Here is a 57,157-nt window from a genome sequence, read left to right as displayed (position 1 = left end):
GAGCCACCCGAGCCACCCGAGCCACCCGAGCCACCCGAGCCACCCGAACCACCCGAACCACCCGAACCACCCGAACCACCCGAACCACCCGAACCACCGTGGCCGCCATCCCCAGAGCCGCCACCGTTCCCACCACCCGAACCGCCGGATCCGCCGTCTCCAGAGCCGCCTCCGTACCCGCCGCCATACCCGCCATAACCACCCATTCCGCCACCTGCAAAACCGCCGCCGTACCCCGAGCCGGAAACCGTCACGCCGCCCCAGGTCGTGCTGCCGCTAAAACCGGAGCCACTACTCACGCCCGAACCGCTGCCGGTCCATCCGCTGGGCGCGCCGCTGCCTCCTGTCCACGAGAATCCCGATCCCGGTTGCCCGGGGGTTGTCCATCCGCCGCCTTGCGTCATCGAGGGAGGAGTGGGGGCGGTCACATCTCCGGCGTGAGCCGGGGTCGCTAGCGACCACCATAGGAGTGCGCTTGCCGACGCAACGAGAGTGCGTTTGAAGGGAGCCATGATTAGTCCTTTCGCGATGAAATCGCGTCCTGATTGGTCAAAGGTGTAATCAGTGCCCCCGGAAAACCGCTGATCGGTCTTGCCTGAACGCTTGCTTTGAGCCCGACACCGCGCGTGTGTGCGCGTCGCCTTCGTATCGTTTTTCTGGAGCTGGCTGCGGTAGCGCCATGCTCGGATATGGCTTGCTCGGGCATTTGGCCGCTGCAAGTTCCGAGCCAATGCATTGTTAGCGCAAAGCGGTACGCTCCGCGTATGGTTCGTGCCGGAATTGAGTGGTGCGTGGTGCAGCGGGGCCTTGCCGGACGAGCTGCACGAGGTGGAGTGCGAAACACCGTGACGGCATAGCGCGGCGCGTGTTACGCCCTGGACGTTACGTGTTCCCACCACGTCGAACGTAACTTGCCGTTACGCTATCCGGCTGCGCGGATAGTTCAGACAAAAATTGCTGTCGTCATGATACGGACTCCGATCTATCAAGCCACATGTTGGAAACACGCGTTTAGATTTACGCCGACTCCGTGATTCTCTAAAGCTGCAGCGGGACCGGCTGTACCCGGCTGCAGCCGCCGCACTTGAACTGTGTTCGCAGCCGGTTCTCATGGCGCAGGTAGCGGGGTATCGGCCGCTTCATCTTCTCACTGGCGGCCGTGTGATATGCGTTGCATGCATGAAGTGATTTGTTTAATGCATTTGTAGGGATGGGCGGATTAAGGTCGAATGTCGGGCGCTGCGCGCCGGATGCAGTTCCGGCAACGGGCCCTGGCGTGCTTACCGCACGTTTGCGCTTGTTCACTCACGTCGCGCATTTCTTCAAAAGAATGACGAAAGGAAAAACATGAAATCCCTGCTTGCAACCCTGACGATTGCGCTGCTCGCCGTATCGTCCGGCAGCGCCATCGCGAAGGATTGGTCGACCGTGCGGTTCGGTGTCGACGCGAGCTATCCGCCGTTCGAATCGAAATCCGCCGACGGCAAGCTGGTCGGCTTCGACATCGATCTCGGCAATGAGATTTGCCGCCGCCTGAACGCGCAATGCGTGTGGGTCGAGAATGCGTTCGACGGGATGATTCCCGCACTGAAGGGGCGCAAGTTTGACGGCGTGCTATCGACAATGTCGATGACACCGGCGCGCCAGACACAGATCGCCTTCTCGTCGAAGGTATTCCGTATCCCGACTCGCCTTGTCGCGAAGAAGGGCTCGACGCTCCTGCCGACGCCGCAAGCGCTGGCCGGCAAGCGAATCGGCGTCGAGCAGGGTTCGATCCAGGAAACGTACGCGAAAACCTACTGGGAGCCGGCCGGCGCGGTGATCGCGTCTTACCAGGATCAGGATCTCGTTTACTCGGACCTGATTGCCGGGCGCATCGACGGATCGCTGCAAAACGCCGTGCAGGCCGAGGTCGGATTCTTGCACACGCCGCGAGGCAAGGACTTCGCATTTGCCGGTAATCCGCTTTACGACGCGAAGACGCTGGGAAGCGGGACCGCGATCGGTTTGCGCAAAGAAGATACCGACCTGAAGGCGAAGATCGACAAGGCGATCGCCGACATTCGCGCGGACGGCACGTACGACAGAATCGCGAAAAAATATTTCGACTTCGACGTCTACGGTCAGTGACAACAGACAGCCCGACGCACGCGCGCGATCGAGCGGTGAGTCGGGTTGTCGTGATTCGCTCGCAGCGGCAGTTTGCGCGGCCCGAACAGCGGCGAAGTTATCGCCCGGACTTGAGTTGCGTCCACAGCCGGTTCTGAAGTCGCAGGATGTCGGCCGGCAACGGCAATGACAGTGTGAGCGATTTCATCTTGTCGCCGCGAGGGTAGACCGCTTCGTTATCGAGAATATCCGGCTTCACGTAGGCACGGGCAGCCGCGTTAGCGTTGGGGTAGAAAACCTGATTGGTGATCGCCGCGCTAACCTTGGGCTGAAGGATGTAGTTGATCCATTGCATGGCGGCTTCGGGATGAGGCGCATCTTTGGGAACCGCCATCAAATCGAACCACAGCACGCCATCGCCTTTGGGAATGACGTAGCGAATCTCGTAGGCGCGATGGGCCTCTTGCGCACGCCGCTTCGCGATCCCGACGTCGCCCGACCACGCCAGCGCAATGCAGACATCGTTATTGGCCAGATCGTTGATGTAGCCGGACGAATTGAATTGCGTGATGTACGGGCGAATCGTTTTGAGCAGCTTGTACACGGCCTGATAATCCGCGGGGTTGGTGCTGTTGGGATCCTTATGCAGGTAGATCAGGCCCACCGAAAACGCATCCTCCGCCGAGTCGAGTATGGAAACGCCGCAGGTCTTCAACTTCGATACGTATTGCGGATCGAACAGCAGGTCCCAGCTATCGTAAGGGGCGTCCTTGCCCAATATCTGCGTCACTTTCGTGACGTTGTAACCGATGCCGTCCGTTCCCCATGACCACGGCACGGTGTACTGATTGCCAGGGTCGGCTGACGCAAGCATCTTCATGAGCGTGGGATCGAGATTAGCCAGATTGGGAATCTTGCTCTTGTCGAGCTTGCGGTACACCCCCGCTTCAATCTGCTTGCCGGCATAGCTGGACGACGGCACCACGATGTCATAACCCGACGAACCGCTGAGCAACTTTGCCTGCAAGGTATCGTCGCCGTCATAGACGTCGTAGCGCGTGTGAATTCCGGTTTCCTTTTCGAAGCCCGCTACGGTGTCGTCGGCGATATTGTCCGACCAGTTGTAGACATTCAGTTCTTCGGCTTTGGCAAGATTGGCCGTCACGGCCAGCAGCCCCGATGCTGCGAGGATTCCAGTGAGGACAGTGAGGAGCGGGCGAGATGTCATAGTGACCTTTCGGTTTTAATGAAGGAGTTCAGGCAACGGGAAGAAGCGTCAGTCAGTCAGCGAACGGGCGGATTGCATGATCGGCGTCGCGGCGCCAGCCAACCTGTTGCAGTGCTTTCAGTAGCCGGTCGACGCCGAGCGCGGGAACATGAACGCCTCGTCCGTGCATATCTTCAGCAGCAACAAGTGCGTTGAGGATGGCCTCTTCGACCGCTTCCGCAGCCGCGACGAATAGCGCAGAGATGAAATCGTGGCTGACGCTGCGCAGGTTGATGACAGGTTCGCCCGGCTTGCCGTAATCCGCCGGCGGTATGCCGTGGTTGCCGACCGAGAACGCGATGAAAATGTCGCCACTGGAGTATTCCGTGCCGCCGCCCACCCGGGCTAATCCAATGCTTGCCCGCCGGGCAAGCTGCGTGCACTGATGGGGAAGCAGCGGCGCGTCGGTCGCAAGCGTCACGACGATCGACCCCATGCCGGGCACGCCCGCCTGACGTTTGTCGAATGGCGACGGCAGATCCCGCAACACCTCCCCAACCGGATAGCCGGCCACACGCAATGCGTCGCGGCGTCCGTAGTTCGCCTGGACCAGCGCCCCGACCGTCCAGCCGCCATCTTCTTGAGCGAGCTTGCGCGAGGCGGTTCCGATACCGCCTTTGAACTCATGACAGATCATGCCGGTGCCGCCACCGACTGACCCCTCGGCCACGGGACCGCTGCGGGCCTTGGACTGCGCCTCGTGGACATGCGCCGCGGTGACGTGCTGGCCCCAGATGTCGTTCAGTACGCCGTCGAAGGTTTCCAGCACCACCGGCATGCACCAGTACTGGCTATCGCCAACCGACGCGCGTTCGGCGGCGACCAGTGCATCGCGAACCACGCCGACGCTGTGCGTATTGGTGTACGCAATGGGCGTGGTCAGCAGGCCGGATTCGCGTATCCACTCGAGACCGGTGGCATCGCCGTTTCCATTGAGCACATGACAGCCGGCAAAACATGGCTCGAACCGGGCGATGCCAGGGCGCGGTTCGATGATCGTCACGCCGGTTCGAATCGACGCTTCTGCGCGATTTTCGACCAGGGTACGATGGCCGACTCTTACGCCTTGCACGTCGGTGATGCCGTTAAACGGACCGGGCGTGCCGTGGCCAACTCGAACGCCAATGTCTCTGATACCCATACTTTTCTCCTGTGTTGCTCGTTGCGAGCAAGCTTGTCGACGCGCATGCGGCGGGGTATGGAGATGGTAGGGTGGCGGGCAATGAGTGAAAATCCGGCCGAAGGGCTAGAACGATAATGCGGCCTACCCTTTAAGGGGTAGTTGGCGGAGACCGGCATGCAGCTTGAAGTATCGGACGTTGCGTTTCATCAGCGGCTTGGACGTCTGGTCGAGAAACTCGACGACAAACAGTTCTGGCAAGCGCTGATCGACCTGTTGCGCAAGGTGGTCCACGTCGACAACTGGGTGGTGATGATTTTCTGGCCCAACGGAACGCCCCAGTTGATCGCGGAAATCCCGGCGCGCGCGCCCCACGACGAACTGTTCAAAGGGTATTTGAATAGCGTCTATTTGCTGGACCCTTTCTATCAATTCAGCCTCGGCGCGATCAGCCCGGGTGTGTATTGTCTCGACGAAGTGGCGCCCGATCATTTCCGCGAAACCGAATACTTTCGCCGTTATTTTTCGGTGAACGTGCTGGAAGACGAGGTGCAGCTTCTGGCGCCACTGCCGGCGGGCGGCACGCTGTCCGTATCGCTGGGTAGCGAACGCCGCTTCAACGCGACTGAAATCGGCACGCTCTGCCTGTACGGCGCATGGTTGCTGCCGTTGATGTGCCATGCGCTGTCGGCGCAGACAGCGCTACTCCCGCCGCCGGTCAGTTCATCCGCGCAAAGCGACCGGCGTCTTCACTTCGAACAGGCGTTGCACAAGCGCTCCAATGCTTCGTTGACCCAGCGTGAGATTGAAGTCGCGCTGATGATTCTGGCCGGTCATTCGACCAAAAATATGGCAAAACTGCTTGGCGTGTCGCCGGCCACCGCCAAGGTGCATCGGCGCAATCTTTACAGGAAGCTGAACATCTCGTCGCAGTCGACGCTATTTCTACTCATCATGGACGGGGAATCGGAGGCAAGCTGAAGCGGATGCTTTGAAACGCGCCCTTTTTTTTATACGCTGTTATCGACAGGCAGGCCGCAGCTCAGCCATGGCAGGAGACGGGCCGCCTGGCGCTCGGGACGGCGCATCGTTCGTTGGCGGGGGTCCTCACTCATAGAGAAGGAGCCATTCATGAAATCGTCTGCGGATCCGCAAACGGGCGTCCAGGCCGGCCACATCGGAGAACGTGGCCACGGGTCGATGGCAAAACTGGCGCTGGCCGCCATCGGCATTGTGTTCGGCGACATCGGCACCAGTCCGCTCTACACCATGAGCACGGTATTCGACTCGAGCCACGGGCTGGTGCTCAACCGCTTCAATGTGCTGGGCGTGGTATCGCTCATCATCTGGTCGCTGATCATCGTGGTGACGCTCAAGTATGTGACGCTGATCATGCGCGCTCACAACCACGGCGAGGGCGGCATCATGGCGCTGCTGGCGCTGGCTTCCAGTTCGGTGATGGACCGCCCGCGGCTGCGTAACGGCCTGCTGCTTGCCGGTGTGTTCGGCGCGGCGCTGTTCTATGGCGACGGCGTCATCACGCCGGCGATCTCGGTGCTGAGCGCGGTGGAAGGTCTGCAAGTGGCGGAGCCGCAGCTCAAACCCTACGTGGTGTCGATCGCGCTGGTCGTGCTGGTCGCCCTGTTTCTGATGCAGCGGCATGGCACGGCCGGGATCGGCGCGGTGTTCGGGCCGGTGATGGTGCTGTGGTTCGGCGTGATCGCGGTGGTGGGACTGCTCAACATCGGTCGCGCGCCGGCCATCCTGGACGCGTTCAACCCGTTCATCGGCCTCGAATTTCTGCTGCGCAACGGCTGGCGGGCCTTTATCTCGCTTGGCGCGGTGGTGCTGGCGCTGACCGGCGCCGAGGCGCTATATGCCGACATGGGCCACTTCGGCGCGCCGCCGATCCGCCTGTCCTGGTTCGCTCTCGTGCTGCCCGCGCTGGCGCTCAACTACCTGGGTCAGGGCGCGCTGCTGTTGTCGGACCCCAAGACCGTGGATAACCCGTTCTTCCACCTGTTCCCGTCGGCGACGCTCTTTCCGATGGTAGTGCTGGCCACGGTGGCGACCGTGATCGCGTCGCAGGCGGTGATCAGCGGCGCGTTTTCCATGACGAGGCAGGCCATGCAACTGGGCTTCATGCCGCGTATGGGCATCATCTATACGTCGGAACGCGAAGTTGGCCAGATCTACGTGCCCGCCATCAACTGGCTGCTGCTGATCGCGGTGGTGGCCGCCGTGCTGGGCTTCGGCTCCTCGACGGCGCTGGGTTCGGCCTACGGCATCGCCGTAACGGGCACCATGATGATCACCACCTTCCTCACGTTCTACGTGGTGCGCTACGCATGGCACTACAACTGGCTACTGTGCGTGTTGGCCACCGGCTTTTTCTTCGTCATCGACCTGGCGTTCTTCTCGTCCAATCTGCTGAAGTTCGTGGATGGCGGGTGGTTCCCGCTGCTGCTGGGCGCGATCATGTTCACCATCATGTCCACCTGGCACCGCGGCCGTGGACTGATGGTCGAAGAGGCCGGCGTCCATGCCGGCGCGCTGCCGCTGGCCAGATACCTCGACAGCCTGTTCGCAAAGGCGGCGACCCGCGTGCCCGGCACCGCGGTGTTCCTGACCATCGACCCCAACACCGTGCCGCACGCACTGGTCAATAACCTGGCGCACAACCACGTGGTGCACGAGCGTGTGCTGTTCGTGCATGTGATCAACCTGGACGTGCCCTATGTGCCGCGTGAGCAACGCGTGACGATCACGTCGCTTGGCCACGACTGCTACACGATTATCGTGGCCTACGGTTTCAAGGACGAGGTCGATCTTCCGCAAGCGCTGCGCGACTGCGAGCCGAAGGGTCTCGCGGTCGATCCGGCACAGGTGTCCTATTTCCTCAGTCATGCCACCGTGGTGGCAACCGGAGGCAAGGGGATGCCGGTGTGGCGCGAACGACTTTTCGGTGTGATGGCGCACAATATCGGCAACCCGGCGGCTTATTTCAAGCTGACCACGAACCGGGTGATCGAACTGGGCTCGCGAGTCGAAATATGAGGTGACGGTTGTTGCACTGCGTGATGAACGTCTCGCAGGACGAGAAGGACCACAAACATGAAAAGACTTTTCGTTTGCTGTGACGGCACCTGGAACTCGGACAGCGACGAGTTTCAGGGGGTGCCTGTTCCAACGAACGTTGTCCGCTTTTTCAACGCGCTGAGCGAGCGCGGCGGCGATGGCATCGAACAGCTTCGGTACTATCACGTCGGCATTGGTGCCAACGAAGGCAGGGTGCGCCGCGTCATCGACGGCGCGCTTGGACTAGGACTCTCCCGGGACATTCGAACCGCCTACAAGTGGCTGTCCGACCACTACGAAGAAGGTTCTGAAATCTTCGTGATCGGTTTCTCCCGTGGCGCGTTCACCGCGCGAAGCCTGGTGGGCATGCTGCATCACTGCGGGTTGCCGCACAGGGCAAGCTGGGCGCTGGTCAAAGAGGCATGGAACCTGTACCGGCTCGACCCAAAAATACCGGCGAACGTCAGCCGGCAGGAACGCTTCCGCGCCGCGCACGGCAAACCGCCGCCCATTCGCTTCCTGGGCGTATGGGAGACGGTGGGCGCGCTCGGCGTCCCTGAAATTGCGCAGTTATTCGGCCTCGGCAGGCAGCGTTTCGAATTTCATGACACGACGCTGTCGCCAGAAGTTGAACGCGCGGTACAAGCCCTCGCGATCGACGAGCAGCGCAACAACTTCTTGCCAACCTTGTGGACGGATGCGGATGGTTGCGACCCGGTGCGCGTGACCCAGTTGTGGTTCCCTGGGGTGCACGCTGACGTCGGCGGCGGCTACAAGGAAACCGGGCTTTCCGACGCCACGCTCAAATGGATGATGGCCGAGGCCGCGCGCTGCGGCGCGGTGTTCGCGCTAGCCATGCTGGAGCAGTTAGCCGATGCGGATCAGTCGTCGCCAGCCGCGGTGCATGGCGTATTGCATAACTCGCTGACGGGCTTCTACAGGAGAATCGGCTTTCGTCCGCGATCCTTCCCGTATCTGGCGAAGGATTCGCGGATATGCGCCGAATCGATCTCGGCGCTGGCCTTGGCGCGGCAGGCCGATCCGCCCATCTTTCAGGCTCCCTATCGACCCAACGTCAACCCCGCGGTCCCAGTTCAGGTACGGGTTTTCGCCAGTTCGTTGTGGAACTGGACAGGTATTTTCATGAAGCAAGGCGTGCGCTACCGGTTCAAGGTGCCTGACGGTCAAACATGGCTGGATGGGGACAGCGCGTCGGGCGCGGAGGGTACGCGGGGTACGTGGCTGCTACGCCTGCTGGCCTGGTCCAAACGGGTCAAGGGGGCGAACTGGTTCGAACTCTGCGGTGCGATTTCATACCCGGGGGACCCAGCGGAGCCGGGGGAGGCGGGCGTGCCGCCGGAACCCTTCTACTTCAGAATCGGTCGAGAGGTGGAGGTCGAGGCACCCCACTCAGGTTATCTATATTGCTTTGCCAACGACGCCAGCTGGGCGTACTGGAATAATCAAGGCAGTCTGCGGGTTGAAATTGTCGAATCGAGCGGTGTGCAGGCCGGCAAGACGGCACATCCCGCTTCAGACGAAGATCTGACCGCGCCTGCAACCGCGCCCGGAGGTTATGGAGCAGGCCAGCCGTCGTGACGCGTCAGGCGTTTGTCGGGCGTCGGCGACTTTGCGGGTGTGATCGCCATCACTGAACCCGCGACGCTGCTTGCCCATGCGATATGGGCAAACCCACGTCCTTTCATCGGCAATACGCTCGAATGCGGTAACGTATTGGGTACTCTATTTTCTGGCAAGCCATATTGAGCTTTGAGGCACTTATGTTCACGGACGCAGACACCATCACGGACGAACGGGTCGCGGAAATCGCGGATCGCATGGTCGAGGAAGGCCGGAAAGTTTCCCCGGTGACCATTTGGCCGGAGCTTCCCGGCGGGTCGATTGTTGCCATTGCAGCGGCTTTGCAACGCTGGCGCGAAGTGCGGCAGCCCGTTACGCCGCCTATGCAGGTGCAGGCTGCATTGCCGGGGCATATTGCCGAAACCATGATGAACGCCGCGGATCGGCTCTGGATGGCGGCTCAAGGCGAAGCCGACAAAGCGGTCAGTCAGCACCTGAGCGCCGTGAACCAGCAACTCGACGCTCTCCGTGCGGAACGCGATGAGGTGCTAGTCGAGTACCAGAAGTCGGCCGAAGAAGTTGCAGCAGAGCGCGAGCGCCATATTGCGCTGACGAATGCATTAGGTGCTTCCGAGGCCATGTCCGCTCGACTCACAGCGGAACTCGCGGCTGCGACGGGCCGGGCCGAAGCGGGCGAGGCTCGCGCGGCAGAACTGGCGCAGCGAGTGTCGACGGAACAGGCCGCGCTGGAGCACACCAGGGCGGATCTCGACGAGGAGCGCAAGGCGCGCGAAGAACTGGCCGCCGCCGTGTCGACCCAGAACGACGAAATCGCGCGGATGAAGCAGGCGCTCGACGAGGCGCGGCAGGAGATTTCCTCGCTGGGCTTCGATTGTCAGGCGAAGTCGGCCGAAGCGGATAAAGCATTGCAAGAGGCAACTGCGGCGTCGGCTCGCGCGGAAGCGGCCACGGAGCAGGCGAGCGAGAGTCTCGCGCGGGTCGCCGGACTGGAAGCCGAAAGGGATGAGGCGCGTCACGCACTTGAAGCCGAGCGCCAGACAAGCGCAGCGCGTCGTGAGGAAGCCGCGATTCAGTTCGACGAATTGCAGCGTGTGAGCCGGGAATTCGAAGCGGCGCGGGAGCAGGTTGGTGCGATGACCGAAGCGAAAGCGGCGGCGGATGCCGAGCTCGCCCGGATTTCGCAGGAGGCGTCTGCTGCGAAGGAGCGGGCAGAATCGGCGGAACAGCATGCCGCGACGTTAGCGCAGCGACTTGCGGACCTCGAACAGGCGAAGACGGTTGAAGCGGAGCGATGGGCTCAGGAATCGAGCGCGGCCTCATCGCGTGCGGACGCCGCCGCGGCGCAGGCGAGCGAGAGCCTGGCGCGGGTCGCCGCATTAGAGGCCGAACTGACCGAGGCGCGCAACGCGCTTGCGGCAGAGCAGCAGACGAGCGCAGCGCGGCGCGAGGAAGCGTCGGTTCAGCTTGGCGAACTACAGCGCGTGACGAGCGAACTCGATGCGGTGCGGCAACAGCTTGACGCCATCACGGAAGGGAAATCCGCTGCGGATGCCGAACTGGCTCAGCTTGCACAGAATGCCTCGGCGACGAGCGCCGAACTGGCGAGGGTCTCACAAGACGCCGCGGCCGCCAAGGAGCGGGCGGAGGCTGCCGAACAGCATGCCGCGGCGTTGCAGCAGCAGCTTGCCGACGTCGAGCAGGCGAAATCGGCCGATGCGCAACGATGGGCGCAGGAGGCCGGCGCGGCGTCGTCGCGCGTAGAAGCGGCCACTGCGCAGGCACATGAGAGCCTGGCGCGGATCGCTGCGCTTGAGGCTGAGCTGGGCGAAGCGCGCAGCGCGCTCGCGGCAGAGCGCGATGCAGGCGCAGCGCGGCACGATGAAGCGTCGCTTCAACTGGGCGAACTGCAGCGTGTGACGAGCGAACTCGAGGCGGCGCGGGAACAGGTTCGTACTATCACCGAGGCGAAAACGGTGGCGGAAGCTGAGTTGGCTCGGGTATCGCAGAACGCGTCGGCAACGAGCGAGGAACTGGCCCGGGTTGCACAAGACGGTACCAGCGCAAAGCAACGGGCCGAGGCCGCCGAGCAGCACGCGACGACGTTGGCGCAACGTCTCGCGGAAGTCGAAAAAATTCGCGCGGAAGAAGCACGACGCCATCTTCAGCTTGCCAATCAAGCGTCCGAATCAGCGTCGGCGGAAGAAGTCGCCGAGTTGCAACGCCAGATTTCGGCTCAGGCCAAAGCGCATGAGAAGGCTTTTAACGATCTTAGGGCAATCGCGGAACAGTGGGTCGCGCACGCGAAGGATCTCAAGGAACGACTCGCTGCGGCAAACGAGAAGCTTCTGTTTATCGACTCGCGCAGTACAGGAGAAGTGGCGCTCATCCGCAAGCTCTCGTCCGAACTTGAGCGCTTCAAGCCGGATAGCGATCTGATATCCCGGGACACGCAGCAAAAGCTGATCGGCGCGACGATGGCCGAGCGGCTTTCGCAGAAGGGTTACCGGTATGATCCGACGACGGCGGTGATGTCGAAAGTCGAGCGTTGATTGGCGGACTGCACCGATCTAACTTCCCGCCGATAACACCTCAGTGCGTTTGCGCTGCAGAAACCGGCGCGCGGCCGGATCGCGTTCGAGTCCGATCGCGAGGTCGTACGCGCCAAGCGCTTCGGCCGTCGCACCGGCACGCGCGAGCAGATCGGCACGCGCGGCCCAGTACGGCTGGTAGTCGCTCAGTCGCGGATCGTCCGCGTACGGCTCGAGCGCGTCGAGCGCCGCCCGCGGGCCGTCCCGCTCCGCCTGCGCGAGCGCTCGGTTCACGGCGACCACCGGCGAAGCCGAGAGCGCGAGCAGCGCATCGTAGAGTTGCACGATCTCATCCCAGTTCGGGCGATGCGTCCAGCAGCGGTGGACGTGCGCGGACTGCAGCGCGGCTTCGAGCTGAAAGCGCCCGATGGTATTGAATGCGCTTGCGCGTCTTAACAACGCGCTGGCGGCGTCGATCATCGGTGCGTTCCATGTCGCCGGATCCTGAGCCGACAGCGGCACGTACTCGCCGGCTGCGTCGCGTCGCGAATCGCGCCGCGCCTGCGCGTACAGCATCAGCGAGAGCAGACCAAGCGTCTCCGGTTCCTCGGGCAGCAGCTCGACGAGCAGTTGTGCAAGAAACAGCGCCTCGCCGGCGAGATCGCGCCGCTCGGTATCGCTGCCGACCGGATCGGTCCATCCTTCCGCATACGCCGCATAGACCGCTTCCAGTACCGCAGCGAGCCGCTCGGGCAGCTCCTCGCGCTCCGGTACGCTGAACGGAATGCCGGCTTCGCGGATCTTGTTCTTCGCTCGCACGAGACGCTTGGTCATCGCGGCGGGCGACATCAGGAACGCGGACGCAATCGTCTTCGCTTCGAGCCCCAGCACCACCTGCAGCATGAGCGGCGTGCGAATCGCGGCGTCGAGCGCCGGGTGCGTGCAAGCGAACAGCAGCGCAAGCCGCCGGTCGGGCAACAGGCCGGCTTCGCGTTCGTCGATCTCGTCGGCGAGGATCGCGAGCTGGTTCACCACTTCATCGCCGACCCGGCGATGTCGCGCGCCGTCGAGCGCCCGGCGGCGCGCCACCGTCATCAGCCACGCTTCGGGATTCGCGGGGCAGCCGCGCTTCGGCCAGTCCGCGAGCGCGGCCGCAAACGCGTCGGCGAGCGCGTCCTCGGCCGCGGCGACGTCGCGGGTACGCATCGCCAGCAGCGCGACGAGCTTGCCGTAACTGCGGCGAGCGACCGCCTCCGCAATCGAATGTGTGGCACCGTCAGCGTCACGGTCGCCGCCGGACGGGTTCATGCAACAGATGGCGCGTCGTAGGGGGCAGTCCAGACCGGGCGCACTTCCATCAGGCCGTGCGCCGCGCCGGGACAACGCGACGCCCACGCGATTGCCGCGTCCAGATTGGGCACGTCGATCAGGTAGTAGCCGGCGAGTTGCTCCTTCGAATCGGAAAACGGTCCGTCAAGCACCTGCGGCTTGCCGTCGACAAGCCGTACCGTGGTGGCCGTGCTCGTGTGCTGCAACCGGTTGGAGCCCAGCAGCACCTCCGCTTTTTTCAACGACTCGGTGTACGCCTGATAGGCTGCAACGCCTTGCTGCCGCTCGCTGGCGGTCATTTTGTTCCAGCCGTTCTCTTCCGAGTAGATCATCAATAGATATTGCATATGAGCCTCCGTCATGGGGTTAGGGCGGGCGAATTGCATTGAGCCGCCACTACAATGACGCGCGGGCCGCATGCTGACGGACAGGTGGCGTCGAAAAAATCGCGAACGGCAGTTGTGTGCCAGGGGAGTGCAGCAGTACCCGGCCAACTCAGGCTACTGGAGGTCGCCATGGGAATTATCGGCCCACAACCTTAAGCGCGTCACGAACTCTTCCGCCAAAAATGCGGCGGCCACGCATTGCGCCAGCCTTTCGTTGCGGCAGGTCTTCCCCGCTACCGATCAGGCCGATGGATTGTGTGCGCCCATGTCGAATTGCTTGTGCATTTGTGGAGATTTGTATAGGGGTGCGCAAGATGTCCAACGCATAAGCTATGCTGCGCGTCGAGCAGGCTGGCGCGGCGTTGTTGCGTGTTGACCGTGCATCGCGCCATGCCTTTGCCTGCCGCTATTCAAACAACTCGTCGTGAACGATTCGTCCCATGTCATTCCGGATCCTGTTTGTCGAAGACGATGACCGCCTGTCGGCGCTGGTCACCGACTATTTGCGCAAACGCGAATACGACGTCGAGGCGGTGCTGCACGGCAACAACGCCGTGCCGGCCATTCTCGAGCGTCGTCCGGACCTGGCGATCCTCGAAGCGAACCTGTCAGGCAAGGACGGTTTGCAGATTTACCGCGACGCGTGCGAGCAGTTCGACGGGATGATCATCATGGTGCCCGAGCGCAACAAACAGTTCGCCGAAGTACTGGGCCGCGAATTCGGCGCGGACGCCCCCATACATCAGTCCGTCGAACCGCGCGTGCTGCTGGCGCGCATCAAGGCGCAATCGCGCCCCGTGACTACGCGTGCGGCGGAGGCTGCCCAACCCGAGCGCTATACCTTCGGCAGGTTCGAGATCTGCCGGGCAAGCCGTACGGTCAAGCTCCCGGATGGCAGCCAGCCCGATCTGACATCGGCCGAGTTCGACTTGTTGTGGGCGTTGGTGAGTTGCGCGGGCGAGGTGGTGAGCCGTGACGAGTTGATGCGGCAACTGCGCGGCATCGAATTCGATGGGCTCGACCGCACGATCGACGGCGGCATTTCCAAATTGCGTCGCAAGCTGCACGACCACGCCGGTACGTCGCAGCGCATCAAGACGGTCCGCGGCAAGGGCTATCAGTTCAGCAAGCTGGCCTGGGATTGAAACCGTGTGCCGCGAATGCGGTGTCGAACGCGGTGTTGTTTCAGCAGACAGTCTGCTGCGGACCTGTAGGCGCCACAGGTCCGCTCCTGAGATCGACAGACAGGGTGCGAGGATGCGCTTCAGTAGGCACAGTAATCGAGGTTCAACCGTGGAAGCAAGCAGATGGTTTGCCCCAGGCGATCACCCGCGAGTAGAACGCCAGGGGCAGTTGTGGGCCGTTGCCACACCGGAGGGTTGGCGCAAGGTGCACCCGGGCGACTGGATCTTGACGGATAGCACGGGAAACTCGTGGCCGATGGGGGATCGCGAGTTTCGCTATTGCTACGAGCCGGTTGAAGACCGATTGCCGAATCTTTGAACATGGCCGGTTGTACACCGGTTGTACACCGGTTGCACACGGTTCCGGCACTGGCCCTCGGAGTGGGCCGGAACCCATTTGGCCGGCCCTCATAGGGCCGGCTTTTTTTTTAGGCATTTTGCGCAAGGCAGTACGCGTTGCGCGCAGCTTGCGGGATCAGTTCGCCGCTGTTCGCATTGCGCGATATTCGCGCCGCACGATATCCATCAATTCTTCAACCGACGTACTCGCGGCTTCGCGCTGGTACGTGACGCGCCCGCGCTGCATCAGCATCACCCGGTCCGCGATATCGAGCGTCTGCGCGTAGTTGTGCATGATCATGATGATCGACAGGCCGCCTTTGTTCTTCAGCCGCAGGATCAGGTCGATGATTAGCCCGGCTTCGCGGGCGCCCATGGCGGCGAGCGGCTCGTCGAGCAGCAGAATTTTCGCATTCGAATTGACCGCGCGAGCCACCGCGATAGCCTGCCGCTGTCCGCCGGACAACTGTTCGACCGGCAGATCGACCGACGGCACATGCACGCCGATTTCTTCCAGACACTCGGCGGCACGCTCACGCATGGCGCGATTGTTCAACAGCCGGAACGGCCCGCGCCGGATGATCTCGCGATTGAGAAACATGTTGTGATAGATGCTCAGCGAATTGGCCAGCGCCAGATCCTGGTAGACGCATTCAATGCCGAGCGAACGGGCATGGTCGACCGAGCGAAGCAAGGTTTCCTCGCCGCCGACAAAGAGCTTGCCGCCGGTCTGCTGATGAAAGCCCGTCAGGATCTTGATCAAGGTCGATTTGCCGGCGCCGTTGTCGCCCAGCACGCCAAGGATCTCGCCCTGTCGGAGTGTTAGCGACATCCCATCGAGCGCGGTGACCGCACCGAAACGCTTGACGATATCTTCGCCGCGCAGCGCCTCCGGCACCTCGGACATCACAGCTCTCCCTTGCGTGCGAGACGAACCACGTGGATGTTGAAGATCATGGCCCCGAGGATCGCCGCGCCGAGAATCATGTTGAAGGTGAAGGCGTTGATACCGATCAGCGTGAAGCCGTCATTGAGAATGCCGAGCACCGCCGCGCCGATCAGCCCGCCGATGATCGTGCCCGAGCCGCCGGCGAGCGGCGTGCCGCCAATCACGGCCGCGGCAACCGCAAGAAACATGATCTGGTTACCGCCCGCTTGCGGATCGATCGACGTGATACGAAAACCTTCGAGTATCCCGGTCAAGCCGGCGAGCACCGCGGCAAGAATAAAGTTGCCAAGTTTCAGGCGTCTGACCTGGATCCCCGCTTCGCTCGCACCCAGTTGATTCGCTCCCGACGCGATCGTATGCAAACCCCAGCGTGTATGACGCAGCAACACGTGCATGAAGGCGGCAATGGCCAGCGTCCAGATGATTTCGCTGTAACCCCATTCCCCCATGAACGCAGCCAACGCGGAGTTCTCCGGCGGCGAAACCGGCGTACCTCGCGAGATCGTCAGCGTGAGGCCGTTCACGAAGAACAACGTACCCAGCGTGGTCACGAAAGAGGGGATGCGCAGGTACACCGTCACCGCGCCATTGATCAGGCCGACCAGGCCCGCTGCGATCACGCCGATAATGATCGCGAGCCATGCGGGCACGCCGGCCTCGATGGCGAAATACATGATGAAAGGCGCGAACGCAAAGACCATCCCGGCGGAAAGATCGATTTCCCCGCCGATCATCAGCATGATTTCGCCGAAGGCGATGATCGCCACCGGGGCGATGAACTGCGAAAGATTCTGAAGACTCGCGCTGGTCAGCAGGAAGTCATGGTTGACGCTCTCGAAGTAGATGCTGAGGATCAGCGCGACCGCCAAGATGCGAATTTCGCTGGAACGTCCGAGCGCGCCTGACCAGCGCCTCGGACGCATTGCGGATTTTTGAACGTCCGTCACGGGAGCGCTCACCCTTTGATCGCACCCGTGCGTGGCACGATCTGGGCTTTCGTGCTCTTGCCTTCATAGCGCGTCGATGTGTTCAGGTACGGATCGACCGTGCCCTTGGTGACGAACTTCAGGCCCGTGTTGACATTGGCGGGCCCTACCAGACCACCGGAGGCGAGAAAGATGAACGCCTCCACGACCGTATAGAAACCCTGCACGTAGGGCTGCTGATCGATCGTGAAATCGAGGAAGCCATCGTGAATCAGATCGACCGTGCGCGGCAACAGATCGAAGCCGCCGCCGTGGATACCTTTGGACGGCAGGTTGGATTCTTTCATCACTTCGGCCACGCCCTGAGTGCTGCCCGCATCCACGGCAAACATGCCCTTGAGATCCTGGTGGCCGAGATAGAAGGACTTGATCTTCGATAGCTCTTCGTTGACGGTCGCGCCGGTTGCGATGGTCTGCACGTCGATCTTCTTGCCCGATTTCTTGATTGCGGCGGCGGCGCCGTCAAGCCGCGGCTGAATGTTGAGCTGTCCTGGCGTGGCGATAAAGAGTGCGACGAGGCCGCTGTCGATCAGGTTCGAGATTCGCTCGCCCATCTGATAGCCGGAAAGATAGAGATCCTGACCGATATACGCAAGACGCGGATTGGTCGAGCCGGACGGCGCGTCGGCGTTATAGGCGAACACGGGAATGCCCGCGTCGAGCGCGGCCTGGATGGGTTTGTCGAATGCTTTCGGGTCGACGATCGGTACGGCAATCGCGTCGGCTTTCGCGGCGATCGCCGCGTTCACTGCGTTGACCATTTCGCCGATGTCGGCATTGGCCGAGCCGGTCCATTGGTAGTCCATTCCCAGCATGGCCGTCGCATCCTGAATGCCGTATTGCGTGGGAACGAAGAACGGATTTGTCGTGACGTGATTGACGAAGACGATTTTCCACCGCTTGTGGCCGGGGAACGAACCGCCTTCCGCCGCCTGGGCCTGCGTGATCAGGCCACCCATGCCGCCCATCCCACCCATTAACGCGAGTGCCGCGGAGAGTCCCGCGCCTTTTAACAAGCCCCGACGCGTGCCTTGCACTTCGTCTTCGTCTTCCTTCGCTTGCGCCATTTCTATCTCCCGTCTCTCAATTATTGAACACTTCACGGTCCATGACGGCGCAAGCAGGAAAAGCCCCGGCAAGAGCAACACCGGAGCCGGGCATCATTTCGTTCATGAAGCCCACGTGCACGCGCGTACGCATGACTACCCACCAGAAAATGCTATATCACGCTCTTTCGCCTACTAATCGATGTATACCCTTAACTAGTCGGACTAATTAAATTTTTGCGCTGCAGCGCGGCCTTCGATATTGGGTTGAAGCAGTGCGGCGCAACACGATGATGGAGTAGCCCCGCCTCGCTCAGTGCGGATCTCGCGGAGCCGAATTGCTGTGCGTTATAGGGTGCCTGAATAGTATGACTATCGGGTGGCTGCACGAAAGAAGCGCAACGCGCGGGACGTCAGGCGTTCGCTGCGTGCGGATCAGGGGTGCGTCTGAAACTGGCCGCCGGTTTCCAGCACGCTTACGGCGTCTGCACGCGCATTGTCGAGCTGAACGAGGCTTGCCTGCCGGGCACCCAGCGGATCGCGGCTCTGGATCGCGGTGAGAATCGCCTTGTGACGAGGCAGCGACAACGCATGCGTGTCCGGATGGCGACTCGTCAGCTTGATCGATTCGGACAGGGCAAGCGACAGCATGTTGCCGATATAGGCCAGCAGGTCGTTGTGAGTGGCCGCCATGATGGCGCGGTGAAACTCGAGGTCGGGGTCCAGTAGCGCGCTTGCGGTTTCCGCACGTTCCATCTGATCGTAAGCCGATGCGATGCGCGCGAGATCCTCGCTGGTTGCCGCCGTGGCGGCGAGTGCCGCCGCCGCGGGTTCGATCACGCGGCGCACGGTCAGCAGCGAACCGAAGAACTCGCCCTCCGGCACACTGTTGATCGTCCAGAACAGGACGTCGGGGTCCAGCATGTGCCAATCCGCGCGAGGCTTCACCACACTGCCCACACGCGGTTTCGATACCACCAGACCTTTTGCCACCAGTACGCGAGTCGCCTCGCGCAGCACGGGGCGGCTCACGCCATAGCGCTCGCACAGCACAGTCTCGGCAGGCAGGCGCTGGCCTGGCTGTACTTTCCCGCCGACGATATCCATGCCTAGCTCCTGCACAATGCGGCCGTGCAAGCTCTTGCGCTGTTGCAGATGACGGTAGTCCATGGTCGGCGGTCGCGATCGTGTCCGGCTCAGTCTTGTGCCGACCCGTGCAGCGTTCTGAACGGCGCTTACCGTGTTGTCGGCACGGATACGGGTTGGTTTCTTGCAAAAAGGTTACCGATCCAAGCATAGCACGCAGTATCTGGCGTGCCCCCTGGTGCCGATGCCGATGCCGGTCCCGCACACGACCGGCGATACAGTGGCGTCGCCTGGCTGTGGCGTGTGGGTGAGCGTCCGCTCACGGCCTAACGAAGCATGGGTTCAGTTTCAGCTCGCGCCACCTGCATATCCAGTGCCGTGAGGCCGGCAGCGGATCGAATCCGCAGCGTTCCGCCCAGCCGCTGCGCACGCGCCTGCATACTGCGCATGCCGGTTCCCGCATGCTGCTGGAGCGCGGCGGGATCGAAACCAATTCCGTTGTCGCGAACAGCGAGTGCGAGTTCGCGCTCGTCGCTGTGCAGCTCGATCTCCACCTGGCTGGCGCGGCTGTGCTTGAAGACGTTGGTGAGGGCTTCCTGAAGAATCCGCATGACGTCGATGCTTTTCGAGGGCGGCAGGTAGCACCGGTCAAGACCGGCGATCGACCAGCGGCACTCGATGCCGTGGCTTTCCAGCAGGCTCGTGAGCCGGTGCCGCAGCGGACCGATCTGATCGGCCAGCGGAGATTCGCCGGGCCGCTGGGTCGAGGCCGTATCGATGATGATGCGCAGATCGTCGCGCAGCTCTTTCAGAATCGACAGGAAGCGTCCGGACGGGATACCGTGCGGTGCGTGCTCGAGCGTGGCAATGCTGCTGACAAGCGTGCCGCCCAGCCCGTCATGAAGGTCGTGGGCGAGATTGAGCCGTTCGTTGAGCCTGACGTTGGCGACTTCGAGTTCGTGCTCGCGGTGCAGTGTGTTCGCCAGTTCGGCCCTGGCCGCGTCGACGGTGATGTTCAACTCCTCGTTGAAGCGCTCGATACGGCGCAGACTGGCGACGAAATTCCAGGCGAGCACCAGCGCCATGCCGATCATCTGCAATTGCGACGTGAGTGCGGAGTAGTAGCGATTGTCGTTGAGGATACCGAGGAACGTCAGGAGGTCATGCATGCCGGCGATCAGGAAAATGGCAATGCAGATCGACAGAATGCGATGATCGGTGCGACCGTGACGCAATGCGACGTAGAGAAAGGCAAAGCAGGTCGCGAAGAAACTGCAGGCCTGCGCCACGGTCAGGACGGCGCGCGTCATGCCCATATCGCTGTGCGGTGTCGCGAGCATGACGATCGTGCCGACGGCCACGAGTAGCCAGAGGACGGTCTCGATACGTGGCAAACGCCGTTCGCAAAAGCGTATGGAGAACATCGTGAATGCCGCGCTATAGATAATCAGCGCGATCGAGTTGGCACTTTCCCACCCGTCAGTACTGGCAAACGGCCATGGGCTCGTCGCCACCTGGTTGAGCGCCACCCACCACCAGGCGAGCGACATCAAACTGAACCAGCCATAGACGGCTTCCTGCCGACGCATTAGCCATAACGCGAAAAAGAAGCAGCCGAGCGTGGCCGTGACGGCAAGGCTGGAGAGTTGCAGATCGTGGCGCAGCCAGTATTCGGCTTCGTAGCTGCGCTGGAGCGTGTCGGGATCGCCGATCGATATGTTGCCAAGTCCGGGCTGGTATTGCGACAGCCCCGACACGCGTATCAGCAGCGTATTGGTGCCCTCGCGCAGCAAGGGCGGACTCAGGACCTGATAGCGTGGCGCGTTCCAGGCGCGCGTCAACGGTTCAAGCAGATGCCGGTCGCGCATGAGCAAGCTGCCGTTGAGATAAATCGCACCGGCCATGTTCAGATAGTCGAGCATTAGCGCGGCAGGATGCGCTACGTCTGCCTGTTGCCATGAGAGCCGATACCAGACGACGCCATCGAATTCCGGCCAGCGTGAAGACCAGTCGTCGGGTAGCGATACTGAAACCCAGCCTGCCGATGGCGGGCTGTCAGACTGCCAGTCCGCGCGGGCCGCTTCGATGTGGGGATGCGTGAGGGTGTCGGCGTGCGCCGGCACGGCGGCCGCGGTGCTGGCGTGCAGTGTGGCGAGGGCGCAGATCAGGGCAACAAGCCATGCGTGCGCGCTTCGAACACGGCCTGAGTGCGAGAGTTGACCGCCAGTTTCTTGTAGATGTTCTTGACGTGACATTCGACCGTTAGCCTGGACAGGGATAGCACATCGGAAATCTCGCGATTGGTGAGCCCTTTGTTGACCAGCACCAGGATTTCGATTTCTCTCGGACTGAGCGGCGAGCGCGTTGGCGGCTTCGCGCTGGTTGCGCTGGCGCGCCTCGCGAGACCGGTCAGATCGAGAATGCGTCTGGCAACGAATGGGTCGATGGGCGCGCCGCCGCGCAGTGCGCTGCGGATCGACATCGCGATTTCAACGTCGTCCCGCTCCTTGAGCAGGTAGCCGGTTGCGCCCGCCTGGAGCGCGGTCACGATCACCTGCTCGGTGCTCCAGGCGGAGATTACCAGAAGCGGCAACGCCTCATCCTGCCCATGCAACGCACGTATGAGATCGATGCCGTTGCCGTCAGGCAGGCCGACGTCGATCAGCGCGAGCGCGAACGGCTGGTTGGCCAGCAGCGCGTAGGCTTCGGCAATGCTGCCAGCGAATGACAGGATGTCGTCCGTGTAACCGAGGGTCGCGAGAATCGCGCGCAGCCGGGCCTGCATCGGTGGCTCGTCCTCGACGATCAGGAGCGGGCCGGGCAGCACGGATTCGAAAGTATCGGACGATGGTTGCGCCATAGGGCCGCGTAGAGGGGAAGAACCGGTGGGGGGATTGCCGGAACGGCCGGCAACGCTCAACCGGCGGCAGCGGCAATAGTGGCATGGATTCACGACGGTATTCCAGTCGCCGGGTGCTGGCTATACCTGGAATCAAGTATCCGCGGCCGCGCGCTAACGGGACGTTCCGCTCGCCATCGCGTGGATTGTGCGCGCTCATCATTTTGTTACACCTCTTACCGGGATCCTAACCGCCGGGTTACAAAAACCTTTCGCGAGGCGGTTATACTCGGCGCCGTCCCAAAAACCAAAGACCTTTTATGTCGAAGAAAATCCTCCAGATTTTTGCCATTGCAGCGCTTACCACTGCCGTGTCGTTACCGGCGGTAGCCGGCGATATGAACAATGCCCTTGGCGGCGCGCTCGGCGGCGTAGCCGGCGCTGCACTGGGCGGCGCAATAGGCGGCAGCACGGGTTCCGTCATTGGCGGAGCAGTTGGCGGCGGCGCCGGCGGCGCAGTCACGTCAAACCGCAGGGAACGCACGGGCGCCATCATCGGCGGCGCGCTCGGGGGCGGTGCCGGCACAGCGGCGGGCAATGCGATGGGCGGCCGCACCGGTGGCCTCGTCGGCGCGGCCGTGGGTGGCGGCGCGGGCTCGGCGCTCGGCGGGAACATGTCGCGGTCCAATTCGTACGCGGACGACTATTCCCGTGGCTACCGCCCGGGCAAGCGCCATCACAAACATCGCCGCTACGACTGAACGTTGAGCAAAAAACGGCGTGGTTCATTCAAGGGTTAAGCCCGAAACACGAAGCGCCGGCTACCTTTCGCAGCGCTGCTCGGGCGATTCTCATGTGAGCCAGAGCCGGCGCTCGATCGATCAGGTCGCGCGAGGTTTATGCAAACTACCCCTGACGCCGCTGCAACGCTTTGACGAGCCTGGTCCACAGGAACTCGGCCGCGGGTGACAGACGCCTGCCAACCCGGCGTGTGACCTGGCTGCCGAATTCGCGGGCGATCGCATGGTCGATTTCTATGGGAACCAGTTTTCCGGCGTCCAGATACTGGCGCGCCGCATCGGCTTTTCCGGCGCTGCCGGTCGTGTTCGGTCTGATCGTACTGCTGATGACTTTCTACACCATGGGATTGGCGCCGGCGTATTCCCTGATGCCCGAGAATTTCCCGAAACATGTCCGCGCCGGTTATCTGGCGAGCGCCTATGCGGTTGCGGTGTCGGTCTTCGGCGGGACCTCGCAACTGGTCGTCGCATGGCTCATCAAGGCGACCGGCAACACGATGGCGCCGGCGTGGTACATGATCGGCTGCGTGATCGTTTCGTTGATTGCCGTGTCGATGCTTGAAGAAACCGGGGGACGTGATCTGGACGCGGGCTGAGCAAGCTGTGTCGGAAGCGGCAGGTTGGGGCGTGCGGTAGCTATCCGCCGGCTTTTAACCTGCTGCACCAGGCTGGCGTCACAGGCGGATCAAGGCATGACGGGGGGATGGAAGGTCAGCGTCCCCGCAAGAATCCACAGCAAGAAGATCACGAGCGGGAGATGCACGATGAACTGGGTGAACGTGAAGCCCACCACGTCACGAGCCCGCAATCCCAGCACGCCGAGCAACGGCAGCATCCAGAAAGGGTTGATCAGATTCGGCAATGCCTCCGCCGCGTTGTAGACGGTGACCGCCCAGCCCAGATGAACCTGGAGTTCCTTCGCGGCCGCGATCACGTACGGTGCTTCGATGATCCATTTCCCGCCGCCCGACGGCACGAAGAATCCAAGGACGGCAGAGTAGATGCCCATCAGCGCCGGAAACGACGCATGCGACGACACGGTGACGAAGAAATGAGAAAGATGATCGGCCAACGGTAGTCCCGACAGCGCGGAGGCTTTCGTCAGCATGTACGCAATGCCCCCATAGAGAGGAAACTGGATCAACACGCCGGCCACAGACGGCACCGATTTCGCCACCGCGTTCAGGAAGCGGCGGGGGCGCCAGTTCAACAACATCCCGGCCAGCAGGAACACGAAGTTGTAGGTATTGAGGTTGGAGATGGCCAACACCGGATTTTTCGTGGTGAATTCGTGCCATGCCCAAACCGAGCCGAGTGCGACGATCAGGATTGTGATCAATGGGCTGTACTCGAGCCAGTCGCCGGGGCGTGAAGGCGCGGCGACGTCGAGTTCCGCCTCATCCAGCGAGATGCCCAGAGACTGCGCGGTTTTGGCGCGCTCCGCGCCGGGCGCGGAGAGATACGCGATCAAAAGCGATACCACGGTCAGAGCGGCGACGATCAGTAACGACTGGGGCAGAAAAATCGTCTCGGAGAACGGAATGACACCGGTGATCGCCAGCAGCGCTTTCGGCAAACTGTCCGGATTCGCCTGCAATTGCGATGCCGATGAACTCAATCCCAGCGCCCAGGTCGCGCCCATGCCGAGATAGGCGGCGGCACCCGCTGCCCGGTAGTCCATACGGAGCCCGGTACGACGAGCGAGCGCACGAACCAGCAGGCCGCTAAAGATCAGGCTGATCGCCCAGTTGAAAAGCGACGCCGAAATGCTGACCAGCGCGACGAATGCCACCGCGGACTTGCCGTTCGACGGTAGGCGGGCAAGCCACGCGATCAATTTCGCGGCAGGCGGAGAGACCGCGACCACGTAGCCTGAGATGGCCACGATCGCCATCTGCATCGTAAAGGGAATCAGGCTCCAGAATCCATCTCCGAAGGCAATGCCCACACGTTGTACAGGCGCGCCTGCCGCCAAGGCGCCGACCGCGACGACGACAACCGCGATCGCCGCGAATAGGTATGCGTCGGGAAACCACTTTTCCGACCAACGGGTCACGGCTGCGGCCATACGCTCGAGCCCGACGGCAGCGTCGGCTGTCGAGGCTGGCAGGTCTTGCTGACGGTTCAATTCCTTCATCATGGTCTCCGACGCTTCGAGTGATTAAACATGCTTTTCATAAACCTGCGTCGCCGCAGCCAAGTCTTCGAGTGCGGTCCCCACCGCTTTGAATACCGTGCGCTCGCTGCCGTCGAAGCGCCCGCCGACGTCGCCCCGGCACAAGGCGGCGAGCGTACCGTTCAGGTCCGCCAGCGAAATCACGTTGCGCGACAACGGCCCAATCAGATCGCCGGACTTCCGCAGTGCCTCGTCCGTATCGACAAACACGCGTGCGTTGCGGAAACAATCGTCGTCAGCCTCGCGCATCTGCGGCGTGAAGCTTCCGATAAGATCGAGATGCGTTCCCGGTTTCAGCCACGCGCCGCGTACGATCGGCTCGGTGGCGAGCGTCGCGCAGCTCACGACATCCGCGCGCGCCACACTGTCCGGCAGACTGGAGACCACTGCCGCATTGAAACCTTCGCCTCGCAGTTGCTCCACGAGTCGCGCGGCTGACTCCGGATAGATGTCCCAGACCTCGACATGCGTGATTGGCAACTGGCTTCGATACGCTGCCGGCACCAGGCTGCCCACGCGTCCGGCGCCCAACAGCACCATGTGCGAGGAGTCGCCGCGCGCCAGAAGGGTGGCCGCGAGTGCCGAGGCGGCGGCGGTCCGGCGTGAGGTGATTTCATTGCCGTCCATCTGCGCGAGCGGCTCACCCGTGCCGGCGTCGTACAGCACGTAAGTCGAGTGCAAGCCGGGCATTCCGCGGCGCTGGTTAGCCGGGAAAATGTTCACGGTCTTGATGCCGAGATATCGGTCTGCTTCCCACGCCGGCATGATCAATACGGTGCCGGTGTTGCCGTCGCCGCAATTGATCGTGTGCGAGTGTCGGAGTGGAACCTCGCACCCCTTGATGAACGCCTTCTTCAGCGACGGAATCAGCGTGGCGAAGTCCAGCGCCTCGCGTATCGCCGGGGTGTCGAAAAATTTCATGCTCGATTTGCTCCTCGTGAGTCGTTCACGCTTCAATGGAAATATCGGTGGCCGGGATCGCCTGGCAGGCGAGGCACATATCGGCTTGGTCCGGCCCATGCCCTGTCATATGCGACACCTTGCCCGCCAGGACCTTGACGGCACAGCTCTCGCATTGCCCGACCCGGCAGCCGCTGGGCATGCTGATGCCGAGGCTCTCGCCGAAGCTGAGCAGGCTTCCCCGTTCGGGTGCCCATTCAGCCTTGATCCGCGACCGCCGGAATTCGACGGCAAAGCGCTGTGATGGATCGAGGGCCGGTTTTGAAGGAGACCGAAAGGCCTCGCTGAAGATATCGAACGGCGGTACGCCACGCTCGACGAGGCCCGCTGTGATGGCGTTCATCATCGGCTCCGGGCCGCATAAATAGAATCGCGCGCGGCGCTGTATCAATGCGTCGTCCACGACGTCCGCAGTGAGGTAGCCCTGCATCTCGAAGTCGCGTCCGAGTACTTCGTCGCGCGGCTGGTTATAGCAATTTACGACCTTGAGCGTTGGCAATGCATGCTGCAATTGCGCAATTCGATTCCGGAATGCATGAGCCGAGCTATTGAGATTCGCGTAAAAAAGCTGAGATTCGGGCGCTTGTGTGCCCAACCGTCCGATCGTTTCCAGCCACGAAATGAAGGGCGTTATTCCGATCCCACCCGCGAATATGACGACCGGTCGCTTCGATGTCGGCGGTACGATGAAGGTGCCGCTGGGGGCTTGCAGCAAGACCCTGTGTCCGACTGCCAACTCACGATGAATATACGAGGACATGACGCCCTCGAACTGCTCGCCATCGGCACTTCGGCCCCGCTGATGGCGCACGGAGATCGAGTATGTCCGGCGATCGTTTTCAATCGCATGGCCAGTGAGCGAATAGGCACGCGTCGTTCCCCCTTCGCACAATTCCGGAATTTGGATCGTTACATGCTGTCCGGGCAGATAGTCGGGGAGCGGTCCGCCGTCGGCGGCGCTGAACGTTACCGTGCGAACGCCTTCGGCTTCTCCGTGTACGGCCGACACGACAAAGTCCCGGAATCCTTGCCATGCCCGTCGCGCGGGATCGACCGACGGGTCGAGCGTGACGTCGCACGGCACGGCACGAAGCGGCGATGAACCGCTCAGCGGATCGACGCTGGCGGCGGACACGATGCTGTTGTAGTTACTGTTTGTGCTTCCCAGGGCCGTCGACGATTCCATGCCGATCTCGTCGCACGCCTGCCACCAGCCGTACTCCGCGACTACGACATCCGGCGCGAGTTCGGGGACCACTCGCGCACGAAATCGCGCGGTGCCGCTGGTACTGGCGACACGTATCCAGTCGCCGTCGGCAATGCCCTTGATGGCTGCCAGATCGGCGCTCAGTTCCGCGACGGGATACGGGGCACGGCGACGAAGGCTTGGCAGGCCACGATGCTGGCTGTGGCAGTAATAGCCGTTCTTGACGGAAGTGAGCGTATACGGAAAGCGTTGACGGCCTGCTGCGCGTGCTCCTTCTCCGCGGCTCGGCGGTACATACTGCGGTACCGCCGGATAGCCGTACCGATGCAGCTTCTCCGAATAGAACTCGACGCGGCGCGTTTCGGTCGCAAAGCCTCGCGGGCCATTCGGCGTCGTGCAGGCGTATTGCTTTTCCTGCTGCCTGAGCGGGCGGTAAATGCCCTCGGGATGTGAACGCAGGGTCGCGACGTCCAGGCCCAGCGGTTCGAGAACATGGTTCCATCCTTTCTCGACGTCGCCACCGAAGAATTGATCCCCCATCCCGAGCCTGACCGCCAGATCCAGCACGATGTCGTAGTCTGCCCGACTCTCCCCGCGGGGCGTCACCATCCGCTGCCGCAACTGGACCAATTCGACGGCCCGCTCATTGATCTCGAAGCCGAGACGCAGTCCTTCCCGTTCCCAGGGCGTGTTGACCGGGAGGAGGATATCCGCATAGCGGGCGGAAGGCGTTTCGAACAGGTCGCAATGGACATGAAAATCCAGCGCGCACAGCGCGTCGTGCGCCAATGCACAGTCTGCTTGCGACATCACCATGTTGGTGCCGAACGCGACAAGCGCGCGCACCCGGTAAGGCTTGGCCTCGAGAATCGCCCGATAAACATCGCGTGCGGTCACCCATCCCTGGGCGGGCGGGCCGAGCGGTCGCTCGTCAAGTCCGAGTGCCTTTGTTCGTTGCTGAGGACTCAGCATGGCGTAGTTGCTCAGGGGGTTTGCCGGCTGTTTCGGCAACTCGCGATTTGAACCCCGCGTATCGAATGCGCCTGTCAGTGCATACAGCGTAGCGATCGCCCGCTCTGTTTGCGTCGCGTTCGTGTGTTGTCCCACGCCGGACCACGCGTGATAGGCGATGCGCTGGCGTGGGCTGAGCATCGCCGCCACGATTTCGATCGCCGAGGCATCGACACCGGTGATTTTGCTCACGTGTTCGGGCGTGTAATCGGACAGCGCACTGCAGTACAACTCGAAAGCGGGCGTACACGTGACCTCTATTACGCGACCCGTCAGGTCGAATACGGAAATCTGATGCGAGCCTGAAATCGACAGATCGGACGACGACGTGCGCGCCTCTTCGCCGACGAGTTCGAGTCGATTGAGCGCGCCATTCCAGACCGCATATCGATTGTTCGACGACTCCGGATCGATGTCGCGTTCGCGCAAAAAATGCCCGCTATCACGACGAACCAGGAACGCGCCATTCGCCCACGCGCGGATAAATGTATCGTCGATATTTCCCGTCGCGATCATTTGCCGGGCGATGCCCATGGCAAGCGCGCCGTCCGTGCCTGGCTGCACGCGCAGCCAGACATCCGCTTCGCGCGCGAGCGCCGTGGGTCTCGGGTCCACGACAATCAGCCTGGCGCCGTTGCGACGACCCGCTGCAATGCTGTCCGCCTGGGCCAGCCACGTGTTGGCTGGATTCGTACCCCAAAGCACGATGACGTCGGAATTCCGGTAATCGGCCGTTGGCATGCCGCAACCGAACGTGAACACATGTGCGAAATCCTTGTGCCAGTTGCAGATCTCGGTTGCGTAGCAGATATTCGGACTTCCGAACGACCAGACGAATCGCTCCACCCAGTCGATGCTGTCGCTCATCGGCGTACCGCTCGGGGTGGTCACACCGAACACCACTGATTCGGCGCCGTTTTCCCGTTTGACGTGCGCGAGCGTGGTCGCGATCTCGTCAAGCGCCTCATCCCAGCTGATCCGTTTCCAGCGCGGGTCGGCCGCGCCTTTTGGGGCCGTGCGGCGCATGGGATACAACACCCGGCCGGGGCTGTGTACGAGTTCCGGCGCGGCCTTGCCTTTCATGCACATCGCGTTGCCGGTCGGGTGTGTAGTGTCGGGGCGCACCTTCAGCAACATGTCGCCGCGGACCGTGTTGATCGTGCCGCATCTTGACCGGCATAACGTGCAGTACCCCTTCTTCTCCTGCGTCTCCATCATCGTTCCACGGTTTTCTTTCATGACGGGATGCTATGCAGCCGAAATTGCCCTGCCTAATTCATATTTCAGGCCTCGCGATATATAATTTTTCAATACCTCGTATGGTCGCCGGTTCGCACCGCCCGATTGCACGGCGCCACCTCTCAGCGGAGTACGCCAACGTGGCCACACACATCACGCTTCGCCAGATCGAGTACTTCATCTCGGTGGCCGATACCGGCCAGATCTCCAGGTCCGCCAATCTTTGCGCCGTTTCGCAGTCGTCGATGACGATCGCGCTGAAGAATCTCGAAGACACCGTGGGGGTGCCGCTGCTGCAGCGCCACGCGAGGGGCGTCCGGCTGACCCGGGCCGGCGAGCGATTTCTTCGGCATGTGCAGAGCGCGAATGTGTCCATCGGGCGCGCTGTAGTCGCGGCCCAGGAGGAACCTGAACAGATTTCGGGCCACGTTCGGGTCGGCGTCACGGAAACCGTCTCGGCTTACCTGATGCCGTCAATGCTGGCTACCGTCGCGCAGCGCTTCGAGCACCTGAGCGTCGAGGTGATCGAAGACGCGCGCGAGGTTATCGAACAACGCCTCGTCGATAATCAGCTGGATATCGGTCTAATGCTTGTGTCCAATACGGCCGACGTGGACGAGCTGAAATATGAAACGATTCTGCGCTCCGTGCGCCGGCTTTGGACGCATCCGGATCACCCGTTGCAAGATGCACAGCAGGTCACGCTAGAGGATATTGCACAGGAGGACTACCTTTTGCTCGATATGGACGAGCATGTCCGCACTGTTCGCAAGTATTGGGGAAAGTACGGCCTCGAACCGCAGGTGCGTATACAGAGCAAGTCGATCGAAGCCGTGCGAAGCATGGTCGCGCTCGGGTTGGGCGTCACGATTCTTTCGGATCTCGTCTATCGTCCGTGGTCGCTCGAAGGGAACCGGATTATGAGGCGTGATCTGAGCATTCCGATCCCGACCATGGACGTCGGCGCCGTCTGGCACCGAAAGGGCATCCTGCCGACGCCAGCGAGGGTGCTATTAGATCTCTTCCGATCCTGGAAGAAGGCAATCCAATAGTCGACTCCGCCTGACGGGCACGGCGGACGTTCGTAATCACCTTCGCAGCCGTGGCTGCTGAGCGACCGTTCCGGCGGAAGAGGCGGCATGCGACATCGGTACGCGAGCGGCCATACGGCTGTGGCCAAAGGGCGCTTCTGTTCATGACCTGTCCCAATACGGCTAATTCGAATTGGGACAATGCAGCGTTCGTTGCCCATGAAAAACACCCCAAAGATCGGACCAATGTCCAACTTTTGGGGTGCAATTCACTACCGGGATTTCTTGTCTGGGGTAGTGCGTTCACTACCCCAGGCTTCTGAGCCTGCGATTAGAACCGGTGGTAGATGCCAACGTTGGCTTGAACCTGGTTGCCGCCCGATGCAGTATTGCCGAAGTCCGCGGCCGAAGCCTGAGCACCCTGAGCATGAACGTAGGCAGCCATCGCGTATACCGAGGTGAGCTTCGACAGTGCGTACGTAGTACCCAGCGACGCCTGGTTGATCGAAGCCATCGTGCGGCCCTTGGCGGCTTGCGCCTGCGTGGCTGCCGAACCGTAGACGTACGTGTACCCGGCAGCCAGCGACAGTGCCGGGGTTGCCTGGTACTGCAGAAGGGCGCCCACTACGTTGAAGTGGATCGACTGTTGGCCATCGTTACCCTGGTATTGCGCGTTCGAGTAGCGCAGGCCGGCCGTGTACGGACCAAACTCGTATTGGCCGGCGATTTGAGCGATGCCCGCGCTCTTGAACGCATTGCCACCGTAGTAACCCGAGCTCGGATAGCCCAGCGCACCACCGAACGACGGTTGTGCCGTTGCGTTCTGCCAGCCGTTCGCACCCTGGTTTGCCGCATGGAAGTAGCCGCCGGCGACCGTCAGACCGCCTTGAGCGTAGTCCGTAGCCACCGACCATGATTGACCCGAACCCGTAGCACCGGCAACGCCGCCGAACGAGTACGCGCCTTCAGCCTGGAAGCCGTAGAAAACCGGCGAAATGTACTTGATGGCGTTGTTCTGGTTCGTCGTGTTGTCGTTGTTGTCCACGTCGCCCGGGGTCGAGAATGTCGAAGCCGAAATGGCGTCGCCCGTCAGGCCTTGAACCATTTCCGTCACGGCATCGATCTGGCGACCGAGGCGGAGGGTACCGTACTGGTTCGAAGCGAGGCCTACGTAGGCCTGGCGATTGAACAGCGAACGCGAGGAGCCAATGGGGCCCTGGCCGCCGATGCCGCCGGTCGCAATGTTGAAACCATTTTCGAGCTTGAAGACCGCCTTGAGGCCGCCGCCGAGGTCTTCCTGACCCAGGAGGCCCCACTTGTTCGAACCTGAGGCACCGCCAACGAGGGCGTAGTCCGAGTGGCCGTTAACGTTCGAGGTGTAGCTGAGACCTGCGTCTAGCATGCCGTACAGGGTGACCGACGACTGTGCCATTGCTGCCGGGGATGCGGCGAGGGCGGCAACAGCGGTAACCGTTGCCTTGAAGGTGATGTTCTTCATCTTTAATTCAGTGTCCCTGAGTATCTTTTGGATGGTTTATTTATTACTGCGCGCCGGAGGATAAAGCATCTCCTGCAAACTGATGAAAGGAAAAAAGAGACTGTCGCGAAAACGTAACAAAGGGAGCAATGCATTGCGCGGCGGGCGGCCGCTTTCCGGTTGCCGCTGACGGTGGAATGTGCGGCCGAATCATTCTGCGATAGACGCTTAATGGCCGCGTGGGGCTCATGCGATTGGCATAGCGGTGCCCCGGGCCGTCATTGGAAAACCTGGATAGTGGGCATTCAAAGATGCGCCACAAACGTCACTTAAGCGCTCGCCGATTCGATATCCGTGCGACGCCTTGTTAAAGTAAGGGCGTGTGACGCCGCCAAGATTGACTCGTCCAACAATCACTTCTTTTCGCTTGGCGAGAAACTGATGCGCCGCTGTCAGCGGATGCGTCGCGTTGCGCTGTCGCAATCGCTTGGCGCAGGGAGCTTAGATTGTCGTAGCTGATATCTCTTCCAAGGTCCAGATCGATGGGCGTGGCACTGCATATTCGCAATAATTTTCTGTGATCTGAGTCGCAGTGTCGACCGACGATTCCTGTCCGAAGTGGGGCCGGCGACGGTCGGCTCAGTTCGACCCATCTCGGTCCTTCAGCACATCGTCCAACATGTGATTGCTTTCGATTGTGCGGCGGTCGTTAGTCCACGCTTCGCTCAATCGAGATCGGCATCAATGCGTTCGATCAACCCGTAGGAGTTGACGGATATTTCCAGAAGGCCGATCTCGTGGCCAAAGTCCCCAGTAAAATCGACGCGAACGCGAGCACGGCTGTTGCCGAGGCGCTCGATGGACAGCAAGCGGGTCACGGTGTGATAGCCGATAAAGTATTGCTCGATATAGCGCCGAATGCCGGCATGCCCGTCGAAACGATGGCCTGTGGACGAATCGTCAATTACCGCATCCGGGGCAAAAAGGGGAAGCGCGCTTTCAATGTCGAACGCATTGGTTGCCGCGATCAAGGTGTCCGCGGCCTTGCACAGCTTGTCTGTCTGCTCGCTCATCGCATCAATCTCCGTGCTGTCAGCTTTTGTAGACGAATTCCAGGGTGCAGCCATCCATGTCCCTGATCTGAGCGGCGTAGTAGCGCGGGGCGGCGTGAAGCTGCGGCCCGGGGGGCATGGATATCTGCCGCGCCGATCTCCAATGCCTCGTAGAAGCCTTCGCGCGGTCGGTGTTGCAGACAGTGGGGAAGACGTGATCATTCATCGGTTTGCCCTCTCAAATGACGTAACCGCCGGCGACTTCGATGTTCTGGGCATTGATCCAGCCGCCATCCTCAGTCAGCAGCGAAGCAATCGCGCGTGCGACGTCTTCCGGTTCGCCTACGCGCCCGAGGGCGGTCTGCGAGCTAAGCAGCGCTTCGAACTCAGCGTTCAGACCTCCGCCGAGTTCCGTCCGAATGGGGCCAGGCGATACTGAGTTGACCCGGATGCCGCGTTCGCTGAACTCCTTGGCCATATAACGCGTCAGTACTTCCAGGCCGCCCTTGAAAGTCGCATAGGGCGCAACGCCCGCAGTGGCCACCCGAGTGGTCGCACTGGTCAGGTTGACGATGCTCGCTCCATTGCGCAGCAACGGCAGCAACGTTTGGGTAAGGAAGAAAGGGCCTTTCAGATGCACATTCATGAGCCCGTTGAACTCGGACTCAGTGACGGTTTCAATGGGGTTGTAAAGCCCGTAGCCGGCGTTGTTGACCAGGCCAGCCAGTCGAGTCGCCCCCCAAGTGGATGCCAGCACCTGCTCCACCGCGTTACGGAAAGCAGGAAAGCTGCTGACGTCGGCGACGTCCAGCGGCAGGGCGACGGCCTTGCCGCTTGCATCTTCGATCTGGCGAACCACGCCCTGCGCGGCATCCGGGTTGCGGTTGTAGGTGAGGATGGTCCCCAGTCCGCGCTGTGCGCATTCGAGGGCGGTACTGGCGCCTATGCCGCGACTGCCTCCCGTGATAACGACGATGTCCATGTGTGGCTCCATTGAAGTTCAATGGCGATACGATAGGTCTCTGCCGCTTTCGCGGCTCGCCTGATCCTCCCTCAATCCTGCCTATTTCTGCTTTTTGCTTGTCCCAAGGCAAGATTCGAAGTCCAATGGAGGTATGGAAGAACAATTAAGCGAACTTCGGAAGTTGGCCGCCCACGCGCAGAACCGTCGGACCGAGACAGGCATCCCCCGCGTGGCGATGGTGCGGGGGGCCGTGCCGGAGCACGAGCTGGCAGCTGTCTATGAACCCATGGTCAACCTGATCCTTCAAGGCTGCAAATCCATGACAGTCGGAGGTCAAACCCTGCACTACGATCCCGCCACGTATTTCGTCATGTCCGTCGATCTTCCTGCCGCCGGCATCGTGCGCAGCAGCGAATCGGGTGCCCCATATCTGGCGGTGAGCCTGACCCTCAACCCGGCACTGATTGCCGGCTTGCTCTCGGACCTGCCAAACGCTGCCGGGCCGGTTCGCGGAAACGCGGGGTTTTCGGTCGCCGCAGTGACAGCGGACCTCCTGGATGCATGGGTCCGCATGCTACGTTTGATGACGCATCCTGCCGATATTCCCGCGCTGGCACCGGCCTATGAACGCGAGATTCTCTACCGTGTACTGCAGGGGCCGATGGGCTGGATGTTGCATGACATTGCCACGCCGGATACCGCACTGTCGCGAATCAATCGAATCATCCAGCGTATCCGCCGGGATTACGCGCTCCCCCTGCGGATGCACGAACTCGCCGAAGAGGCGGCGATGAGCGTGTCGGCGTTTCACCGTCATTTCAAAGCTGTGACCGCGCTCAGCCCACTGCAGTATCAGAAACAGATTCGCCTGCTTCAGGCGCGCACACGCCTCATCACCGCCGGCCACAGTGTCACTACAGCGGCGCATGAAGTCGGCTACGAGAGTCCCACCCAGTTCAGTCGCGAATATGCTCGGGCGTTCGGATTGCCGCCTGCGAAGGACGCTGCTCGGATCATTGCAGGCTTGAGGTCCGGACTGCGACGCTAACCGGTTATTGCTACTGCAGCCAGCGGCACTCACCGAATACGGAGGATGCAATGCCTCTGGTCCAGAGAGCGGTCCGTTGACTGACAGCCCCCCTGCATCCCGATCTCCCTCGCGCACCGTCGCGGCGATCTGCTGCTCGAGGCGTTGCTCGATCAGGGGCCACGGCAAACGGCATAACCGCCGTGCTGTCATCGAGCATCGCATAGCGCTCGCTGGCAAGCGCCACGTTGCGCCAGTAGATGCCCGGCATTGCAGCGGCGGGCGTCGCCATATTTCGATGCTCGTGGCCGTTGCCGGCGGCAATATCCTTGGCGACTTTCGGTACCCCATGCCTTGGCCACTGCACCACTGATATGCAGGCTGATCAAATGCTCGCCATCGTCACTCGCTACATGGACCAGCACCCTGCCGAATGGGACAGTGCCATGAACACTATCGTCTTCCGGGCCTTCGTCGAGGCCTGCAGATCCCTAGGCTATCCACTATTTGATCAATGATTCGCGGGTGGCTTCGGCGATCGGCACGTCGCGACCCAAAGGGGAATCCCGGCGCGTCGACACATCTGCGGCTCTTCGCAAAGTAAAGCGGACGTTCGTCGCGAGTAGATTACAAGCGGGTCAACGGCCGTAGCGAACGCTCGCCGTTCGGACGCCGTCCAGCTCCACGGCATGAGCCAGTGAGCCGAATGGCTGGTCGACGCGAAAGCATCCCACACTGGAATATCAACCCGTTAGCGATCGAACCGCCAGTCGCGTCGCGCCTGCCCCGTAGCGTAGCCAGGTCTCAGGCGCGTCCCCTCGCAAAAAGTTGGGGTCGCTCCCGCATCGAGAACGGCCACTGTCTATTGCGCGGTCAGTGCTACATCCCGACGCTCGTTCCTCCGCTCGTGCTTGTGCCAGTGCTCGCACCCGAGCCCGCATTCGTTCCAGAGCTCGACGTCGTATTCAAATCAATTCGTCCGTAGACGCCATTGGCTTCGTCGTTCGGCCCCGCCGCCAGGAACAGCGTATTGGAAGGCTGATTGTTGAGGTCGTTACCGAACGCGATGCCCCACACGCCATGTTCGACGATCGGACCACCGTTCGGTCCATTAAGCGGCCCCATCGACTGGCCGCTCGATGCATTGAACGCGTTGATCGTGCCGTCGCCGAAATTGCCGATCAGTATCGCGCCGCTCATCGAACCGAAGCTACCGGGTGCTTGCGCTATACCCCACGGCGCGTTCAGCGGTCCGCCCGTCGCGAAGCGCTGCTTCAGGTTGCCCGCTGTGTCGTACACATCGACCATGCCGAGTCCCGCACCCGCGACATCGTCGTGCCTCGCCGCATCCTGCATCGCGTAAGTGACGAAAAGATTCGAGCCGATCGCCTGAATTCCGAACGGCGCGAAGCCGGCCGGAATCGCCGGGTCCGTGAAGGCGCCCGGCATCGCGACCTTGGTGAAGCTCGTATCGAAGATATCGATCTTGTTGTTATGGAAGTCCGTCGCGTAAAGGAAGTTGTTACCGTTCACCGTGGCGAGCGCGAGACCCTTGTACACGGCGCCGCCCGTTCCGTCGTCGTACATCACGAACGCATTGGTCGGTCCGACGGTGGGCGCCCAGGCAGTGATGGTGCCGCCTTCGCCCGCGAAGATGAAGGCAGCGACACCGGACTTGCCGTTTTCCGTGACGGTGAAGCTTTGTGTGCTGTTGAAGACGATGCCCGTGGGCGAAGCTGAACCGTTCTTGCCATCGGGTATCGTGACGACCAGCGATTGCGGCAGGCCGTTGCCGTCATAGAGCGTCGCAACATTGGTGCCGTTGTCCGCCACCCAAACAAAGCCTTTCGGATTGAAGGCGACGCCCCATGGGTTTTTCAGGTTAGCGTCAGTGTGCGCGCTAGACACCACGCCATCCGATACAAGGGGCGTCACAGTGAACGACGACCGCATAGGTGGGGTTGAATTATTGGAACCGGCGCCGCCGCATGATACGAGAGTGGCAATGGCCGCTCCGCATGCCAGGAGGCAGAACGTTTCGATAAGAGATTTCATGACCATACCCCTTGTTCGATTCAAAGACCGTAACGGTCATAGAACGAGGAGGACCCGGCGTTTATTCCCGCGACGAAGGGGTTATTTCGTGCGCGACTCCGTGCAATTGCAATGACTGAACTGGCTAGATAAAAGCGAATGGTGTGCAACGAATAACACGCGCGACTATTCCATTCGTCCGGTCGAAAAAGTTGTGAACGCGCGTGACGTGCTGCACGCCATCGACAAATAGCCGCAATGATGTTGCAGGATCGCCTTGCCGAGAGGACCCGCGATGCCGTCTGCGATGCATGCGGACGGAAAAGTTTCTGCATGACGGAGGCGGACTATCTCTTGTCGGCGGGGTTGTTGGTGTTGATATGGTGCTGGCACCAGTCCCGCCTCTATCTGCAGCATCGCCCACGGCGTCCGGAAACCGACGGGTTGACAGGTTCCCTGCGCCAAGGTGCGCTACCTCGTGCGGTGCCGACGCTCGAGCGTCCCCTGAGCCCGTGGGCGAATGACCGGAGATGGCCGAACCGAGCCCGATCACGACCGGCTCAGGTCGACCCACAGGGGACAATTGCGGCGCATGCCTTGACCGTCCGCTTCATGCGGGACTGCTGACAATGGATCAGCAACGATTGATGCCCGGCGGACCATCCGCCCAGACCAGATGCGCCCCGCCATTGTGAAACTGCGAATGTGTACCGCTCCTTCCACTCCAGTCGGTCGGTTTAGTTAGTTAAACAGAGACGCGTGCCGTCGAATAAAAGCCTCCACCGTCATAGGAGCCGTTCCAGTGAGGTCCACAACAAACGTATTCGTTCCTGCGAACACGCCATTCTGATAATCGACTGCGACAGACATCAGGTGCTGCGAGAACGTGTCGCTGAACTTTGCATCGCTGTCCAAGCGCTTCTTGAACAGTTCGAGGTCGATCGGCCGATATGTCACTTCGCGCCCCAAGGCTTTGCTCATCTCCGCAGCAATCTCGTGGTGATTCATCTCTACGGGGCCATGCAGCGGATATATCTTTCCTGAATGCGGGACAGGGTTTCTGAGGATAGCGGCAATAACACGACCTTGGTCTTCCGCCGCAATAGGCGCGTGTCGCCCCTCACCAAAGGGAAGTTGCAGCACACCATCCTTCTTGATGCTCGCCACCTGTCCGGGATAGGTCAGCCATTGCGCGAAGAAGGTAGGGCGAACATGTGTGACCGGCGTGCCAGACCAGTCAAAGATCCTCTCGGAAATCCAGTGGTCGCGTGCGGCGTGGCTCTTCGCCTCGCGACGCGCGGAAATCTGTGACATGTTGACGATTGCACGGATTCCCGTCTCGCGCGCAGCCTGCGCAAAGTAGGCGGTGGCCGAGACGCCACCTGCCTCGATAGGGAACACAAAATAGGCCGAATAGATTCCTTCAAGCGCAACGCAGACGTCGTCGATATCCGAAAGATTTCCAACGACCACCTCGACACCCCGCGCCTTTAGCCGCTCGGACCGGTCATCCTCCTTCCGGACCAATGTTCGCACTCGCTCACCCGCATCTAGTAGCGCATCTGTAGCCGCTCCGCCGGTATCGCCTGTCGCCCCGGCTACAAAGATTGTCCGATCAGTCATGCAACGTCTCCCAAAAAATCCTTCGAATTGGTGAGCATCCCTCTCGCAAATTTCCCCGACAGCTCGCGCTATAGCGCCTTCGCCTCTAGCCACGCACGGATCGACTCGACAAGCTCGGTTTTGCGCTCGAGTGGGAGCCAATGTCCAGCCGGAAGGTTCGCGACGGAAAGGTCCGTACAACTGCCACGCATGGGCTCTCCAAGCCGGCTGCGGTTGATGTCGCAGATCGCATCCCAATCGCCGTTCACGAACAGCACGGGTTGATGCAGACGCCCGTTGTCGGGTGCAGTTGAAGCGTAGGCGATGTTGGCTGAGTCGTTCAGGTACCACGCATTGGCTGGGTGGAATCCACTGCCGCGAAACGTCTGGACCAAAACATCGAAGTCAGCAAGTGGCCACATTGTCGGGTCAGGAGGCGTGGCCGGGGCGCGACGAGCCGAGCCAAAGCGGCCTCCGTTATTTGTGATCAAGGCTGACGGAGAGACCATGCCGGCAGACGCAGGATTTCCTGGCCGGTAAAGTGACGCCAGCGCCGCTGCGATGTCTGCCTCGAAGTCGCTTACCGTCTGTTCAAAGTGGGTCAGGTAAAAGCGATAGTAATCCCACTGTCCATCGGGATGAAGGTGGAATGGGTATAGTTGTCGATCGACTAGCGGCAAAAGATTTGGCAGCGCAAAGCCTTCTGGGAAATATGGCACCGAAATCAGCACCTGGCCGCGACTGCGGCCGCTTTGCTGTGCGGCCAATGCCCCGACCACCGGGCTTCCCCAGTCATGTCCAATCCAGATTGCCGGACGCCCTCCCAGATGATCGTGGAGCTCGACCATGTCCTGAACGATCTCGCTCAGGGCGTAGGCTTCGGAAGCGGTCGGGCTCGATGAACCACCGTAGCCGCGCATGTCTGGCGCGACGCAACGCCAGCCTTCGGCCGAAAATGCCTCGAGCTGGGCGCGCCACATCAGGCCTATTTCCGGCCAGCCATGAATGAAAAGCATAAGCGGCCCATCGGCCGGGCCGCCATCCCAGTAATGTGTCGTGTGACGCGGCGATGTGAAGGTGCGCGCTCTCAGTTCAGTCATGGGTGGGTGGTCACCGGAAAGGTTTGAGGACTTACAAGTTCCGGGTCCGGGCCGCCACGTTCTCCGGTGTCGAGCGCGCTGATTGCCTGGACCTCGTTGGCCGCAAGCGCGAAGTTGAAAATATCGATGTTTTCGGCGATTCGTTCCGGACGCACGGATTTCGGAATCGGACAGGTGCCTAGCTGGATCTGCCAGCGCAAGACGATCTGTGCGGGACTCTTGCCGTACTTCGTGGCGAGTTGAACCACGCTCGGATGGGACAGCGGATCGAGCACATTCCCCGAAGTCTTTGCTTTCTCCCCGTCACGCTTGATACCGCCTATCGGAGACCAGGCCTGCGTGATGATTCCTAGCGCCTCGTCGGCGTCGCGAAGATCACTTTGAATGAAGAACGGGTGTACCTCTATCTGATTCACAGCCGGAATATGACCGGTTTGCTCGATGAGATTGCGCATATGACTGGAGCTGAAGTTGCACACGCCGATCGCCCGGACGCGCCCGTCCGCCAGAAGCTTCATCGAGGCTTTGTAGGAAGCTACCGTTTCATCAAAGGCCGAAGGGACAGGCCAATGAGTCAGATACAGATCCAGATAGTCGAGTTCAAGCTTGCGCAGACTTCTATCGAAGGCACGGAGCGTCTGGTCATAACCGTAATCTGTCATCCACACCTTGGTCGTAACGAAAACGTCCTCGCGAGGTACGCCGGATGCGCGGATGCCCTCGCCCACTTGCTGCTCATTCATGTAGGCCGCAGCCGTATCGATAAGACGGTACCCGTGAGCAAGTGCGGACTGCACGGCAGCAACGGTCTTTTCCGGTTCACTGCGAAACACCCCGAGTCCAAAGCCAGGCATCTCGATTCCATTGTTCAACTTGATAGCAGGGCCTTTAAATGTCGCCATCGTCGATTCCAATTCAATTAAATGTCGTGTGCGCCGCTGTGTCTATTTGAACGAACGTAGTTTGAATGGTCGCAGCAAGAGCGCAGGTTGATGTCACGCGGGGCTGACGGTCCGCAAAAACTTGACGAGCTGGTCATTGACCACGTCCGTGGCTTCGTGTTGTACCCAATGGCCCACGTTGTCGAGATCAAGGCTCCCCATGAGACCAGGAAGACCGGCACGCATCTGGGTCGCCGTAATCGGATAAAGCTCGTACAATCCATCCGCTTTCCCCCAGATGAGAAATGAGGGTTGGCTGATCCTTGCGCCCTTCCATGGAGCGGACAGATAGAAATACGGTTCAGCGGCCCGGTAGTAATTCAAGCCGCCATGGAAGCCAGTGCGCTGAAATTCAGCGATGTTGTAAGCGACATAATCAGGCTCCGCCCACGACGGTATCGGTGTGGGCGCAGCGCGGTGGAGACTTCGGGCAGGATCCATGGGACTCCAACGCTTGTCGGCCGGAGCGGAACCTGAGGCCCAATACAGAATTCCGGGAATGGTGACCGAGGCGTCAGCCCAGATCTGATCAGCGTCAGGCCGGATCTGTTCGAACATATAAAAGCTGTTCTGGTGGTCCGATTTCCGCATGCGCTCAAATACGCTCACATCCCCACGCGGAACGTAGGGTACGCTCAGGCAGAACACCGCTGCAAATCGATCGGGACGCAGCAGCGCGGCGTTCCATGCATGGGTCGCCCCCCAGTCATGGCCCACCAGTACTGCACTGGAGATATTCAGCGAGTCGAGCAGCCCAATCAGGTCGCCTGTCGTGTGCAGCGGCGTGTACAACGCAGCGTCCGTGGGAGCCGAGCTGCGGCCGTAGCCGCGCATGTCCGGAGCAATTGCCCGGTATCCGGCTGCCGATATCGCTTCCATCTGTCGGCGCCACGTATAGGACGTATCCGGAAATCCGTGAACAAAGAGAACGACCGGTCCATCACCTTGCTCGGTTACGTGCAAGGTGATGCCATTAGTGCTGATGTCATACTCCTTGAACGTATGACCTCCGCCGGTCGGGGGATTTTGCGCGTGCGCCCTGCGATCCAGTAGCAGACTTGCGCCCAATGCCGTCCCACTGGCGAGAAACGTGCGACGGTTAATAGAGGGTGGCGGTGTTGAAGCAGATGCAGGTGCGGTGATATTGCTATCCATAGAGGAGTCTCGATTAGTCACGCGTCAGTTCGGAGGGACCCGCAAATAGTAGAAGCCCGGACCCGGTACGACGCGTCGTATATCCGACAATTCTGGCCATACTTGCGCAGGGACCTGCATGACGTCAGTATCGGCAGTTAGAATCGCAGGCCGTGTCAAACTGAGCCGCAAAGGCAGATACAGGCAGGACAATGGTTGGAACATCCGCGCACCTCGCCCGTATGTAGAAGCATGTTCGGCTACCGAACTTTCCCAAGAGGACCTGCCATGCTACGTATTGGCTATATCGTCGTCCCGAATTTCCAGGTGATGATCTTTGGTGGCCTGACAGTGTTTGAGATGGCGAACCGTCTGACGAAAGAACCGCAGTACGAAATACATCTGATATCCGAAAGCGGTGGGCCGGTCCAAAGCTCTCTCGGGTACTCCGTCATGACGGACCGTTTCGATGAGGGCAGCTTTGATACGGTGATCATTGGCGGCGTTATCGACGGCGTGTATGAGCCGAGCCCAGCATTGGTCGACTTTCTGAAGAGCGCGGTGAAAAACACTCGTCGCGTAGCCTCGATGTGCACGGGAGCATTCTTCCTGGCAGAAGCCGGCGTTCTTGACGATCGGCGCGCCACGACCCATTGGGCGCACGCACGCGCGTTGCAGACTGGTTACCCGAGAATCAATGTTGAAGAAGATCGCATCTTCATTGTCGATGGCCCCGTATGGACATCCGCGGGCATGACAGCGGGGACCGATCTGGCGATTTCCATGGTAGAACGCGACCTCGGCGTAAAGGTAGCCAGCACCATCGCCAAGAGGATGGTCATGTTCCACCGACGTGCCGGCGGACAGCTTCAACACTCGACATTGCTGGATCTCGATGCCAAAAGTGATCGAATCCAGACCGCGTTGGTATTCGCAAAGAGTAATTTGCACACTCAATTGACGGTCGACCGACTTGCCGAAGCCGCCAATTTGAGCGTGCGACAGTTCACCCGGGCGTTCCGTGAGGAGACAGGACAATCGCCCGCGAAGGCTGTGCAAAATTTGCGGCTGGAAGCAGCGCGACTCATGGTTGAGCAAGGCCGTTTGCCTATCGACGTTATTGCGCGAGAGACCGGTTTTGCTGATCCAGACAGGATGCGTCGTGCGTTTTTGCGGGCGTTCGGTCAGCCGCCTCAAGCTGTTCGGCGTGCTGCGCGGAGTCAGGCGAACGGCTAAGGCGTAACCGGGTGTCGTCGTCGCCTCAGCCGAGTTTCAGCATCGGGTCAAGCGAGGTCGTCGCCCGATATATGCGAACTCCGGTTTGGGAAAATGTGCTGATGTTTCCTGTCTCTGCACTGTGACGCACGTTTGGTTCGAATCAAGCAAAAGCGGGCCGTATTTCGAACCGTCGCGCCCCCTTTCTCGACGCTGAGAAAGCGACCATGAACACCGTCGAACAAATGCGGCACCTTTGGTGTCGTTATCGGCCATTCGTATCCGACTGCGTGACTGTCGCTCGTTGGCCGGGTGCCGACTCATGCGCATCGCATATGGTGGCGCACATCGAGTTGAGGCGAGAGTCCGCGTGCGACCCAATGCAGTCTCTCAGACCACGCCGGCAAACGTCCGCGCCATGCGTTAATGTCCTCGCGGAGAGCGAGATGTTGACTGAGGCCGTTAGAGGAACTGGTTATGAACCAGGTCGTTGTTACGTTGAGCCTCTTGTTCAGTTGGGTTTTTCCGTGTTCTCGACCAGCCACCTCAACACCGGCACCAGTGCATCATCCGAGTTCTTTTCGTAGATGAGCCCGTGGCCGTTTCCGAACACACCGTGGTCGGGAAGATGCAACACTTCCGCCCGGCTGCCAGCCGCCTTCAGTTGCTCAATAGCGGGTCGACTGGCCGCGGCGAAGGCTGACGCTTCCGCGGTGACGGCGACGATCGGCAAACCGGCGAGCGCAGGCAGCCGGTGTGTGCCAGGAAGAGCCGCCCGCAGCTCTTCAGGCGTCGCGACGGGCGGCTCCCAGCTAAGCGGGGCCGCCGCGAGGCCCCACGCGAGCGACCCGATATTGGGAATATGTGCGAATGGCGGGCCCATCGGCTCAACGGCGACGATCCCTTTAACCAGCCCGGGCCGGCGGTCTGCTACAAGCCAACCAACTGGTCCCGACGCTGAGTGCGTCAGGAGGATCGCCGGACCGATCCTGTCCAGCAGCTTTGCGATCCTGTCCGCCTCCATGTCCTCGGAAAACGCGAGGTCTGCGGGAAGCGGCCCATAGCCGGCAATGAACTCGTCCATCGCTGCCTCGTCGTCCCGCGCAAATGGCCATTGGGTGTGTTGAGATTCATATTTTGTCGGGAAGTAGATGTCGCGGCCGTGCTCATAGGAGAACCCGGGCCCCATTGGCCCCATCGTCTCGACGTGGTACGGCGATCGTCCTTGTCCAGGACGATCGACCACCAGCACCGCGTAGCCCGCTTCCACCAGACGTTGTGCCCAGCCCGGACGGCCATCCGGCGTGTCAAACCACTCGGTTCCCTGGTAGCCACCGCCATGCACGAGCACAATCGGCCAAGGGCGCGTGACCTCCTCCGGCGCCTCCCACTCAACGAAAAGCGGTCCGCATTGGTGGGTCTGTCCGTCTCGTTCGATGCGGTCGCCCGAAATCCACATATGTCCGCGACGCACGGTGCGGAGGGCAGAATTTTTCCAGAAGGCCAAGTTGTTTCTCCAGTGTTTGCAAGTGAGAGGCGTGTAGCGCCGATATGGAATTGCCTCCTCAGAGCGAAGTGAGGCGCAAGCGTGTGGGTGCGAGGTCCGTAAAACTCGGCACGTCGGCCATGACCTCCTGGGTTTCCGGAGATCCGAAGGCGGTTGCAATAGCCGCCTCGTCCCGAAAGCGGCATTCGCAAATCACAAGCGTGCCGACATGCGTCAACGGCGGAAAGAAAGCCGCGATGCTCTCAAGGCCGTAGCGCTGCCACGCCTGCGTCACCAGCGGCAGGTGACGCTCGATGTAATAGCTCCGATCAAAACGGTCGTCTGGCGCACCTTGGTAGGTGACGTACACAGTCGGCGATTCAGGTTGCGACATGAGAATTTCCCTTTTGCCAATGTCTCCCGAGCTGTCCCGGCCCGGCATCTGGAACCCCAATCAGGCGAGCCACGAGGGCGTTTTGACGTAGGACGGAGCGAAGTTTCGCGCATTCACTATTGTTCGGCAATCCAATATAATGAACAATCGTCGTTCATTTTTGTGGGTGGTGGATATGGAGTGGAGCGACGTCCGGATTTTCCTTGCCGTAGCGCGCACTGGAACATTGGGCGCGGCTGCACGGCTGTTGCACCTTAGCCATCCAACCATTGGACGACGGCTTCGCGCGCTGGAAGATGCCACCGGACAAGTGCTGTTTCAGCGAACAACTGAGGGTTTTGTGCTGACGGAGGAGGGCACCGCGATCCTGCCTCTCGCCGAGCAGATGGAAGACAGCGCGCTAACCATGGAGCGGCGGCTAGCCGGTGAACAGCAACAACTGGAAGGAACGCTCAGGGTGTCATCGGCCGACTGGTTTGGCGCCTATGTCCTGCCACCCGTGATCGTTGAATATTCGCGCGAGTATCCGCATGTTGAGATCGAGGTCCTTACGGGAACACGCCTGTTCAACCTCGCGCAGCGTGAAGCGGACGTTGCCTTCCGTATTGTTCCGTTCGAAGGGCCGGACATCGTGCAGAGACGGTTGACCCAGATGCGATATGGCGTCTACGTGGATCACGCGAGCGCCGATCCGACGGAAGGTGACGGCACGGGGAACCGTTTAATTGCAATGGATACGTCGACGGGCAGCTTTCCTGATATCGAATGGCTAAAAAACCGGTTTCCAAACGCTGGTGTCGTATTGCAGTCGAACAACCGTAATGTGCAAGCTCAGATGTGTGGGATAGGTTTGGGCATTGCTGTACTGCCGCGGCCTGTTGGAGATCAGATCGGTACAATTCGCAGGCTCGAGCTTAGCGAAGAGCCACCGCATCGCGAGATGTGGATGGGCTATCACCGCGATCTAAGGCGGTTACACCGCCTGCGCGCATTCGTGGATATTGTCATCAAACACCTGGCCAATTAGGTACACCCACGTTCTCGGTCATTTCAGTATTGTCGTGAATCGCGGCGTTGACCGCGGGTTTTGCAAGAGGCTCGAACGGCGCCAATGACCCGAGGTCTCCCTGATTGCGCCGGTCTGGTTCGCGGGGCGGGCCGATCTGATGGGGCATACCGCAATCGCCCGTTGACGAATCTCGCTGCCATCGCTGGAATGGCGGCTGTACTGGCATTGAATGTCTTGCTGTTGCTGCAGACGGCGGGGATGTCGTTATGACCTGGGGCTAAGACGAAATCGCAACGAGCGGGACATTCCCCCCTGTTTCTGCATCCGTCGGCAAGCGACGCACGTAGATAGCCCTGGACACATCACCGGACCAATCCGATCGCTTATGCCTCGACGCCTGCTCACGTTGGCCGCCACGCTGGCGTTCACCGCCCTCGGCGGCTGCAGCGGAACCGCCGCGCTCAACGCCGCGGTACCGCATCACACGTTCCGCGCCAGCACCGCCATTTCCTACGGCGACGCCCCCCGGCAAAAACTCGACGTGTACCAACCCGACGACACAAGCGCCACGGCGGCTTCTCGCGGACGGCCTGTGGTGGTGTTCTTCTATGGCGGGAGCTGGCAGAACGGCGCGCGCAGCGACTATCTGTTCGTCGGTCAGGCGCTGACTTCGCGTGGCTTCGTTGCCGTGCTGCCCGACTATCGAACCTATCCGGACACCCGGTTCCCCGGCTTCATGGAAGACGCCGCTGCTGCCGTGCGCTGGGCACGCGACCACGCCGCTGAATACGGCGGCGATCCGTCGCGGATTTTCCTGATGGGACATTCGGCGGGCGCGCATATCGTCGCTTTGCTGGCGACCGACGGTCATTACCTCGCCGCGCAACATATGAGCAAACGCGACATCAGCGGCGTGATCGGTCTCGCGGGACCCTACGACTTCCTGCCGCTTACCGATCCGGTCTTGAAGGACGTGTTTCCGGCCTCGCTGCGTGCGGCGAGCCAGCCGATCAACTTCGTGAGCGGCGACGAGCCGCCGATGTTCCTCGCCGCCGGCAAGCGCGACAGCACGGTAGACCCCGGCAATACCGACCGGCTGGCCGCGAAACTGCGGGCAGCGGGCGATAACGTCGAAGTGAAGCACTATCCGTTTATCGGGCATGTGCTGCTGGTGGCGTCCCTCGCTGCCCCGCTGCGAGTATTCGCGCCTGTACTGGCAGACAGCGCTAAATTTATCGATGCCCAAGTGGGCAGGCAGCAAACCGTATCACGTGAGGACGCCGTCGAATCGCCTTAGGCAGGGGCGTCTACCCGCGATCCCTATCTGCTGCACCCCGCCAGCGTGAGCGTGCTCCAGACGATGCCCGGCAATCGCATCGATACGGGCAACGTTGCAACGCGCCAGACGCCTCAAAAGCGTGTGACGTTGATGAACTCATTCAACACCTCATGCCGGCTGCGCTCAATCCGCTTCACAGGGCAGATGTCTGCGCAAAGACGGCGCGCGCGTCGACGGATCGCGCCAGATACTAACGAACGCACGGACGAAAGCGGATCGTCGAACTCTGCAGTCCCACCTTCTCCTGAATAAAGTCGCTTGATGATTGTTGACCGTTGTTTTGCGAATGGTCGGTGCGTCAACCGCAGGCAAGCAGACAGTTGAAAACAAAGCAATCCGTGTGGTCTGCGAGAGCGCCGGTCTTCGACCCGAAGCTGCCATCGGCTTGGCCGGATCGAGCGCCTGGAAGCGGACGCTCATCCGGTCGAGCAGCGGATGGCTTCCAACCGATTCATCGTGAAAGCCTCGTCTGGCGACGCGTGCGGCCTGTACGCCGCTCAGAATTGCGACCAACCGCCGTCGACCGGTAGTTCAGCGCCGGTCGTGAAGGTCGCATCGAACGCGAGGAAGAGGACGGCCCTGGCGATTTCCTCCGACGTCCCGAAGCGCTTCATGGGAATAATGCCGACGGTGTGTTCCTTCACCTGTGTACGCAGCTCTTCCGTAGGGAACACCTTTTCGAGGATGCCCGTGTCGATGGGACCGGGCGACACCGCGTTTACGCGAATCTCCTGAGGAAGCAGCTCGGTGGCGAGCACCCGGGCGAATGACCGCAGCGCAGCCTTGGCGGCGCCGTATGTGGCTTGGCCCGGCAGTCCCTTGACGTTGGCGACAGAGGTCGTGAGGACGACAGAGCCTCCCCGAGCGATCAGCGGCGCGAGCTTCTGGACCGCAAAAAAGGGACCCTTGGCGTTCAGGTTGAACATCTCGTCATAGATGGCTTCGGTCACGCTGCCGAGAGGCGTTGGAATGCTGAACCCGGCGTTGACGAAAAGCAGGTCGATGGTGTCGAACTCGGTCTTAACCTGAGCGGCGAGGGCGTCGATGTCGGTTAGCGACCGCGCGTCGCTCGAAACTACGATCGCGCCGTCCCCAAGCTCTTGCTGCGCCGACTCCAAGCCCGCCTGCGAGCGGCCGGTCACCAAAACGCGAGCGCCTCCGTCGAGGAGCATCTTGGCTGTCGCGAGCCCCATGCCGCTCGTGCCGCCGATAATCACCACCTTTTTATCCTGGTACCGGTTCATAGGTATGCTCCTCGAGAGAGTTAGGGTTGCTTTGCCGATATTTAACTACTTGGTACTACTATTAATTTAAAAAACATCGTACGCCCTGTGGGCGATCGTGTAACTCCGCAATCGCTTGCTGATTCTGGTCACTGCGACCATTTCGCCGCGACCGGCGCGCCTTCAGGACACTGCGCGCAAGGATTCCGCGTACGACCAGTTGACGCCAGAGACGTTGACGACGGCCTGCCACGCGGCTTCCTGATTAGCGCCATCGAGGAGGTGTGGCTGGAGCTGCGCCTCAATTGGGCCTGAGAACTTCCCTTGAGCGGAGGCGAAGAATTGCCCTGAGACCTCGGTTCCGAACTTCGAGGCCTGGATATACCGGCCCGCTGCCGTCTCCGGCGTCTGATTCATGCCGGGAATGAGGTTCGCGATTGGGATAAACAGATACTTCACGGCCAGGCTGGCTTGTCGCGAAACGTTGGTCGCAGTCGCCGCACCGGGCGAGACAGCGTACACGGCCATGCCTGCGGGTAGCCGGCGCGCCAGCGCTGCGGCCCACCAGGCAACGAAGAGCTTCGCGTCGGCATACGCATTGTTGGGCACGTACTTCACGTTCGGCCCGTTGCGAATCAGGGCTTCCATCGCAGCGGTCAGGTCGCCGTGGTGGTATTTGGCAGCGAGTGCATCCACGTCGGTGTACTTGAACATGGGTACACCCCCTCGGGCAGGTTCCGCGCTGGCAATAACAATCCGCGCGTTGGGACTCAGCAGGTTCGCGCGGAGCAATCCGACAGTCAATTGATGATGACCGATGAGCGGGGCCTGAGAAGCCTCGACGCCCGCCGAAGTGATCACCCGCTGCTTACCTGGGACCATCCCGGCATTGAGCAGTAGGAAATCAATTGGCCGACCTCGCTTGACCAATTCGGCGAGCGCGGACTGGACGCTGGCCGGCGTGTCCAACTCCAGCTCCAGCGGCGTGAAGGCCTGTCTTTTAGTTTCCGCTGCGAGTTGAGTGGCCGCTTCCTTGGCCCGAGCCAGGCTGCGTCCGGTGATAATGATCTCGCGCCAGCCCTCTCCGGCAAGAATGCGGGCAGCCGCATAACCGAGCCCGGAGGTGGCGCCGGTGACGAGCGCAATCGAATGTTCCATGGGCGTCTCAGTGGTGAAGGGTGAAGGCCGAGTCGTGAGGCCCCGCAGGGCCAGAAACGGCTTGTTAATTTAGAACTATTCGGTTATATATTGGTACCGCAAAAGTTGTCAAGGAGTTTTGAACCAAATGATTCAAAATACTGCCAGGCCAGTGGGTCGACCGCGCAGCTTCGACGAGGCGGGAGCGCTGGAAAAGGCAACTCAGGTGTTTTGGTCGAAAGGCTACGACGGAGTGACGATTGACGATCTCGTCGCCGGGATGGGTGTGGGACGGCCGAGCCTGTATGCCGTCTTTGGGGACAAGCGGACGATATTCTTGCGGGTCCTCAAGGCGTACGCAGAACGGAAAGGCGCATCAGCCGCGAAGGCACTCCTCTCACCGCAGGGTCTTCGCGACTCGATCACGGGCTTTCTAAGGTACGCCGTCGAAAGTGCGACCGAGAAGGGGTCCGCCCGGGGCTGTCTTCTGATATGCGTCGCGCCGCTTGTGGACGACCCTGAAGTCCGGCAGTTCCTGCAAAACGCGGCCGCCGGTGGCACCGCGCTGGTGGAAGGTCGTTTCCGGGACGCAATCAGCGCGGGAGAAATCCCATCTGACTTTCCCGTCGCCGCGCGCGCAACCCAGGTCACGGATTTAGCGCGTGGGCTGACCATGCGTGCGCAGCTAGGCATGCCGCGCAAGGCGCTCCTAAAAGATGCTGAGGAAGCGGCCGATTTGGTGCTCCAACCGCTGCGTGGAAACGCGGGGCCAGAAAGTTGACACCGGCGTTAAGGGGCGTTACGGGGCAGTAGGCTTTGATGGTTGCCGCTTTACGCGCCCCTTAATCCCGATCAATCGTTTCCCGTTGGGATAGGAGCGATCACCTTGATTTGGAAGTCGAAACCTGTACGCCAGTTGGCCCCAAGCGCGGTCCCTCTCGGGTGGCGATTCGCGCAGTCGGAAGCTCCCTACCAGGCAAACTCGTCACGGCGATCTTCGTCCCAACGTCCGTTGTAGTGGCGCATGCTCGTGTCCGATGAGACTTCTGGGGTTCCGTGCAGGCTACTCCGAAGCGGCCCTTCACAACAGGCCGTTGTTGGCCGAACCCGGAAGTTCGGCCCGTGGTCGTCAGTCACCTGCCAACCTCGAGGCGAACTTGCCTTGTTGACCCGATCCGGCCACTCACGCAAGTTCGGACGCAACGGCAGTTCTGATGTACAACGGCCATTCGCGCAGCGGCTTCGACAGGTGGGGCTCCACCAAAGTCGACGGTCGACTGTCAGCTTTGGTTGGGGGAGGTGACCAGTTCCACACCCGCCAATCGCACGTCGACGGAAGCGCTGAGGCTGCGTGACCATCGTTGTCGTCGTTTAATACTCGAGCAACGTTCTTCCCAATCCTGCCTACGCTATTGCATCAAAGACCGGCAAGAACGGGAGTGGCGGATAGTCCGAATTGAATCCGCGGCACGCGTCGTCACTCGTCGAACCCAGATTCGGATTTCAATTCCGCGAATGGGCTGTGTACGAAAACCCATTCATCCATGCTTCCAAGAATTTTCGTGTAATCTTTTCCTTTGCTACATTTCTTAATTAGGTCTTTAAATTTGAAAATTTCGTCATCGCTTAGATTTTTAGAAAAATTATATTCTCTTATTGATTTTTTTTGGCCGGACTCCAGTTTCATAAGGCGCTCTATTATGCCGCTAGCATAATACAAATAATGCGATATGTACGCCTTCCAGGCATTGAGTACATCTGGAGTTTCATTTTCCGGTGTTATGTATGGCACACCAAGCGCTTCATGTGTGAGCGGAAACAAAATTTCATCGAAAGTTTCCTTAACCAGCCGCCAATGACGCTCTCGAGAAGTTTCCTCGTTAAAAAAAGATGTGCCGTAGTCAATTATTCGAAAATCGGGGCAGGCCTGAACGTCATAAAAATGCGGCGCCCCGGTCGGCGTCCACGTTATCGTTCTTTCTCGCACTAAGATGTTCTTTGTATGCATGTCGCCGTGCAAAATTCCAAGTGAAGCGATGCGATGGAGAATCTCGACTAGCTGATTTGCCAGCGCCCAACGCACCGCCAAGGACTGGACTTCACTTGTAAGCCATGAATTCAGAGTTACGCCGGGGAAAAATTCCATCGCCATATAAAAGCCGTTCGAAATAGGCCCACCATCGTAAATTCTAATTCCGAAATGTCTGTGATCGATCTCAACCTCGCATGCCTTTTGGGCTTCGTAGAGGGCTTGCTTTTGCTTGTCGCGTTTGTCGCCTGACCGCAACTTCGTCCAGATCTTCAGCGCCACTTGGGGCCGCAAGATGCTTGATGCGAGAAATACAACCCCGTTGGCCCCGCTCGATAGGACCTGTTCTAGGTGATAGCCCGGGACAACGTATCTTGTATTATTTATAATGGCTGCACCGTCAGGTGTCACTTCGAATATATTTTTCATGTTCAAGAAAATAATAGTATCTAATATTGTTTATTCAAAATACGGAGTGAGATCGCCCGCATTCAACTAAATCAGCTTTCGCGGCATAACTTACAGAACAGATTTTAGAGCGTATTGCAGCGAATAAGGATAAGTATTTGTCGCAGGAGGGCCGCTTTCCATAAACCTGATGGTCTATTGGGCGGCGCCGTCCTCTGAGGGAGCGAACAGCCGTCATTTGAAGCAGCAGGTCGTACAACCCGCTGAACAAAACATAGTAACTTTTGGCGACGGTCGGCCCAATGGCCGAAAAGAGCAACGACGCGACTGACACAACTCGCGCACGACAGTCAGTTGCTTGACCGAAGCCGACATTCGAATGTCCACTCTGACGCGTCGGCGAACGGCTGGAGATGGCCGACCTCTGCCTCACGCGATCCGCACGTGCAGCACGAGCCCGGCGGGTCGGCATCGCGCCCGCAAAAAAGGGGACAATCCGGCGAGACCCGCTACAATTTTTTCAGTAGATTGTCGATTTTCGGTCATCAGCTTCGTCGTCAGGTTATTCACACCGAAAGGATCTCCCATGAAATACCTCGGCTTGGCCTACTTCACCCCCGATAAGTTCGCCGCGATGGCGCCAGACGACGTCAAGAACCTGGTGAGCCAATGCCCCGCATTGGACGACAAGATGCGGGCAACCGGCAAAGTATTGATTTCCGCATCGCTTGGCGATCTGGACAATTGGCGGACGCTGCGCCCGCGCAGTGGCAAGACGCACGTCACCGATGGGCCCTATACCGAGTCGAAGGAAGTCGTGGGCGGCCTGTTCATCATCGAGGCGGATACCCATGACGAGGCGTTGCGCATCGCCTCCATGCACCCGGCGGCCACGCTGGGCGAAGAAGGGGGATGGGCCGTCGAGCTTATCCCCATGGATTTCTTCTGGGCCCGATGAGGGCCTGGGCGCGTGTCTCAACTATGCGTTGGCGCTCGCCTATGTTCGTGACGGAGGGCAGGCATCCTGCGAATCTGATCGACTGAAGCCGCTCACCTCCTCGATGGCTAGCGCTGCGCGGGAGCCGGTTGATGGGCCACCGCGTCTGTTTCTGCGCGCGTCTTGGGTTTGGCTGACGTTGGCTTGCTCGGGCTCGGCTTCGCGGCTGCCGGCGTTTCCTTCGTCGCTATTTGTGATGCCTCTGCAAGAAGGCGCATTGCACGGTTCGCGGTAATGCGGCTTTGAGGGATGCCTTTCGCATCGAGTGCGATCACTTGATATAGCTCACGGTCACATTCCAGCTCCCGCTGATATTGCTCTGCTGTGTCGACGAGCAATTCAAGCATGGTCTGCTGACGTCGTCTTTCGTCACTCGTGATGGCAGGATTCCTACATATTGAGGAGCCAAGTGTGATCAATGTGTTGAGTTGGCTCAACTGCCGGTTGCATAGATCGAAGGTGGAGAGCGCAAGCTTTTCGTACTGGAGCGCGTCGACAGGCGGGCGTGAAGCGGGTTGAGATTGTTTTGTAGGTTTGCTGCTCATGGTGCGACCTCCCTGGTACTTCCTGGATCGCCCGACACTCGCTTGCTTTAAGGAAGTGGGTGAGCGGGCACGTGGCGGGTTTGGAAGACCGGCGCTAAACCAAACCGGCGAGCCTCGCGGCTCCCCCACCACAGCCCGCCCATTGGAAAACAACAGACGTGCAGAGGTAGACGCACGCCCGCCTGAGCGGGTGTGCGGGTTTAGCTAGCAGGCTTCCACACCTGACCGCCGGGTGTTTCCCGATGGCTTGATGATTATAAGTCATGGCAGCGGTGCAGCGATCAACCACGCGGGCTAAGAGTTTGCGTTTGGCTGATTGGATAAGGCTTCGGCATGATGGCAGGCACACCCGGCGACAGCGTTCTCGCTGAGGATTCTCTGCTTCCGCGATTAAAGATTCGGAACCGACCGCCGATATGAAGAGGCGCGTAAAACAGTCAAAAATAGTGAAAATCCACCGAACCTTACTCTTCTCACTGTGGGCAGTTAGTCTTTCTGCATACGCAAACTTCAGCTATGCGAAGCAGACGCTTATCTCGGAGAGTGGCGGTTGGCTCAAGGCGATGCGCTCGGCGCAAAGCAGAGGTTTGAGGCGGCGAGCGCGGAGTGTCCGGTTGATTTCATTGAGAGGGCCTTGGCGAGGCGGGAATTGGTGAGGATGGGTGTGAAGGAGTAGGGGATTTGCGACTCGATGCGCGCTCTCGTTCAGCCGGCCGGCTTGATACGTTCTACACTGTGCGATAGATCGTCGATAATCGGAGGCAATGCTCCCGAAAGAAGACGACTCGAATCGTCTGCCAGTCGGATCACGTAGAGAAACCTATCCGTTGTCGAACCAGTAACTTTCGAATTGAATCAACAGAATGTATTCCTCCACGTTTATCTTTGCGACCAAGCAGTTCGACGATGAGTTTCATCGGCTTGATAAAACAATCGCGGACGCTGCCAGGACAATCCCGGGCTACCTGGGCGAAGAAGCGTGGGAAAACGCTTCCACCGGTTTGACGTCCAACGTGTACTACTGGGAGTCGCTCGAAGCGCTTCAAATGCTGATCCAACATCCTGCTCATATCGAGGCGAAGGCCGCGCAGTCAAATTGGTTGGCCGGCTATCAGGTGATTATTTCCGAGGTCATACGAACGTATGGAGACGGCGCGCTGGCCCACGTTCTCGGGTCGCCGGTATAACGCTGATACGCCGATAGCCACCGCACGGGTAGCAGGCGTCATGAAGGAGGGGCCGCACTGCTGTCGCCTGGGGCGGATGCTTGATCGGCGACCTCTCTCCTTGCTGATCCAGAGCTGAAACCGACGATAACTCGCGCCTAGATATGCACGTCCGGCGCCTTTGATGGCGCGGCGGGGGCAGGCGGTACCGGCGCACGACTTTGGTCGACGACGATTACCGGTCCGGGCACCGCCCATGCGGGCACGGCGAATAGCACCGGCATCGGCTGTTGCAGCGCAAATTGGCTGTCAAACGCAGCGTGCTGAAGTTGCTGCATCTGGATCTGCATTGCCTGCATTTGCGTGTTCATGGCGCGCATTTGCGCGAGCACCCAGGCTGGCGGCGCGCCACCGTTACTCGACTGCACCACGATGCTGCTGGCGCCGTTTGGGCTATGCCAACTCCACGTGCTGACCTTCACCGGGCCGGCCGAGGTCTGAATCAGGCGGGTCTCACTTTTGGCCTGAACAACGTGACCGTCGACATTGACGAAAAGCGGCTGGGCCGCCAAGGTGACGGCCGGTGCGATCACCAGGGCGGCCGCTGCAATAAGACTGCGAAAACGCATCTGATCCTCCGTTGATTGAGCCTTGCACGCGGATGCGTGAAGGCTCGATAAATATGTCGGGGAAAACTTAAAAATACCTTAAATTGGCTGGGCGGCGGACGTGTCGTTGCCGGCTGCCGGGCGACGCGGCATTGCTTGAAACAGCGAATGGCATAGACAAAAAAAACCGCGCCGGAAGCCGGCGCGGCTACGACGGCAGCTTCGCCGCGAGTACATCGAGGTTCATAATTTCCGGCGGGCTAGCGAAGAGATCCGGAGCCCTCGCCATCAACGCCTCGGCCACTTTGCCCGCCAGGTGCGCCTGGCGTCCGGCGTCGTCGGGGAACGCGTCGAATATGCCGTACACCGATGGCGCGATTTTCAGCCCGAACCACGCGATCGTTGCGGGCTCCTGCTCGACGAGCGGCAGCCCGCCCATCAGGAAGCTTTCGACTTCCTGTTCCTTGCCCGGCTTCGCTTCGAGCCGGACGAACAACGCTTTCTTGACCATGCCTGCCTCCATATTGATGCCGCCTGCGGGTATCGACGGGAACGCCCCGATGATCTCTTCACGCGTGCGTGGCACGCGCCCAAACTGTCGCCAACAGCGCATTGATTACAAGCACCGTCGCACCAGGATGTAACGATGAGCCTACTACTACTTGACGCTGCAGCCTAGCGATTAAGAGCAACAGGCCTTACAAGGGTGACCGAGTTTCGTCGGAGTTTTCCGCGAGGCGTGGACCGCATCCAGCCGGGCGCTCGAGCCGAGGTCCGCAGGCGAACCTCTGTCTGCGGCTCAGCGTCAGCGTAGGTCGGCCGCTTTTCGGTAGCCAGAGTCGGGGTGAATGACTTTCGGTCGGCTGCGTTGCGTTCGGCCCGGTTGACTTCAGGGAGACGGCTTCGCTTCTCGAGGTGCGTGGCCGAAGTAGGCCTTGTAGGCACGACTGAAAGCGGCCTCCGACTCATAACCAACCGACCTTCCAACCTCGCCCACGCGCGCGTCACCTTTCGTCAGCATGTCCCGGGCGACGCTCAAGCGCCATTCGTTGCGGTAACGCACCGGAGACTTGCCAACGAGCGCATTGAAACGTTCGCAAAAGTTGGAGCGGGACATGCCGGCGACGGAAGCGAGACTATCGATTGTCAAACCACGTGGCGACTGCTCATGGATTGCCTTCAAAGCGCGGGCAATACGCTGATCTGCCAATCCGCCCAACCAGTTCGATGCATGACCATGATGAACCCAGGCACGCAACGCACGCACCACCACGAGATCAATCATGCGGGAGACCATCAAGGCGGATCCCGCCTCGTCATTGTCCGCCTCATGCAGAAGAAACTGCATGATGTGCGGTAGCCAGTCACATGTCTCCGCCTCGCGAAGGTGGATCATGGCGGGTAACGTCAGAAGCAGCTCCGGCTGGCTGGCCGGATCAAACCAGAAGTGGCAGGCGACGACGTTCGCCGGTTGGTCCAGGGCGGCAATGCGCAGGCTGCCAGGTCCGCGCGGCAACAAGAGCAGTTCGCCGGATCGAATCTCGCAAGCGTCTGCCTCATTGCCGGCAATTCGCACCGCGCCTTCCATGACTGCGTACGCGTGCGCTGCCTGCGCTGACGTGTCCAACTGCGCGAATGGCAGCAGCATCGACGAAAAGACGCGGTCGCCTGTCATGCGCATACGCGCAAGAACCTGAGACAGGAGATCGCCGTTAGCCAGACCTGCAAGCGTCCGATCCGGAAAAATGGTCAAGTTTTTCCCAGGTTCAGTCATGTCAATTCGGGTTTCGTGAGCCTAAAGTAAGCGCCGACAACCAACGAAATCACGCAACGAAAGGATTGGAACCATGTTTGGAATTTCGCCGCTCGGCTGGATACACACTCTCGGAAGTCTACCCGCGATCCCCATGGCCGTGTACATGTTCGCGCGTTACGGCAGGATCGTTCCGCGCTCAGTTGCTGGGAAGGTGTACTTCGTCGCCATGCTGATTGGTTCTC

The 57,157-nt window shown here is 60.6% G+C and carries 48 protein-coding genes and 1 pseudogene (1 of these 49 cut by a window edge); 17 read left to right on the top strand and 32 right to left on the bottom strand.

Going from position 1 to position 57,157, the window contains the following annotated elements; translation table 11 throughout:
- Positions 1–512: pseudogene (locus tag HWX91_RS24985) on the bottom strand (hypothetical protein); the annotation flags it as partial.
- 835 nt (positions 513–1,347) lie between these two features.
- On the opposite strand from HWX91_RS24985, the gene HWX91_RS24980 reads away from it, so the two are divergent.
- A complete protein-coding gene (locus HWX91_RS24980; protein ID WP_028195245.1) occupies positions 1,348–2,130 on the top strand; it encodes an ABC transporter substrate-binding protein in 783 nt (260 codons plus the stop codon).
- A gap of 97 nt (positions 2,131–2,227) precedes the next feature.
- Here the strand turns inward: HWX91_RS24980 and HWX91_RS24975 are convergent, their stop codons facing one another.
- Positions 2,228–3,337 carry a polyamine ABC transporter substrate-binding protein gene (locus tag HWX91_RS24975; RefSeq protein ID WP_028195244.1) on the bottom strand — a complete coding sequence of 370 codons (1,110 nt, stop codon included), beginning with the start codon at positions 3,335–3,337 and terminating at the stop codon, positions 2,228–2,230.
- Between the two features lie 52 nt (positions 3,338–3,389).
- The gene (locus tag HWX91_RS24970) at positions 3,390–4,517 is read right to left on the bottom strand and encodes a DmpA family aminopeptidase (protein ID WP_028195243.1); all 1,128 of its coding nucleotides are present in this window, start codon (positions 4,515–4,517) and stop codon (positions 3,390–3,392) included.
- Positions 4,518–4,673: 156 nt separating this feature from the next.
- Between HWX91_RS24970 and HWX91_RS24965 the strand changes: the two genes are divergently transcribed.
- The 4 genes from HWX91_RS24965 (at position 4,674) to HWX91_RS24950 (ending at position 11,725) form a co-directional block, all read left to right on the top strand.
- Positions 4,674–5,477: a helix-turn-helix transcriptional regulator gene (locus HWX91_RS24965; protein WP_028195242.1), complete on the top strand. Its 804-nt coding sequence runs from the start codon at positions 4,674–4,676 to the stop codon at positions 5,475–5,477.
- A gap of 219 nt (positions 5,478–5,696) precedes the next feature.
- Entirely contained in the window at positions 5,697–7,553 is a 1,857-nt protein-coding gene (locus HWX91_RS24960) for a potassium transporter Kup (RefSeq protein WP_081832970.1), read from the top strand.
- A gap of 57 nt (positions 7,554–7,610) precedes the next feature.
- Positions 7,611–9,173: a DUF2235 domain-containing protein gene (locus HWX91_RS24955; protein WP_028195240.1), complete on the top strand. Its 1,563-nt coding sequence runs from the start codon at positions 7,611–7,613 to the stop codon at positions 9,171–9,173.
- 182 nt (positions 9,174–9,355) lie between these two features.
- Positions 9,356–11,725, top strand: coding sequence for a DNA-binding protein (locus HWX91_RS24950; RefSeq protein WP_028195239.1), 2,370 nt, complete (start codon positions 9,356–9,358; stop codon positions 11,723–11,725).
- An 18-nt stretch (positions 11,726–11,743) separates the two neighbouring features.
- On the opposite strand, the gene HWX91_RS24945 is transcribed toward HWX91_RS24950, so the two are convergent.
- Positions 11,744–13,012 carry an RNA polymerase sigma factor gene (locus HWX91_RS24945; RefSeq protein WP_028195238.1) on the bottom strand — a complete coding sequence of 423 codons (1,269 nt, stop codon included), beginning with the start codon at positions 13,010–13,012 and terminating at the stop codon, positions 11,744–11,746.
- Positions 13,009–13,380, bottom strand: coding sequence for a YciI family protein (locus tag HWX91_RS24940; protein WP_028195237.1), 372 nt, complete (start codon positions 13,378–13,380; stop codon positions 13,009–13,011). Before HWX91_RS24940 ends, HWX91_RS24945 begins: the two co-directional genes overlap by 4 nt.
- 479 nt (positions 13,381–13,859) lie before the next feature.
- Here HWX91_RS24940 and HWX91_RS24935 point away from each other — a divergent pair, with 479 nt between their 5' ends.
- Positions 13,860–14,564, top strand: coding sequence for a winged helix-turn-helix domain-containing protein (locus HWX91_RS24935; RefSeq protein ID WP_028195236.1), 705 nt, complete (start codon positions 13,860–13,862; stop codon positions 14,562–14,564).
- A 514-nt stretch (positions 14,565–15,078) separates the two neighbouring features.
- Here the strand turns inward: HWX91_RS24935 and HWX91_RS24930 are convergent.
- The 6 genes from HWX91_RS24930 to HWX91_RS24905 form a co-directional block, all read right to left on the bottom strand.
- Positions 15,079–15,849, bottom strand: coding sequence for an ATP-binding cassette domain-containing protein (locus HWX91_RS24930; protein WP_028195235.1), 771 nt, complete (start codon positions 15,847–15,849; stop codon positions 15,079–15,081).
- Positions 15,849–16,814 carry an ABC transporter permease gene (locus HWX91_RS24925; protein ID WP_042274205.1) on the bottom strand — a complete coding sequence of 322 codons (966 nt, stop codon included), beginning with the start codon at positions 16,812–16,814 and terminating at the stop codon, positions 15,849–15,851. The genes HWX91_RS24930 and HWX91_RS24925 overlap by 1 nt, the downstream gene beginning before the upstream one ends.
- Positions 16,815–16,846: 32 nt before the next feature.
- Positions 16,847–17,944 carry a sugar ABC transporter substrate-binding protein gene (locus tag HWX91_RS24920; RefSeq protein WP_028195233.1) on the bottom strand — a complete coding sequence of 366 codons (1,098 nt, stop codon included), beginning with the start codon at positions 17,942–17,944 and terminating at the stop codon, positions 16,847–16,849.
- Positions 17,945–18,358: 414 nt separating this feature from the next.
- Positions 18,359–19,093, bottom strand: coding sequence for a FadR/GntR family transcriptional regulator (locus tag HWX91_RS24915; RefSeq protein ID WP_028195232.1), 735 nt, complete (start codon positions 19,091–19,093; stop codon positions 18,359–18,361).
- A gap of 242 nt (positions 19,094–19,335) precedes the next feature.
- Positions 19,336–21,132, bottom strand: a complete 1,797-nt coding sequence (locus HWX91_RS24910; RefSeq protein ID WP_244144132.1) for a sensor histidine kinase — start codon at positions 21,130–21,132, stop codon at positions 19,336–19,338.
- 41 nt (positions 21,133–21,173) lie between these two features.
- The gene (locus tag HWX91_RS24905) at positions 21,174–21,869 is read right to left on the bottom strand and encodes a response regulator transcription factor (RefSeq protein ID WP_028195231.1); all 696 of its coding nucleotides are present in this window, start codon (positions 21,867–21,869) and stop codon (positions 21,174–21,176) included.
- A 299-nt stretch (positions 21,870–22,168) separates the two neighbouring features.
- Between HWX91_RS24905 and HWX91_RS24900 the strand changes: the two genes are divergently transcribed.
- Together HWX91_RS24900 and HWX91_RS24895 are read left to right on the top strand one after the other, a co-directional pair.
- A complete protein-coding gene (locus HWX91_RS24900) occupies positions 22,169–22,609 on the top strand; it encodes a hypothetical protein (protein ID WP_028195230.1) in 441 nt (146 codons plus the stop codon).
- Between the two features lie 275 nt (positions 22,610–22,884).
- Positions 22,885–23,244: an MFS transporter gene (locus HWX91_RS24895; protein ID WP_052719789.1), complete on the top strand. Its 360-nt coding sequence runs from the start codon at positions 22,885–22,887 to the stop codon at positions 23,242–23,244.
- A gap of 89 nt (positions 23,245–23,333) precedes the next feature.
- Here the strand turns inward: HWX91_RS24895 and HWX91_RS24890 are convergent, their stop codons facing one another.
- The 3 genes from HWX91_RS24890 to HWX91_RS24880 are packed head-to-tail and all read right to left on the bottom strand — an operon-like array spanning position 23,334 to position 29,217.
- A complete protein-coding gene (locus HWX91_RS24890; protein ID WP_028195228.1) occupies positions 23,334–24,785 on the bottom strand; it encodes a short-chain fatty acid transporter in 1,452 nt (483 codons plus the stop codon).
- A gap of 24 nt (positions 24,786–24,809) precedes the next feature.
- Positions 24,810–25,745 (bottom strand): bifunctional Delta(1)-pyrroline-2-carboxylate/Delta(1)-piperideine-2-carboxylate reductase, encoded by a 936-nt coding sequence (lhpI, locus tag HWX91_RS24885; RefSeq protein WP_028195227.1) that lies wholly within the window; start codon positions 25,743–25,745, stop codon positions 24,810–24,812.
- Between the two features lie 25 nt (positions 25,746–25,770).
- Complete coding sequence (locus HWX91_RS24880; RefSeq protein ID WP_028195226.1) at positions 25,771–29,217, bottom strand: molybdopterin-dependent oxidoreductase; 3,447 nt, start codon at positions 29,215–29,217, stop codon at positions 25,771–25,773.
- 164 nt (positions 29,218–29,381) lie between these two features.
- On the opposite strand from HWX91_RS24880, the gene HWX91_RS24875 reads away from it, so the two are divergent.
- The gene (locus HWX91_RS24875) at positions 29,382–30,293 is read left to right on the top strand and encodes a LysR family transcriptional regulator (protein ID WP_028195225.1); all 912 of its coding nucleotides are present in this window, start codon (positions 29,382–29,384) and stop codon (positions 30,291–30,293) included.
- 310 nt (positions 30,294–30,603) lie between these two features.
- Here HWX91_RS24875 and HWX91_RS24870 read toward each other — a convergent pair whose 3' ends face one another.
- The 3 genes from HWX91_RS24870 to HWX91_RS24860 form a co-directional block, all read right to left on the bottom strand.
- Positions 30,604–31,770 carry a porin gene (locus HWX91_RS24870; protein ID WP_028195224.1) on the bottom strand — a complete coding sequence of 389 codons (1,167 nt, stop codon included), beginning with the start codon at positions 31,768–31,770 and terminating at the stop codon, positions 30,604–30,606.
- Positions 31,771–32,474: 704 nt separating this feature from the next.
- A complete protein-coding gene (locus HWX91_RS24865) occupies positions 32,475–32,822 on the bottom strand; it encodes a nuclear transport factor 2 family protein (RefSeq protein ID WP_127837990.1) in 348 nt (115 codons plus the stop codon).
- Positions 32,823–33,039: 217 nt separating this feature from the next.
- The gene (locus HWX91_RS24860; RefSeq protein WP_028195221.1) at positions 33,040–33,783 is read right to left on the bottom strand and encodes an SDR family NAD(P)-dependent oxidoreductase; all 744 of its coding nucleotides are present in this window, start codon (positions 33,781–33,783) and stop codon (positions 33,040–33,042) included.
- 133 nt (positions 33,784–33,916) lie between these two features.
- Here HWX91_RS24860 and HWX91_RS24855 point away from each other — a divergent pair, with 133 nt between their 5' ends.
- Positions 33,917–34,813, top strand: a complete 897-nt coding sequence (locus HWX91_RS24855; RefSeq protein ID WP_028195220.1) for an AraC family transcriptional regulator — start codon at positions 33,917–33,919, stop codon at positions 34,811–34,813.
- Between the two features lie 858 nt (positions 34,814–35,671).
- Here HWX91_RS24855 and HWX91_RS24850 read toward each other — a convergent pair.
- The 5 genes from HWX91_RS24850 to HWX91_RS24830 form a co-directional block, all read right to left on the bottom strand.
- A complete protein-coding gene (locus tag HWX91_RS24850; RefSeq protein ID WP_028195218.1) occupies positions 35,672–36,847 on the bottom strand; it encodes a TIGR03118 family protein in 1,176 nt (391 codons plus the stop codon).
- 720 nt (positions 36,848–37,567) lie between these two features.
- Positions 37,568–38,449 (bottom strand): NmrA family NAD(P)-binding protein, encoded by an 882-nt coding sequence (locus tag HWX91_RS24845; protein ID WP_028195217.1) that lies wholly within the window; start codon positions 38,447–38,449, stop codon positions 37,568–37,570.
- Positions 38,450–38,517: 68 nt separating this feature from the next.
- Positions 38,518–39,528, bottom strand: coding sequence for an alpha/beta hydrolase (locus HWX91_RS24840; RefSeq protein WP_028195216.1), 1,011 nt, complete (start codon positions 39,526–39,528; stop codon positions 38,518–38,520).
- Positions 39,525–40,430: an aldo/keto reductase gene (locus HWX91_RS24835; RefSeq protein WP_028195215.1), complete on the bottom strand. Its 906-nt coding sequence runs from the start codon at positions 40,428–40,430 to the stop codon at positions 39,525–39,527. The genes HWX91_RS24840 and HWX91_RS24835 overlap by 4 nt, the downstream gene beginning before the upstream one ends.
- A gap of 93 nt (positions 40,431–40,523) precedes the next feature.
- Positions 40,524–41,624 (bottom strand): alpha/beta fold hydrolase, encoded by a 1,101-nt coding sequence (locus HWX91_RS24830; protein ID WP_081832964.1) that lies wholly within the window; start codon positions 41,622–41,624, stop codon positions 40,524–40,526.
- 267 nt (positions 41,625–41,891) lie between these two features.
- Here HWX91_RS24830 and HWX91_RS24825 point away from each other — a divergent pair, with 267 nt between their 5' ends.
- Positions 41,892–42,839, top strand: a complete 948-nt coding sequence (locus HWX91_RS24825) for a GlxA family transcriptional regulator (RefSeq protein ID WP_028195214.1) — start codon at positions 41,892–41,894, stop codon at positions 42,837–42,839.
- A gap of 490 nt (positions 42,840–43,329) precedes the next feature.
- Here the strand turns inward: HWX91_RS24825 and HWX91_RS24820 are convergent, their stop codons facing one another.
- Entirely contained in the window at positions 43,330–44,325 is a 996-nt protein-coding gene (locus HWX91_RS24820; protein ID WP_028195213.1) for an alpha/beta hydrolase, read from the bottom strand.
- A 58-nt stretch (positions 44,326–44,383) separates the two neighbouring features.
- A complete protein-coding gene (locus HWX91_RS24815) occupies positions 44,384–44,698 on the bottom strand; it encodes an EthD family reductase (RefSeq protein WP_028195212.1) in 315 nt (104 codons plus the stop codon).
- Between the two features lie 175 nt (positions 44,699–44,873).
- Here HWX91_RS24815 and HWX91_RS24810 point away from each other — a divergent pair, with 175 nt between their 5' ends.
- Both HWX91_RS24810 and HWX91_RS24805 read left to right on the top strand, forming a co-directional pair.
- Complete coding sequence (locus HWX91_RS24810) at positions 44,874–45,725, top strand: LysR family transcriptional regulator (RefSeq protein WP_028195211.1); 852 nt, start codon at positions 44,874–44,876, stop codon at positions 45,723–45,725.
- A 367-nt stretch (positions 45,726–46,092) separates the two neighbouring features.
- Positions 46,093–47,004 (top strand): alpha/beta hydrolase, encoded by a 912-nt coding sequence (locus HWX91_RS24805; RefSeq protein WP_052660642.1) that lies wholly within the window; start codon positions 46,093–46,095, stop codon positions 47,002–47,004.
- Positions 47,005–47,543: 539 nt separating this feature from the next.
- On the opposite strand, the gene HWX91_RS24800 is transcribed toward HWX91_RS24805, so the two are convergent.
- Together HWX91_RS24800 and HWX91_RS24795 are read right to left on the bottom strand one after the other, a co-directional pair.
- Positions 47,544–48,290, bottom strand: a complete 747-nt coding sequence (locus HWX91_RS24800; RefSeq protein WP_028195210.1) for an SDR family oxidoreductase — start codon at positions 48,288–48,290, stop codon at positions 47,544–47,546.
- A 162-nt stretch (positions 48,291–48,452) separates the two neighbouring features.
- Positions 48,453–49,427 (bottom strand): SDR family NAD(P)-dependent oxidoreductase, encoded by a 975-nt coding sequence (locus HWX91_RS24795; RefSeq protein WP_028195209.1) that lies wholly within the window; start codon positions 49,425–49,427, stop codon positions 48,453–48,455.
- Between the two features lie 127 nt (positions 49,428–49,554).
- On the opposite strand from HWX91_RS24795, the gene HWX91_RS24790 reads away from it, so the two are divergent.
- A complete protein-coding gene (locus HWX91_RS24790; protein WP_028195208.1) occupies positions 49,555–50,187 on the top strand; it encodes a TetR/AcrR family transcriptional regulator in 633 nt (210 codons plus the stop codon).
- Positions 50,188–50,883: 696 nt separating this feature from the next.
- Here the strand turns inward: HWX91_RS24790 and HWX91_RS24785 are convergent.
- Together HWX91_RS24785 and HWX91_RS24780 are read right to left on the bottom strand one after the other, a co-directional pair.
- Positions 50,884–51,864 (bottom strand): protein kinase domain-containing protein, encoded by a 981-nt coding sequence (locus HWX91_RS24785; RefSeq protein ID WP_028195207.1) that lies wholly within the window; start codon positions 51,862–51,864, stop codon positions 50,884–50,886.
- Between the two features lie 408 nt (positions 51,865–52,272).
- The gene (locus HWX91_RS24780; RefSeq protein WP_156034504.1) at positions 52,273–52,431 is read right to left on the bottom strand and encodes a hypothetical protein; all 159 of its coding nucleotides are present in this window, start codon (positions 52,429–52,431) and stop codon (positions 52,273–52,275) included.
- Here HWX91_RS24780 and HWX91_RS24775 point away from each other — a divergent pair.
- The gene (locus HWX91_RS24775; protein ID WP_028195206.1) at positions 52,430–52,801 is read left to right on the top strand and encodes a YciI family protein; all 372 of its coding nucleotides are present in this window, start codon (positions 52,430–52,432) and stop codon (positions 52,799–52,801) included. The genes HWX91_RS24780 and HWX91_RS24775 overlap by 2 nt on opposite strands.
- 107 nt (positions 52,802–52,908) lie before the next feature.
- On the opposite strand, the gene HWX91_RS24770 is transcribed toward HWX91_RS24775, so the two are convergent.
- Positions 52,909–53,385 carry a hypothetical protein gene (locus HWX91_RS24770; RefSeq protein ID WP_030099666.1) on the bottom strand — a complete coding sequence of 159 codons (477 nt, stop codon included), beginning with the start codon at positions 53,383–53,385 and terminating at the stop codon, positions 52,909–52,911.
- An 863-nt stretch (positions 53,386–54,248) separates the two neighbouring features.
- Between HWX91_RS24770 and HWX91_RS24765 the strand changes: the two genes are divergently transcribed.
- Positions 54,249–54,572, top strand: coding sequence for an antibiotic biosynthesis monooxygenase family protein (locus tag HWX91_RS24765; protein ID WP_028195205.1), 324 nt, complete (start codon positions 54,249–54,251; stop codon positions 54,570–54,572).
- 137 nt (positions 54,573–54,709) lie between these two features.
- Here HWX91_RS24765 and HWX91_RS24760 read toward each other — a convergent pair whose 3' ends face one another.
- The 3 genes from HWX91_RS24760 to HWX91_RS24750 all read right to left on the bottom strand — a co-directional run bounded on the left by HWX91_RS24760 (position 54,710) and on the right by HWX91_RS24750 (position 56,933).
- Complete coding sequence (locus tag HWX91_RS24760) at positions 54,710–55,180, bottom strand: hypothetical protein (protein ID WP_028195204.1); 471 nt, start codon at positions 55,178–55,180, stop codon at positions 54,710–54,712.
- Between the two features lie 187 nt (positions 55,181–55,367).
- Positions 55,368–55,670 carry a putative quinol monooxygenase gene (locus HWX91_RS24755; RefSeq protein ID WP_028195203.1) on the bottom strand — a complete coding sequence of 101 codons (303 nt, stop codon included), beginning with the start codon at positions 55,668–55,670 and terminating at the stop codon, positions 55,368–55,370.
- A 378-nt stretch (positions 55,671–56,048) separates the two neighbouring features.
- Positions 56,049–56,933: a helix-turn-helix transcriptional regulator gene (locus HWX91_RS24750; RefSeq protein WP_028195202.1), complete on the bottom strand. Its 885-nt coding sequence runs from the start codon at positions 56,931–56,933 to the stop codon at positions 56,049–56,051.
- A gap of 73 nt (positions 56,934–57,006) precedes the next feature.
- On the opposite strand from HWX91_RS24750, the gene HWX91_RS24745 reads away from it, so the two are divergent.
- Positions 57,007–57,157, top strand: partial view of a hypothetical protein gene (locus HWX91_RS24745; protein ID WP_028195201.1) — the beginning only. Its footprint extends 353 nt past the window's final position; the window shows 151 of its 504 coding nt (coding positions 1–151); the start codon lies at positions 57,007–57,009; the stop codon falls past the right edge of the window.

Origin of the sequence: Paraburkholderia fungorum (assembly GCF_902833645.1) — a bacterium.
GTDB classification, from domain to species: Bacteria; Pseudomonadota; Gammaproteobacteria; order Burkholderiales; family Burkholderiaceae; genus Paraburkholderia; species Paraburkholderia fungorum.
Note: the sequence above shows the minus strand (reverse complement) of the source record. Positions and strands in the feature narration are given on the sequence as shown.

What these genes read in the sequence shown, in the direction of transcription:
- HWX91_RS24755 (WP_028195203.1), bottom strand. Translation starts at nt 55,670, where the DNA reads ATGGTCAAGAAAGCGTTGTTCGTCCGGCTCGAAGCGAAGCCGGGCAAG.
- HWX91_RS24850 (WP_028195218.1), bottom strand. Translation starts at nt 36,847, where the DNA reads ATGAAATCTCTTATCGAAACGTTCTGCCTCCTGGCATGCGGAGCGGCC.
- HWX91_RS24825 (WP_028195214.1), top strand. Translation starts at nt 41,892, where the DNA reads ATGCTACGTATTGGCTATATCGTCGTCCCGAATTTCCAGGTGATGATC.
- HWX91_RS24775 (WP_028195206.1), top strand. Translation starts at nt 52,430, where the DNA reads ATGAAATACCTCGGCTTGGCCTACTTCACCCCCGATAAGTTCGCCGCG.
- HWX91_RS24790 (WP_028195208.1), top strand. Translation starts at nt 49,555, where the DNA reads ATGATTCAAAATACTGCCAGGCCAGTGGGTCGACCGCGCAGCTTCGAC.
- HWX91_RS24955 (WP_028195240.1), top strand. Translation starts at nt 7,611, where the DNA reads ATGAAAAGACTTTTCGTTTGCTGTGACGGCACCTGGAACTCGGACAGC.
- HWX91_RS24920 (WP_028195233.1), bottom strand. Translation starts at nt 17,944, where the DNA reads ATGGCGCAAGCGAAGGAAGACGAAGACGAAGTGCAAGGCACGCGTCGG.
- HWX91_RS24750 (WP_028195202.1), bottom strand. Translation starts at nt 56,933, where the DNA reads ATGACTGAACCTGGGAAAAACTTGACCATTTTTCCGGATCGGACGCTT.
- HWX91_RS24900 (WP_028195230.1), top strand. Translation starts at nt 22,169, where the DNA reads ATGTCGAAGAAAATCCTCCAGATTTTTGCCATTGCAGCGCTTACCACT.
- HWX91_RS24865 (WP_127837990.1), bottom strand. Translation starts at nt 32,822, where the DNA reads ATGAGCGAGCAGACAGACAAGCTGTGCAAGGCCGCGGACACCTTGATC.
- HWX91_RS24800 (WP_028195210.1), bottom strand. Translation starts at nt 48,290, where the DNA reads ATGAACCGGTACCAGGATAAAAAGGTGGTGATTATCGGCGGCACGAGC.
- HWX91_RS24785 (WP_028195207.1), bottom strand. Translation starts at nt 51,864, where the DNA reads ATGAAAAATATATTCGAAGTGACACCTGACGGTGCAGCCATTATAAAT.
- HWX91_RS24975 (WP_028195244.1), bottom strand. Translation starts at nt 3,337, where the DNA reads ATGACATCTCGCCCGCTCCTCACTGTCCTCACTGGAATCCTCGCAGCA.
- HWX91_RS24965 (WP_028195242.1), top strand. Translation starts at nt 4,674, where the DNA reads ATGCAGCTTGAAGTATCGGACGTTGCGTTTCATCAGCGGCTTGGACGT.
- lhpI (WP_028195227.1), bottom strand. Translation starts at nt 25,745, where the DNA reads ATGAAATTTTTCGACACCCCGGCGATACGCGAGGCGCTGGACTTCGCC.
- HWX91_RS24805 (WP_052660642.1), top strand. Translation starts at nt 46,093, where the DNA reads ATGCCTCGACGCCTGCTCACGTTGGCCGCCACGCTGGCGTTCACCGCC.
- HWX91_RS24905 (WP_028195231.1), bottom strand. Translation starts at nt 21,869, where the DNA reads ATGGCGCAACCATCGTCCGATACTTTCGAATCCGTGCTGCCCGGCCCG.
- HWX91_RS24765 (WP_028195205.1), top strand. Translation starts at nt 54,249, where the DNA reads ATGTATTCCTCCACGTTTATCTTTGCGACCAAGCAGTTCGACGATGAG.
- HWX91_RS24840 (WP_028195216.1), bottom strand. Translation starts at nt 39,528, where the DNA reads ATGACTGAACTGAGAGCGCGCACCTTCACATCGCCGCGTCACACGACA.
- HWX91_RS24930 (WP_028195235.1), bottom strand. Translation starts at nt 15,849, where the DNA reads ATGTCCGAGGTGCCGGAGGCGCTGCGCGGCGAAGATATCGTCAAGCGT.
- HWX91_RS24780 (WP_156034504.1), bottom strand. Translation starts at nt 52,431, where the DNA reads ATGGGAGATCCTTTCGGTGTGAATAACCTGACGACGAAGCTGATGACC.
- HWX91_RS24945 (WP_028195238.1), bottom strand. Translation starts at nt 13,012, where the DNA reads ATGAACCCGTCCGGCGGCGACCGTGACGCTGACGGTGCCACACATTCG.
- HWX91_RS24960 (WP_081832970.1), top strand. Translation starts at nt 5,697, where the DNA reads ATGGCAAAACTGGCGCTGGCCGCCATCGGCATTGTGTTCGGCGACATC.
- HWX91_RS24935 (WP_028195236.1), top strand. Translation starts at nt 13,860, where the DNA reads ATGTCATTCCGGATCCTGTTTGTCGAAGACGATGACCGCCTGTCGGCG.
- HWX91_RS24810 (WP_028195211.1), top strand. Translation starts at nt 44,874, where the DNA reads ATGGAGTGGAGCGACGTCCGGATTTTCCTTGCCGTAGCGCGCACTGGA.
- HWX91_RS24925 (WP_042274205.1), bottom strand. Translation starts at nt 16,814, where the DNA reads ATGCGTCCGAGGCGCTGGTCAGGCGCGCTCGGACGTTCCAGCGAAATT.
- HWX91_RS24950 (WP_028195239.1), top strand. Translation starts at nt 9,356, where the DNA reads ATGTTCACGGACGCAGACACCATCACGGACGAACGGGTCGCGGAAATC.
- HWX91_RS24860 (WP_028195221.1), bottom strand. Translation starts at nt 33,783, where the DNA reads ATGGACATCGTCGTTATCACGGGAGGCAGTCGCGGCATAGGCGCCAGT.
- HWX91_RS24795 (WP_028195209.1), bottom strand. Translation starts at nt 49,427, where the DNA reads ATGGAACATTCGATTGCGCTCGTCACCGGCGCCACCTCCGGGCTCGGT.
- HWX91_RS24870 (WP_028195224.1), bottom strand. Translation starts at nt 31,770, where the DNA reads ATGAAGAACATCACCTTCAAGGCAACGGTTACCGCTGTTGCCGCCCTC.
- HWX91_RS24895 (WP_052719789.1), top strand. Translation starts at nt 22,885, where the DNA reads ATGGGAACCAGTTTTCCGGCGTCCAGATACTGGCGCGCCGCATCGGCT.
- HWX91_RS24855 (WP_028195220.1), top strand. Translation starts at nt 33,917, where the DNA reads ATGGAAGAACAATTAAGCGAACTTCGGAAGTTGGCCGCCCACGCGCAG.
- HWX91_RS24830 (WP_081832964.1), bottom strand. Translation starts at nt 41,624, where the DNA reads ATGGATAGCAATATCACCGCACCTGCATCTGCTTCAACACCGCCACCC.
- HWX91_RS24770 (WP_030099666.1), bottom strand. Translation starts at nt 53,385, where the DNA reads ATGAGCAGCAAACCTACAAAACAATCTCAACCCGCTTCACGCCCGCCT.
- HWX91_RS24970 (WP_028195243.1), bottom strand. Translation starts at nt 4,517, where the DNA reads ATGGGTATCAGAGACATTGGCGTTCGAGTTGGCCACGGCACGCCCGGT.
- HWX91_RS24980 (WP_028195245.1), top strand. Translation starts at nt 1,348, where the DNA reads ATGAAATCCCTGCTTGCAACCCTGACGATTGCGCTGCTCGCCGTATCG.
- HWX91_RS24835 (WP_028195215.1), bottom strand. Translation starts at nt 40,430, where the DNA reads ATGGCGACATTTAAAGGCCCTGCTATCAAGTTGAACAATGGAATCGAG.
- HWX91_RS24845 (WP_028195217.1), bottom strand. Translation starts at nt 38,449, where the DNA reads ATGACTGATCGGACAATCTTTGTAGCCGGGGCGACAGGCGATACCGGC.
- HWX91_RS24940 (WP_028195237.1), bottom strand. Translation starts at nt 13,380, where the DNA reads ATGCAATATCTATTGATGATCTACTCGGAAGAGAACGGCTGGAACAAA.
- HWX91_RS24915 (WP_028195232.1), bottom strand. Translation starts at nt 19,093, where the DNA reads ATGGACTACCGTCATCTGCAACAGCGCAAGAGCTTGCACGGCCGCATT.
- HWX91_RS24880 (WP_028195226.1), bottom strand. Translation starts at nt 29,217, where the DNA reads ATGGAGACGCAGGAGAAGAAGGGGTACTGCACGTTATGCCGGTCAAGA.
- HWX91_RS24890 (WP_028195228.1), bottom strand. Translation starts at nt 24,785, where the DNA reads ATGAAGGAATTGAACCGTCAGCAAGACCTGCCAGCCTCGACAGCCGAC.
- HWX91_RS24815 (WP_028195212.1), bottom strand. Translation starts at nt 44,698, where the DNA reads ATGTCGCAACCTGAATCGCCGACTGTGTACGTCACCTACCAAGGTGCG.
- HWX91_RS24760 (WP_028195204.1), bottom strand. Translation starts at nt 55,180, where the DNA reads ATGCGTTTTCGCAGTCTTATTGCAGCGGCCGCCCTGGTGATCGCACCG.